The organism is Micromonospora sp. WMMD730, assembly GCF_049178955.1.
GTDB lineage: Bacteria > Actinomycetota > Actinomycetes > Mycobacteriales > Micromonosporaceae > Micromonospora > Micromonospora wenchangensis.
Genome location: NZ_JBMHML010000002.1, coordinates 7,552,605 through 7,610,275 on the forward strand (window position 1 = coordinate 7,552,605; position 57,671 = coordinate 7,610,275).

The 57,671-nt window shown below is 71.4% G+C and carries 43 protein-coding genes and 2 rRNA genes (2 of these 45 cut by a window edge); 27 read left to right on the top strand and 18 right to left on the bottom strand.

Features of this window, described 5'->3' with window-relative positions; all coding sequences use genetic code 11:
- The 4 genes from ACN265_RS32540 to ACN265_RS32555 form a co-directional block, all read right to left on the bottom strand.
- A protein-coding gene (locus ACN265_RS32540) for a peptidase domain-containing ABC transporter (RefSeq protein ID WP_421411230.1) crosses the window boundary here: on the bottom strand, window positions 1-847 show its 5' portion. Its footprint begins 1,307 nt before the window's first position; 847 of the gene's 2,154 nt are visible here — the first part of the coding sequence; it begins with the start codon at window positions 845-847; its stop codon lies beyond the left edge, outside the window.
- Entirely contained in the window at window positions 844-1,836 is a 993-nt protein-coding gene (locus ACN265_RS32545) for a TIGR04500 family putative peptide maturation system protein (protein ID WP_421411232.1), read from the bottom strand. Before ACN265_RS32545 ends, ACN265_RS32540 begins: the two co-directional genes overlap by 4 nt.
- Window positions 1,833-2,816: an MvdC/MvdD family ATP grasp protein gene (locus tag ACN265_RS32550; protein ID WP_421411234.1), complete on the bottom strand. Its 984-nt coding sequence runs from the start codon at window positions 2,814-2,816 to the stop codon at window positions 1,833-1,835. The genes ACN265_RS32545 and ACN265_RS32550 overlap by 4 nt, the downstream gene beginning before the upstream one ends.
- A 69-nt stretch (window positions 2,817-2,885) precedes the next feature.
- Window positions 2,886-3,059 carry a putative ATP-grasp target RiPP gene (locus tag ACN265_RS32555; RefSeq protein ID WP_204925348.1) on the bottom strand — a complete coding sequence of 58 codons (174 nt, stop codon included), beginning with the start codon at window positions 3,057-3,059 and terminating at the stop codon, window positions 2,886-2,888.
- A 132-nt stretch (window positions 3,060-3,191) separates the two neighbouring features.
- Between ACN265_RS32555 and ACN265_RS32560 the strand changes: the two genes are divergently transcribed.
- The 5 genes from ACN265_RS32560 to ACN265_RS32580 all read left to right on the top strand — a co-directional run bounded on the left by ACN265_RS32560 (window position 3,192) and on the right by ACN265_RS32580 (window position 9,552).
- Complete coding sequence (locus ACN265_RS32560) at window positions 3,192-4,586, top strand: helix-turn-helix transcriptional regulator (RefSeq protein WP_421411236.1); 1,395 nt, start codon at window positions 3,192-3,194, stop codon at window positions 4,584-4,586.
- Window positions 4,587-4,929: 343 nt separating this feature from the next.
- Window positions 4,930-6,411, top strand: a complete 1,482-nt coding sequence (locus ACN265_RS32565) for an endo-1,4-beta-xylanase (protein ID WP_421411238.1) — start codon at window positions 4,930-4,932, stop codon at window positions 6,409-6,411.
- Window positions 6,412-6,543: 132 nt separating this feature from the next.
- Window positions 6,544-8,085 (top strand): cellulose binding domain-containing protein, encoded by a 1,542-nt coding sequence (locus ACN265_RS32570; RefSeq protein ID WP_421411240.1) that lies wholly within the window; start codon window positions 6,544-6,546, stop codon window positions 8,083-8,085.
- 370 nt (window positions 8,086-8,455) lie between these two features.
- A complete protein-coding gene (locus ACN265_RS32575; RefSeq protein ID WP_204925344.1) occupies window positions 8,456-9,229 on the top strand; it encodes a hypothetical protein in 774 nt (257 codons plus the stop codon).
- Between the two features lie 176 nt (window positions 9,230-9,405).
- A complete protein-coding gene (locus tag ACN265_RS32580; RefSeq protein ID WP_204925343.1) occupies window positions 9,406-9,552 on the top strand; it encodes a hypothetical protein in 147 nt (48 codons plus the stop codon).
- Here ACN265_RS32580 and ACN265_RS32585 read toward each other — a convergent pair.
- A complete protein-coding gene (locus ACN265_RS32585; protein ID WP_421411243.1) occupies window positions 9,542-10,120 on the bottom strand; it encodes a helix-turn-helix domain-containing protein in 579 nt (192 codons plus the stop codon). The genes ACN265_RS32580 and ACN265_RS32585 overlap by 11 nt on opposite strands.
- 47 nt (window positions 10,121-10,167) lie before the next feature.
- On the opposite strand from ACN265_RS32585, the gene ACN265_RS32590 reads away from it, so the two are divergent.
- The gene (locus ACN265_RS32590; protein WP_421411244.1) at window positions 10,168-10,953 is read left to right on the top strand and encodes a class I SAM-dependent methyltransferase; all 786 of its coding nucleotides are present in this window, start codon (window positions 10,168-10,170) and stop codon (window positions 10,951-10,953) included.
- Between the two features lie 76 nt (window positions 10,954-11,029).
- Here ACN265_RS32590 and ACN265_RS32595 read toward each other — a convergent pair whose 3' ends face one another.
- Window positions 11,030-11,344 carry a hypothetical protein gene (locus ACN265_RS32595; RefSeq protein WP_420119337.1) on the bottom strand — a complete coding sequence of 105 codons (315 nt, stop codon included), beginning with the start codon at window positions 11,342-11,344 and terminating at the stop codon, window positions 11,030-11,032.
- Window positions 11,345-11,951: 607 nt separating this feature from the next.
- Between ACN265_RS32595 and ACN265_RS32600 the strand changes: the two genes are divergently transcribed.
- The 6 genes from ACN265_RS32600 (at window position 11,952) to trpS (ending at window position 19,080) form a co-directional block, all read left to right on the top strand.
- Window positions 11,952-13,820: a RiPP maturation radical SAM C-methyltransferase gene (locus ACN265_RS32600; protein ID WP_421411246.1), complete on the top strand. Its 1,869-nt coding sequence runs from the start codon at window positions 11,952-11,954 to the stop codon at window positions 13,818-13,820.
- A complete protein-coding gene (locus ACN265_RS32605; protein ID WP_421411248.1) occupies window positions 13,817-15,178 on the top strand; it encodes a DUF5825 family protein in 1,362 nt (453 codons plus the stop codon). Before ACN265_RS32600 ends, ACN265_RS32605 begins: the two co-directional genes overlap by 4 nt.
- Window positions 15,179-15,237: 59 nt before the next feature.
- On the top strand, window positions 15,238-15,585 hold the full coding sequence (locus ACN265_RS32610; RefSeq protein ID WP_357924432.1) for a MoaD/ThiS family protein: 348 nt from the start codon (window positions 15,238-15,240) through the stop codon (window positions 15,583-15,585).
- Window positions 15,582-16,796 carry a cytochrome P450 family protein gene (locus tag ACN265_RS32615; RefSeq protein ID WP_420119341.1) on the top strand — a complete coding sequence of 405 codons (1,215 nt, stop codon included), beginning with the start codon at window positions 15,582-15,584 and terminating at the stop codon, window positions 16,794-16,796. Before ACN265_RS32610 ends, ACN265_RS32615 begins: the two co-directional genes overlap by 4 nt.
- On the top strand, window positions 16,793-17,806 hold the full coding sequence (locus ACN265_RS32620; RefSeq protein WP_420119342.1) for a 2-dehydropantoate 2-reductase: 1,014 nt from the start codon (window positions 16,793-16,795) through the stop codon (window positions 17,804-17,806). Before ACN265_RS32615 ends, ACN265_RS32620 begins: the two co-directional genes overlap by 4 nt.
- A 257-nt stretch (window positions 17,807-18,063) precedes the next feature.
- Complete coding sequence (trpS, locus tag ACN265_RS32625; RefSeq protein ID WP_420119345.1) at window positions 18,064-19,080, top strand: tryptophan--tRNA ligase; 1,017 nt, start codon at window positions 18,064-18,066, stop codon at window positions 19,078-19,080.
- Between the two features lie 96 nt (window positions 19,081-19,176).
- Here trpS and ACN265_RS32630 read toward each other — a convergent pair whose 3' ends face one another.
- Window positions 19,177-20,028: an SAM-dependent methyltransferase gene (locus ACN265_RS32630; protein ID WP_420119343.1), complete on the bottom strand. Its 852-nt coding sequence runs from the start codon at window positions 20,026-20,028 to the stop codon at window positions 19,177-19,179.
- A gap of 538 nt (window positions 20,029-20,566) precedes the next feature.
- On the opposite strand from ACN265_RS32630, the gene ACN265_RS32635 reads away from it, so the two are divergent.
- From ACN265_RS32635 to ACN265_RS32660, 6 genes are all read left to right on the top strand, one after another.
- Window positions 20,567-21,631, top strand: coding sequence for an SMP-30/gluconolactonase/LRE family protein (locus tag ACN265_RS32635; RefSeq protein WP_204925334.1), 1,065 nt, complete (start codon window positions 20,567-20,569; stop codon window positions 21,629-21,631).
- 31 nt (window positions 21,632-21,662) lie between these two features.
- Window positions 21,663-23,378: a PQQ-dependent sugar dehydrogenase gene (locus ACN265_RS32640; RefSeq protein ID WP_421411252.1), complete on the top strand. Its 1,716-nt coding sequence runs from the start codon at window positions 21,663-21,665 to the stop codon at window positions 23,376-23,378.
- A 262-nt stretch (window positions 23,379-23,640) separates the two neighbouring features.
- The gene (locus tag ACN265_RS32645; RefSeq protein ID WP_421411254.1) at window positions 23,641-27,441 is read left to right on the top strand and encodes a multifunctional oxoglutarate decarboxylase/oxoglutarate dehydrogenase thiamine pyrophosphate-binding subunit/dihydrolipoyllysine-residue succinyltransferase subunit; all 3,801 of its coding nucleotides are present in this window, start codon (window positions 23,641-23,643) and stop codon (window positions 27,439-27,441) included.
- Window positions 27,442-27,828: 387 nt separating this feature from the next.
- Entirely contained in the window at window positions 27,829-28,941 is a 1,113-nt protein-coding gene (locus ACN265_RS32650; protein ID WP_421411256.1) for a ricin-type beta-trefoil lectin domain protein, read from the top strand.
- 103 nt (window positions 28,942-29,044) lie between these two features.
- Window positions 29,045-30,322, top strand: coding sequence for a cellulose binding domain-containing protein (locus tag ACN265_RS32655; protein ID WP_421411257.1), 1,278 nt, complete (start codon window positions 29,045-29,047; stop codon window positions 30,320-30,322).
- Window positions 30,323-30,470: 148 nt separating this feature from the next.
- Window positions 30,471-31,187 carry a response regulator transcription factor gene (locus ACN265_RS32660; protein WP_420117887.1) on the top strand — a complete coding sequence of 239 codons (717 nt, stop codon included), beginning with the start codon at window positions 30,471-30,473 and terminating at the stop codon, window positions 31,185-31,187.
- Here the strand turns inward: ACN265_RS32660 and ACN265_RS32665 are convergent.
- From ACN265_RS32665 to ACN265_RS32680, 4 genes are all read right to left on the bottom strand, one after another.
- Window positions 31,115-31,972 (bottom strand): polyphosphate polymerase domain-containing protein, encoded by an 858-nt coding sequence (locus tag ACN265_RS32665; RefSeq protein WP_421411259.1) that lies wholly within the window; start codon window positions 31,970-31,972, stop codon window positions 31,115-31,117. The genes ACN265_RS32660 and ACN265_RS32665 overlap by 73 nt on opposite strands.
- Entirely contained in the window at window positions 31,969-32,562 is a 594-nt protein-coding gene (locus ACN265_RS32670; protein WP_363649232.1) for a DUF4956 domain-containing protein, read from the bottom strand. Before ACN265_RS32670 ends, ACN265_RS32665 begins: the two co-directional genes overlap by 4 nt.
- Before the next feature lie 136 nt (window positions 32,563-32,698).
- Window positions 32,699-34,090: a carbohydrate-binding domain-containing protein gene (locus tag ACN265_RS32675; RefSeq protein WP_420117224.1), complete on the bottom strand. Its 1,392-nt coding sequence runs from the start codon at window positions 34,088-34,090 to the stop codon at window positions 32,699-32,701.
- Between the two features lie 279 nt (window positions 34,091-34,369).
- The gene (locus tag ACN265_RS32680; RefSeq protein ID WP_421411262.1) at window positions 34,370-35,350 is read right to left on the bottom strand and encodes an NAD(P)-dependent alcohol dehydrogenase; all 981 of its coding nucleotides are present in this window, start codon (window positions 35,348-35,350) and stop codon (window positions 34,370-34,372) included.
- A gap of 113 nt (window positions 35,351-35,463) precedes the next feature.
- On the opposite strand from ACN265_RS32680, the gene ACN265_RS32685 reads away from it, so the two are divergent.
- Window positions 35,464-36,171 (top strand): TetR/AcrR family transcriptional regulator, encoded by a 708-nt coding sequence (locus ACN265_RS32685; protein WP_421411264.1) that lies wholly within the window; start codon window positions 35,464-35,466, stop codon window positions 36,169-36,171.
- A gap of 361 nt (window positions 36,172-36,532) precedes the next feature.
- Window positions 36,533-39,175, top strand: a complete 2,643-nt coding sequence (rph, locus tag ACN265_RS32690; protein WP_421411266.1) for a rifamycin-inactivating phosphotransferase — start codon at window positions 36,533-36,535, stop codon at window positions 39,173-39,175.
- An 88-nt stretch (window positions 39,176-39,263) separates the two neighbouring features.
- Here the strand turns inward: rph and ACN265_RS32695 are convergent, their stop codons facing one another.
- The 4 genes from ACN265_RS32695 to ACN265_RS32710 all read right to left on the bottom strand — a co-directional run bounded on the left by ACN265_RS32695 (window position 39,264) and on the right by ACN265_RS32710 (window position 44,370).
- Window positions 39,264-39,494, bottom strand: coding sequence for a ferredoxin (locus ACN265_RS32695; protein WP_307826173.1), 231 nt, complete (start codon window positions 39,492-39,494; stop codon window positions 39,264-39,266).
- Window positions 39,491-40,714, bottom strand: a complete 1,224-nt coding sequence (locus ACN265_RS32700) for a cytochrome P450 (RefSeq protein WP_421411268.1) — start codon at window positions 40,712-40,714, stop codon at window positions 39,491-39,493. Before ACN265_RS32700 ends, ACN265_RS32695 begins: the two co-directional genes overlap by 4 nt.
- Before the next feature lie 180 nt (window positions 40,715-40,894).
- Window positions 40,895-41,755 carry a hypothetical protein gene (locus ACN265_RS32705; RefSeq protein ID WP_421411271.1) on the bottom strand — a complete coding sequence of 287 codons (861 nt, stop codon included), beginning with the start codon at window positions 41,753-41,755 and terminating at the stop codon, window positions 40,895-40,897.
- 107 nt (window positions 41,756-41,862) lie between these two features.
- The gene (locus ACN265_RS32710) at window positions 41,863-44,370 is read right to left on the bottom strand and encodes a S8 family serine peptidase (RefSeq protein ID WP_421411274.1); all 2,508 of its coding nucleotides are present in this window, start codon (window positions 44,368-44,370) and stop codon (window positions 41,863-41,865) included.
- Window positions 44,371-44,509: 139 nt separating this feature from the next.
- Here ACN265_RS32710 and ACN265_RS32715 point away from each other — a divergent pair, with 139 nt between their 5' ends.
- Window positions 44,510-46,297 (top strand): sigma-70 family RNA polymerase sigma factor, encoded by a 1,788-nt coding sequence (locus ACN265_RS32715; RefSeq protein ID WP_421411277.1) that lies wholly within the window; start codon window positions 44,510-44,512, stop codon window positions 46,295-46,297.
- Here the strand turns inward: ACN265_RS32715 and ACN265_RS32720 are convergent.
- Window positions 46,294-46,881, bottom strand: a complete 588-nt coding sequence (locus ACN265_RS32720) for a TetR/AcrR family transcriptional regulator (RefSeq protein WP_357935777.1) — start codon at window positions 46,879-46,881, stop codon at window positions 46,294-46,296. The genes ACN265_RS32715 and ACN265_RS32720 overlap by 4 nt on opposite strands.
- A gap of 107 nt (window positions 46,882-46,988) precedes the next feature.
- Here ACN265_RS32720 and ACN265_RS32725 point away from each other — a divergent pair, with 107 nt between their 5' ends.
- Genes ACN265_RS32725 through ACN265_RS32735 form a run of 3 tightly spaced genes read left to right on the top strand, consistent with a single transcriptional unit; the run spans window position 46,989 to window position 48,833 of the window.
- A complete protein-coding gene (locus tag ACN265_RS32725; protein ID WP_421405661.1) occupies window positions 46,989-47,918 on the top strand; it encodes an oxidoreductase in 930 nt (309 codons plus the stop codon).
- A gap of 49 nt (window positions 47,919-47,967) precedes the next feature.
- Window positions 47,968-48,333 carry a metalloregulator ArsR/SmtB family transcription factor gene (locus ACN265_RS32730; protein ID WP_421405662.1) on the top strand — a complete coding sequence of 122 codons (366 nt, stop codon included), beginning with the start codon at window positions 47,968-47,970 and terminating at the stop codon, window positions 48,331-48,333.
- Complete coding sequence (locus ACN265_RS32735; RefSeq protein ID WP_421405663.1) at window positions 48,330-48,833, top strand: SRPBCC family protein; 504 nt, start codon at window positions 48,330-48,332, stop codon at window positions 48,831-48,833. Before ACN265_RS32730 ends, ACN265_RS32735 begins: the two co-directional genes overlap by 4 nt.
- A 49-nt stretch (window positions 48,834-48,882) precedes the next feature.
- Here ACN265_RS32735 and argS read toward each other — a convergent pair whose 3' ends face one another.
- On the bottom strand, window positions 48,883-50,601 hold the full coding sequence (gene argS / locus ACN265_RS32740) for an arginine--tRNA ligase (protein WP_421405664.1): 1,719 nt from the start codon (window positions 50,599-50,601) through the stop codon (window positions 48,883-48,885).
- A gap of 561 nt (window positions 50,602-51,162) precedes the next feature.
- Window positions 51,163-51,702 carry a PRC-barrel domain-containing protein gene (locus ACN265_RS32745; protein WP_421405665.1) on the bottom strand — a complete coding sequence of 180 codons (540 nt, stop codon included), beginning with the start codon at window positions 51,700-51,702 and terminating at the stop codon, window positions 51,163-51,165.
- 173 nt (window positions 51,703-51,875) lie between these two features.
- Here ACN265_RS32745 and ACN265_RS32750 point away from each other — a divergent pair, with 173 nt between their 5' ends.
- From ACN265_RS32750 to ACN265_RS32760, 3 genes are all read left to right on the top strand, one after another.
- The gene (locus ACN265_RS32750; protein ID WP_421405666.1) at window positions 51,876-52,169 is read left to right on the top strand and encodes an SCO4848 family membrane protein; all 294 of its coding nucleotides are present in this window, start codon (window positions 51,876-51,878) and stop codon (window positions 52,167-52,169) included.
- A 597-nt stretch (window positions 52,170-52,766) separates the two neighbouring features.
- A 16S ribosomal RNA gene (locus ACN265_RS32755) occupies window positions 52,767-54,281 on the top strand.
- 389 nt (window positions 54,282-54,670) lie between these two features.
- Window positions 54,671-57,671 (top strand): 23S ribosomal RNA (locus ACN265_RS32760) (it continues 112 nt past the right edge of the window).
- Together the 16S and 23S rRNA genes form the textbook arrangement of a ribosomal RNA operon.

The window sequence follows — 57,671 nt, forward strand, 5'->3', positions numbered from 1 at the left end:
CCAGGGCGGTGGCGACCAGCGCCGACGCCAGCAGGTCCCGGACACCGGCCACCGCCCGGACCCGGTCGACCAGGTCACCGGCCGACCGGCGGTGGAAGTACCGGTAGACCACCTCGAACAGCCGGTGCACCGTCTCGGTGCCGAGCCGGCTGCCGATGCGTCGTTGCAGGCCGGTCACGGTCAGCCCCCGGACCAGGGACAACGCCCCGGTGAGCAGAGCCAGCGCGGCGACGGCCGCGAGCCAGGTCGCCGCCGGGGGCGCGGCGGCGTCGATGAGCGCGGCGGTCGCCCACGGCACGGCCAGGCCGGTCGCGGTGAGCAGCACCGAGGTCGCCGCCAGTAGCGCGAGCAGCCCGGTGTGCCGGCGCAGCACCGGCACCAGCAGGTCACGTACCGGTGACGGTGCCGGAGGCACCGGCGGAGCGGGACCGTCGGGTGCGGCCAGCAGCACCACCCCGGTGGTGCCGGCGCAGAACTGGGCGGGGGAGAGCCGTCGGCGGCCCACCGCCGGGTCGACCACGTCGACGCCACGGCGGCCGATCCGCTCCACCACCAGGTAGTGGTCGCCGTTCCAGTGGGCCAGCAGCGGCAACGGCAGCTCCCGCAACCGGGTGGCGTCCCGCAACAGCGCCGGCAGGGCGATCGCCCGGCAGCGCAGCCCGTGCTGCTGCGCCTCGTCGCGCAGGTCGCGCAGGCTCAGGCCGTCCCGGCCGACGTCGAGCCGGGCCCGCAGGTACGACGCGGGGACCGCCCGGCCGTGGGCGGCGAGCAGCATGGCGAGCGCGCTGGGCCCGCAGTCGGTGGCGGCGACCTGGAGCACCACCGGCACCCGTCGCCGGCCGGTCACCGGACCCGGGTCGTCCGGTCCCGGGGCAGCCAGAACCACTCGATGTCGGTGCCGGCCCGCTGCTGCGCCAGCCACTCGTCGAACATGGCCCGCTCGACCAGCGCCCGGGTGCCGTCGTCGAGGACGGCCGGCTCGCGGTCGACCACCACGGCCGTCACCGCCGTACCGGCGATGGTGGTCGGCACCGGCCCGGCGGCGTCGCGCAGCTCCGGCGGGGCCGCGACCGCCACCGTCCACAGGGTGCCGGCGGCCCGGCCGGCGCGGACGGCGGCGGCCACCGTCGCGAGCGCCGTCGCGCGGTCGGTGGGGGGCGTCCCCTCGGCGGCCCAGACGATCAGGAGCCGGTCGAACGTGGACCGGTGCGCGGCGAACCACTCCGGCAACCGGTCACCCACCACCCGGGTGCGGAGCCGGGCGACCGCCACGGTGTGGGCGATCAGGTCGGCGAAGTCCTCGGCGGTGAGCCCCCGCTCGGCGAGCCACCTGGCGGTCGACTCGGCGTCGAGCAGGCCCTTGGCCCGGCGGTACGCGTCGGCCGCCGCCTGGAGTTCGTCGTCGTCGACCGCGACCGGGTGCTGCTCCAGCTCCTCGGCGACCAGGCCGGTGTCGACCAGCCGGGCGAGCACGTCGTGGTCGTACCAGAGGAAGTCGAGGGCGGTGAGCGCCTCGCCCACCCGCAGCGTCCGGGTGCCCACCCGGGCGAGGTGGTGGTCGGAGTGCCGGACCGCCCCGCGCAGCGGCCACGGCAGGGCCGGCGTCGGACTGTACGCCACGGAGACCGTGCCGGCGGGTTCGCGCAGCAGCAGGTCGAAGGAGACGGACCCGTCGGCCACCTCCTCGTCCCGCACGACCGCCGGATCGGCCCCGGGCCAGCGTTCCCGCAGCGGGGTGAGGCGTCGGCGGGCCTCGGGCAGGCCGGCGCGGTCGGCGGTCAGCTCCCGTACGAGGGTGACGGCGGCGTCGAGCAGGGCCGGGTCCAGGGTGGTCACGTGGTGGCTCCGGGGGTGGGGGCGGGCGTGGTGAGCAGGTCGACCACGGCGGCGGTGATGGGCAGCCCGGTCTCCTCCTCCACCCACAGGTACTGGCCGGTGGGGTTGATCTCGATGTAGACGTACCGGTCGTCGGGGGTGACGATCAGGTCGAGGGCGCTGTAGCGCAGGCCGAGCGCGCGGGTCAGCGCCACGCACCGGGCGGCGACGTCGGCGGGCAGGTCGTAGCGGCTCAGTGGGGTGTTCCGGTCGTCCTGTCGACGCCAGTCGTGCCGGGCGTGGTTGGACCGCTGGGAGTCGATGGCGGCGGTGAACACCCGGTCGCCGACGACGGTGACCCGCAGCTCGACCCGCTTGGGCACCCGTTCCTGCGCGATGAGGGGGCAGTGGCGTACCCCGTCGACGTGGCCGACGTCGCGGTGGGTGACCGGCTCGGTGAAGCGCATCAGCTCGTCGCGCAGGCTGGTCAGCCCGACCTGTTTGGTGATCATCCGGCCGCCGGTGTGGTCGAACAGGTCGAGCACGGCCCCGGGGTCGTTGCCGACGGCGGTGGCCGGCACGTCGAAACCGAGACGCAGGGCGAGCTGGAGCTGGCGGACCTTCTGCTGGGCCCGCAGCACCACCGGCCGGGGTGCGGGCAGCGCCGGCACGTCGAGGGTCTCCCAGACGTCGCCGACGAACTGCCGGCTCTCCTCGACCACGAAACCGGCGTGGGGGTCGCCCAGGTGGGGCGGGGCGACCGGGACACCGGGGCGGCGGAACCAGACGGCGGTCACCGCGTCGAGGTCGACGGTCCCGCCCGGGTCGGCGTGCCGGACCAGGGTACGGGTCAGCCGGCCGTCCCGGATGGTCACCGACAGTGACGCGCGGGACGGCACGTCGGCCGGGTCGAAGCGGACCCAGCGGACGCCGCGCCGGCCCAGCTCCACCTCTACCGCGTCGGCATGCACGTCGTCGGGGGCGGTCAGGATGAGGATCATGGGTACTCCGGGCGGGGGCCCGCCGACGGCCCGGCCACCTCGGTGGGCCGGATCGTCGACGGTGACGGATCAGTCGAAGTCGGTGTCGGTGTCCGGCCGACCCCCGCCGGGGATGTCGTCGATGGTCTTCGACGAGCCCGCCCCGTTGCGCGGCAGCCCACCGAGCATCCGGGCGAGCTGGTCGTCGGCCAGCTCCATCCCGTCGGTGGGAATGGTGTCGATCTGTACGGTCCTACGCTTCATGGTGCTACCTCTATCCGTTCGCGAACGCCCACCGGCCGGCTGGACCGGCAGGTGCATGCAGTCTGGGCGGCCCGGGGTGACCTGGGCACCGGGGAAATCCCCAGGGTTGGCCCCGGGTTCTACGCTCAGCCGGTGTCCACCGAGATCACGGCCGAGCGCCTGCTGTCGGCGGCCGACCGTGCCGAACCGGACGAGGCCGCGCGCCTGCTGTTCCGGGCCTTCCTCACGCTGTCCCGGACCGCCGACAGCGACCAGTTGCTCCCGCTGCTGACCCGGGTGCGGGAGGCCCACGAGGCCAGCGGCTCGGCGCGGACCGCACTGATCTACCGCACCCTGGCGGGGACGGCGGCCACCCGGGCCGGCCTGGCCGAGGGCCCGGAGCACCTCGACGCCGCCGTACGCATCTTCGACGAGCACGCCTTCGGTGACGACCCGGTACTGGTGGAGTGCGCGTTGACCGCCGTGATGACGCTGATGCGTCCGCACGAGGCGCGCCGGTTCGCCCCGCTGCTCGCCGGCCTGGACCTGCCGCCGGCCGACCGGCCCCGGCTGCTCGCCCTGGTCGGGGTCGGTGACTGCTGGGCGGGAAACCTGGTCCGGGGTCAGGCCGAGTTGCGGGAGGCGGCCCGGCTGGCCGCGCAGTGCGGCACCCCCGACGTGCAGGCCGAGGCGACCTCCTGGCTGGCCAAGTGCGACGCGCTGCGCGGTGACCTGGACGACGCCGCCGTCCACCTGGACCAGGCCCGCGAGCTGGCGGCGCAGGTCGGTTCGGCCTGGGTGGCCCGCCACCTGCCCGAGTGCACGGCCGCGCTGGCGTTCGCCCGGGGTGACCGGGAGACCTGGGCCGGGCTGCTCGAACTCGTGGTGGCCAGGGACGTCGGGGCGACCGCCGGCCTCCAGTACGAGCACCGCTGGGAGCTGGCCACTTACCACGCCCTCGCCGGCCGGTCCCGGCTGGCGGGCGACCTGCTCGCCGGGGTCGACGACCCGCCGGCCTCCTGGCCGGGCGGACCGGTGCTGCCGGCGTGGCGGGCCTGGATCCTCGACCCGGGCACGGCCACCACGGTGGCCCTCACTGCTGCGGTGGACCTGCTGACCCGCCCGGTCGAGCGGTTGCTCGCCGCCCGGGTGGCCTGGCTGCTGGGTGTGCACCACGGGCGGGCCGGCCGGCGGGGCGAGGCGGCCCGGCTGCTGGAGCAGGCGTGCGCGGGGTACGCCCGGACCGGTGCCGCCGGGATGCTCACGCTGGTGATGCGGGATCTGCGGTCCCTCGGCACGCCCGCGACGGGCGCCGGTGGTCCGCTGGTCGCCGATCCGCCGTTCCCGGTGCCGGCCGGGGAGTCGACGCTGACCGAGGCCGAGGCCCGGGTCGCCACCGCGATCGCCAACGGGCTCAGCAACCGGGAGGCGGCGCAGCGGCTCTTCGTCTCGGTGAAGACGATCGAGTTCCACCTGGGCAACATCTTCCGCAAGCTCGGCGTCCGTAACCGTACGGAGTTGGCGGCCCGGCGGACGCGTACCCGCTGAGCGTGCCGCCGTTCCGTGGTCGGGCCGTCGCGCAGGGTAAACCCCGCCGGACCGGGTCGGACACCTGTCGCAGATCGAATCCATTCGATATAGCATCACGGCAGGGCAGCGTCACCCCGCACGGGCGTAGGACGCGGAGTGTTCGCCATCCACCGGGCGGACCGGGCAGCCGACCGGTGGTCACCGACGAGGGCGCGGCCGGGTCGACACCGGCTCGACGTCCCCTGTGACGTGCTGGTCCCGCCGCAGGCGCGGTGTCCCGGTCGTCGATCCCACGAGCGGTCGACCGGTCGCGTGCCCGTCCGGCGGTGACCGGACGGAACACCGAGGAGGAAACGCACAGATGAACGACGTACCCGCTCGACCGCAACGCCGTACCAGGAGGGCCAGCCGGCTGCTGCTGGGCGGTGCCTGCGCCCTGGCGATCACCGTGTCGTCGATGGCCGTGGCGACCCTGGCCCACGCCGACCTCAGCGGACCGCCCGGGACCACGCTGAAGGCCGCCGCCGAACGCAGCGGCCGGTATTTCGGGGCCGCGATGGGGGCGGACCGGCTCAACGACTCCGGCTTCCTGAACATCGCCAGCCGCGAGTTCGACATGATGACGGCCGTCAACGAGATGAAGCCCGACGCGACCGAGCCCAACCCCGGCCAGTTCGACTTCAGCAGGGGTGACGCGATCTACAACTGGGCCACCCAGCGTGGCATGCGGTTCCGGGGCCACACCCTGGCCTGGCACGCCCAGCAGCCGCGGTTCTGGGGCAGCCTGAGCGGCAGCGCGCTGCGGCAGGCGATGATCAGCCACATCAACGGCGTGATGGCCCACTACAAGGGCAAGCTCTACGCCTGGGACGTGGTGAACGAGGCGTACGCCGAGAACGGCACCCGCCGCTCGTCGAACCTCCAGTCCACCGGCAACGACTGGATCGAGGTGGCCTTCCGCACCGCGCGGGCCGCCGACCCCTCGGTCCAGCTCTGCTACAACGACTACAACATCGAGAACTGGACGTACGCCAAGACGCAGGGCGTCTACAACATGATCAAGGACTTCAAGGCGCGCGGCGTCCCGATCGACTGCGTCGGTCTGCAGACCCACTTCACCGGGGGCAGTTCGCTGCCGGGCAACTTCCAGCAGACGCTGTCCAGCTTCGCCGCCCTCGGGGTGGACGTGGCGCTGACCGAGGCCGACGTCACCAACGCCTCGACCAGCCAGTACCAGGGCCTGACCCAGGCGTGCATGAACGTCCCGCGCTGCGTCGGCATCACCACCTGGGGCATCCGGGACAGCGACTCCTGGCGGGGCAACGAGAACCCGCTGCTGTTCGACCGCAACAGCAACCCGAAGCCGGCGTACACCTCCGTCCTCAACGCGCTCAACGCGGCCTCCACCACGGTCCCGGGGACCTCGACCCCGCCGCCCACCACCCCGCCGACGACGCCACCGACCACCCCGCCCACCACGCCGCCGACCACCCCACCGACCAGCGCTCCGCCGACCACGCCGCCGCCGACCGGGCAGCCGGGCGGCTGCACCGCGACGTACCGCACGGTCAGCAGCTGGACCGGCGGCTTCCAGGGTGAGGTCGTCGTGGCCAACACCGGCTCCACCGCCATCACCGGCTGGACGGTGCAGCTGACGCTGGCCGGCGGGCAGACCATCGCCAACGTCTGGAACGGCAGCAACACCGGCACCAGCGGCACGGTCAGCATCCGCAACGCCGCCTACAACGGCTCCATCAGCCCGAACGCCTCGACCACCATCGGTTTCCTGGTCAACGGCAACAGCAGCACCGCACCCGGCAACCTCTCCTGCACCAGCTCCTGACGGCAGGGGCGTCCCGACGCCGGCCGGGCCCGGAGCATCCGCTCCGGGCCACGGTCGGCGTCGCGCCGTCGGTCGATTCTTGCCGATGCTTCTGCCTGTTCCCGGGGCGGCGGAGTCACTTGACTCATGGTCATGACGCAAACCTGGAACGCGACCCGCCGCTCGGTGGTCGCCGGCGTACTGCTCGGCGCCACGGTGGTGGTCGGTCCGCTGACGGCACCCTCGAATGCCGCCCCCAGCCAGCCGTTCGGCACGTCGGCGACCGCGCCGACGGCCGAGAACGACCGCTCCATCCTCGACCTGATCCCGGCGCAGACCCGGGACCGGATGCTCGCCCAGGCCCCGCTGGTCGACGCGGCCAACGTCGTGCGCACCGCCGTCGAGGCCGGCGCGCCGCGTGGCTACGCCGGCATCGGCCTGGTGGACGACCACGTCACCCTCTGGTGGAAGGGCACCCTGCCCGGTGACGTCGCGGCGGCGGTGGCGACCGCACGCCGTACCGCCCCGGTGGAGGTCGTCGGGGCCACCTACTCCCGCACCGAGCTGAAGAAGGCGGCGGCGAAGCTCACCCCCGTCGTCGACGCCGACCCGAAGGACGCCACGCACGCCGTCCGGCTGCGGACCGACGGCTCCGGGATCGAGGTCGCCGTCGACCCGAAGATCAGCGCCAGGCAGCCGAAGCTGCCGGCGACCGGGGTCAGCACGCGCACCGTCGTCCGCGAGCGGATGGTCGAGCGGTCCCGGTACAACGACTCCGCGCCGTACGACGGCGGCATCGGCATCGGGCTGACCACCTACGCCTGCACCGCCGGCTTCGGCGTCCGCAACCACACCACCAACGTGGGCTACCTGCTCACCGCGGAACACTGCGGCCCCATCGGTCAGCCCTGGCACGTCGGTTGGAACACGAACACCAACAGCGGCACGCTGATCGGCTACTCGGTCGCCAGCAACGACGACCACGACACCATGCTGGTCTCCACCTCCTCGCCGGGCAGCCACATCTACGTCGGCGGACAGAACGACGAGGTACGCGCCCAGGTGACCGGCTGGACCGAGGTCTTCCCCGGGCAGCTGCTCTGCCAGTCGGGGTACACCTCGGCCGGTGAGATCGGCGGGCCGGTCTGCAACCTGCGGGTCGACTTCCACTACGACGACATCGAGGACCTGGTCGAGGCCACCCAGCTCGACGGCGACGAGTCGGCCCGGGGCGGCGACAGCGGCGGGCCGGTCTACTCGGTCAACGCCAACGGCACCGTCCTCGCGGCGGGCACCACCACCCGGTCGGCCGGTCCCGGCTTCGGCTTCCAGGACTTCGCCACCGCCCGGGACGACTACGGCGACATCCGGCCGGCCACCACCCTGGCGAGCACCTGCCGGGTGTCGTACGTGGTGACCAACTCCTGGAACACCGGCTTCAACGTCAGCGTCACCGTCTACAACGACGGCCCGGCCGTCAACGGCTGGTCGCTCGGCTGGACCTTCCCCGGCAGCCAGCTGGTCCAGGGCCACTGGAACGGTGTCTTCCAGCAGACCGGCGCGGCGGTCACGGTGGGCAACGAGAGCCACAACGCCAGCATCCCGACCAACGGGGCGGTCAGCTTCGGCTTCACCGCCAGCGGGTCCCCCACCGTCCCGGCGCCGTTCACGCTCAACGGCACCACCTGCAACTGACGGGCCCGGCTGCGGTGCAACGCCGCAGCGGATGAGCACCCGAGGGCCCCGCCGGTCTGACCGGCGGGGCCCTCACCCGTGTCGCCGGTCAGCCCGGCCGGTCGCCTCGCCGGGGTGAGCTGTGCTGATGGTTGTCGATATTGCTAGGGCGGGACGGCCGTGCTGGAATGGCTCACAGCACCGCAGCACGGGGGCAACCGCGCTGGGGAACCGGTGTACGCGGGAGCAGCGCGGTGCCGGCCGCACGTCGCCTCGACCGGCGCGTGCCGTCCGCCGGGCCACCGCCACGACGACGGGCAGTCGACCCGCCGGCCGGCAGTTCCACCGGCCCGCCCATCCGGCAGCGATCACCCCCTCATGGAGGACGACCATGCGCAGTTCCCTCGCGGTACTCACCGCGGCCCTGATCCTCGGCGTCACCGCCGGCAGCGTCCCGGCCGGTGTCTCGGACGCCGCCCCGCGCACGTGCCACCGCGACCTGTTGTTCTGCGAGGACTTCGAGCGCCTGCCTCCCGGGGGCCCCAGCACGCTGAAGTGGGGCGTCGACACCCGCCACGGCACGCTCACGGTGGAGCGCGCCAAGCACGGCAACCAGGTGTTGCACGTCCGGACCGTCGACAACGGCCGGGCCTTCCTGCGCGTCGACGACTTCGCCGCGCCGGGCAACCGCTTCTACGGGCGGATGCGGCTGCGCGTGGACGCCTTCCCCACCGCCCCGGACTGGGCGCACTTCACGCTGGTGGAGGCGACCGGCAGCGGCAGCTCGGAGGTCGTCCGCCCGATCGGCGGCCAGTACGCGCCCACCGTCCCCGGCACCTTCTGGGGGGTGGGCGCGGACGGTGGCCCGACCGGCGACTGGACCAACTGGCGGGAGTCGGCCCCGGTCGTCGAGGACACCTGGCAGTGCTTCGAGTGGAAGCTCGACCCGACGGACAACCGGGTCGCGGTGTGGATCGACGGGGTGGCGAACCCGGAGCTGACCGCCTCCACCACCGACCACGGCGGCAACGACGTCCCGTTCGTCCTGCCGGCGGTGGACACCGTGAAGATCGGCTGGCAGCTCTACCAGGGCGGCACGACGCCTGGCGAGTTCAACCTCTGGATCGACGACATCGCGCTGTCCACCAAGCGGCTCGGCTGCTGACACCCGGCTGCGGCGACCGCCGACGGGCGGGCCGGCCGGGGGCCGAGCGGTCCCCGGCCGGCACCGTCCGATCCGGAGGGTCCGGGCTTCGACTCCGGGCCGGACACGGGTTTCCCGACCGGGTCGGTGGGGGTAGAGACGGCACCGTCCGTCAGTCCACCGTCGAGGAGAGTGTCATGTCGGTACAGGCGTTCCTCTATGTCGTCGCGGTCATCCTGATCGTGCTCGCCGCGCTGCCCATCCCCAGCCGGGGCGTCTCGCTCGCCCTGCTCGGGGCGGCGTGCGCCCTGCTGGCCTACGCCTGGCCGGTGATCACCGGCTGACCGGCGGCGGGTCGTGGTGCGGGCCCAGGTGACTGCGCTCGCCCTCGTGGTCGAGGATGCAGAGGATCTCGGCCGGGCCGTCGTGTGCGCCGAACGCGTGCGGGACCAGGGTGGAGAACTCGGCGGCCTCGTTGGTGCCGACGAGGATCGTCCGCTCGCCGAGGCGCAGGACGATCGTGCCGGACAGCACGGTGAACCAGTCCCGCCCCGGGTGCACCCGCAGGTCGGTCGGGACGTCCCGGGTGATCCGCAGCTTGGCGACCGTCTGGTTGCTGTCCCGGGACAGCAACCAGGTGGTGACGCCCCGGTTCTCGTCGCAGTGCGGGCGGATCACGACGTCGTCGTCGGCGTCGGACTCGACCAGCCGGTCGAGCGTGATGCCCAGCACCCGGGCGATGGTGGCGACCTGGTCCAGGGCGATCCGGCGGTGCCCGGTCTCGATCCGGCTGAGCGTGGAGGGGCTGATCAGGCAGCGTCGGGCCAGTTCCTCCAGCGACCAGCCGCGCGCCAGCCGCAGGCTGCGTACGCGCTGGCGGACCAGGTCCTCCAGATCCCTGTCTTGCTTCATGCGCAAGATGCTATGCCGTAGGGGCATGGCCCGGCTACCGTCGCCGCATGGCACACGACCACCTGATCGAGCTGCTCGACCTGGACGCCGAGGTCCTGCACGACTACTTCCGCGACGTGATCGGCTGGGTCGGCCGGGAGGCCGTCGGGCAGCCCCACGTGGTCGACCTGGGGGCCGGCAGCGGCACGGCCTCCCTCGCCCTCGCCCGGGAGCTGCCCGGTGTCACCGTCACCGCGGTCGACCTCTCCCCGGAGATGCTGGCCCACCTGCGTTCCCGGGCCGACGCCGCCGGGCTGGGCGACCGGATCCGGACCGTGCAGGCCGACCTCGACCGCCCCTGGCCCGACCTCGGGCCGGCCGGGGTGATCTGGGCCGCCGCGTCCCTGCACCACCTGGCCGATCCGGCGACCGCGCTCGCCTCGGCGTTCGGCGCGCTGCAGCCGGACGGGCTGCTGGTGGTCGCCGAGGTGGACGCGTTCCCCCGCTTCCTCACCGGCACGCCGGGCGAGCAGGTGGAGCGGCGGGTGCACGACGAGGCGGCGAAGCGCCGGCACGAGGCGGGCCTGCACATGCACGAGAACTGGGGGGAGCGGATGACGCAGGCCGGCTTCCGGTCGGTGACCGAGCGGCGCTTCGACATCGACCTGCGCCCCCCGCTGCCCGCCGCCGCCGTCCCTTACGCGCAGGTCTCGCTGGGCCGGATGCGGCACGGGCTGGCAGACCGGCTCTCCCCGGCCGACCTCGCCGCCCTCGACGCGGCCGTGGCGGAACTGCCGGGCCGCGACGACCTCGGCGTCCGTACCGAGCGGACGGTCTGGCTGGCCCGCCGCTGAGCACCGGCCCGCGCCGGTCTGACGGTGGACCGGCGCGGGACCGCAGCCGGATCGGTTCCCGCGGCGGCCGGGCGGGTCAGGCGCAGCCGCGGTACTGCAACGCGGCGTCCTTCATGTACGCCCAGAGCGGCAGGCCGTTCCAGTAGTCGTAGGTCAGCGTCCAGCCGTTGCCGGTGTTGCCGGTCGGGCCGGTGACGACCTGCCCGTAACGGCGGGTGCCGTACAGCGTCGACTCGTTGGGCGCGGTGTACATGCCCGCGTAGTCCCAGACGACGGTGAAGCTGCTCGTCGTGCAGGCCGCCTGCGCCGCTCCGGCCGGTGCCAGGGCCGTCAGGGTCGTCGCCGCCACGGCGGCCGCGAGCGTACGCAGCAGATGTCGCCGAATGGCCATCGTGTCCTCCGCTGGATCGTCGGGGATGTATCTGTCTCTCGGAGGCTAGACCATCAGCCGTCGGCCGGGGGGCGATCACCGCCGCCCTCCCGCGCGGGCGGTCCGCCGCGCCGGTCCCGCCATTTCCGATCAATTATTCCGATGGCGGTTGACCATTCAACATCTGCCCTGGCAGAAATTGCCGCAGCGTGCTGCGTGCCCGCATTCGCCGTTATCGAGAATGTCGGAGGCGAGAATCCCACGAGTCCTTGCTGGATGACAACTTCACTTGACCGTCATCAATTCCAGCGTTAACGTGTGTTAAGGCTGGAGGTCGTACGGCGGGCCTGACATGATGGCAGTCCGGCAGTGCGACAGGCCCGGTGGCGAGCGTCGGCCGCCCCGCCCGGGACGGCGCAGAGAGCCGGGCGACAGCCACCGAAAATTGCTCTGAACGCCTCCCCGTGCCCCCTCGCGGCGCGGGCCGGCATGCTGCGGTAGAGCGCCGGCACATTGTCGGCGAACCACCGCGGAAAAGATCGGGCAGCGGTCCCCGAATTGCGGTGACGCGCGTCCCGCGAAAGCACCGCACATTATCGACCGCGACGGAAGAAGCTGGTGGAAAACCGTGAAGCTCCTGATGGTCGCCATGCCCTGGCAGGGTCTCGACACCCCGTCCAGCGCGCTGGGAATCCTGGGGCAGTGTGTCCGCAGGCACGCCGCCAACTGGGAGATCGACGAACTGTACGCCAACCTCCGGTGGGCCGAGCACCTGCTCGTCGAGAGCGGCGGCACCCTCACGCCGACCGACTACGGCAACGTGGCGGACCAGGTGTTCCACGGCGTCGGCGACTGGGTCTTCACCCCGGCGCTGTACGACGTCGACAGCTACCGGGTCCCCGAGTTCGCCGAGTTCCTCAGGCAGCGCGGCGTGGACCCGGACGCCCCCGTCGCGATGCAGCGGTACGCCCGCGGGTTCGTCCGACGGCTCGCCGAACAGATCGCCGCCGACCCTCCTGACCTGGTCGGCTTCACCAGCACCTTCATGCAGAACGTGCCCTCCCTGGCATTGGCGCGGGAGCTGAAGCGACTCGTGCCGGGCATCCGTACGGCGATGGGCGGCAGCAACTGCGACGGGCTCCAGGGCCCGGCGTTGCACCGCAACTTCCCCCAACTCGACTTCGTGCTCAGCGGCGAGGGCGAACGTTCGCTGCCCATGCTGCTCGACCGGGTCGCCTCGGGCGCCGATCTCGCGGACGTGCCGGGGCTGAGCTGGCGGCACGAGGGGCGGACGGTGGTGAATCCGCCGGCACGCGGCGCGCTGCCGTTCGCGATGGTGCCCGCGCCCAACTACGACAGCTACTTCCGGGCCCTGGCGGAGACGTCGTTCGCACCCCAGGTCCGGCCGATGGTGGTCCTGGAGACCTCGCGGGGCTGCTGGTGGGGCGAGGTCCACCAGTGCACCTTCTGCGGGCTGAACGGGTCGAACATCGACTTCCGCAGCAAGGCCCCCGACCGCATCGCCGGTGAGGTGGTGGAACTGGCGCAGCGGTACCGGGTCCTGGACCTGATCATGGTCGACAACATCCTCGACATGAAGTACCTGAACACGGCCATTCCGGCGATGGCCGCCCTCGACTGCGACCTGCGGGTGCACTACGAGATCAAGTCCAACATGACCCGGGACCAGTTGCGCGCCCTGAAACAGGCGAACGTCACCTACGTACAGCCCGGCATCGAGAGCCTCAGCAGCCACGTGCTGCGCCTGATGGACAAGGGCGTCAGCGCCGCGCACAACGTCCGGATGCTGCGCGACGGTCACGACCTCGGCCTCAACGTCACCTGGAACATCCTCTACGGCTTCCCCGGTGAGACCGAGGACGACTACCGGCGGCTGCTGGGCAAGTTCGCCACCCTGGAACACCTCCAACCGCCGACCGGGGCCTGGCGGATAGCGCTGGAACGCTTCAGCCCCTACTTCGAGGACCCGACCCAGGGGTTCATGTACCGCCGGCCGGCCGAGATATACGACTTCATCTACCAGGTCCCGCGCGACGAGCTGTACGACCTGGTCTATCTCTTCGACACCCGCGACCAGGGCATCGTCGGCCCGATCGAGGACGAGCTGAAGCAGGGCGTCGAACGCTGGGCGCAGGCGTACCGGGGCGGTGACCTGTCCTACCGGGTCGACGACCGGGGGCGGGTGACCATCGAGGACCGCCGGGCCAGCTGGCCCGAGGAGACGATCGAGCTGGACGACGTCCACAGCAACGTCTACCTCGGCATGTTCCAGGTCGCCGGCCGGGCGGGCATCGCCCGACGGCTCGCCGACAGCGGGCACCCCGTCACCGCTGACGGGCTCGACCGGATGCTCCGCTGGTTCGTCGACCGTGGCCTGGCCTTCGAGGACGAGGAACGGTACGTCGCCGTCGCACTCGACGTCGACCCGTACCGGCGGAAGCTGATCGACGGCAGGGAGGTGGTGGCGTCCCGATGAGCACGTCACTGACGATCGACGACCTGCGGGCCCCCGGCACACCCGTTCCGACGGGCGGCCGGCCGGCCACGCTCACCCTCGACCCGGCGGAGCTGCCCACCAGCGGGGAGTTCGTGGAGCTGCTGACCCGGGTCCCCGTCGGCGGGGTACGGCTGGCCGAACCCGTCGACCTGTCCACACTGCCCGACCGGACCGCCGCGCGGATCGTCGCGTTGCTGCGCGAGTGCTCCTCGATCGGCGTACCGGTCACCTGGTCGCTGGTCCTGGACGCGCAGCGGCGGCACCTCGTGCGGCACCTCGACCACCTGCCCGCCCCCATGCGGGCGACGGTGCGCGGCAGCGGGACCACGGCGGTCGACGGGTGGCGCTCCACCCGGACGTTCGGCCTGCTCCACTTCCGTCGGGGCCCGGGGTTCCTGGCCGTCGTCGACCAGCGTCACCGGCCCGTGCGCCGGCTGGTCCTGGACGACCCCACCCGGATCGACGTCTTCCTCCGGGCGTTGCCGGGCTGCCCGTGGGCCGAGCTGACCGCCGGGCCGGCCGAGGCCGACGCCGCCCGCCGGCTGGTGGACGACGGGCTGCTGCTGCGCCTCGGCGACCACTGCGTGACCCTGCCGGTGCACATGCGTTCGTGGCCGCTGGGCGCGGCCCTGCTGGGTGGCACCCTGGCCTCGGCCGGGAAGAAGCGCGACGACGCGACCGACGCGGACCCCGCCCCGGGCGGGCCGGGCGACCTGCCCCGGGCGGTCCGGTTCGCTCCCGCCGCCGCGCGCCGTTTCGTCGCCGACGCCGTACGGGAGTACCGGCGGTGTCTGGACAGCCGGGACGCCGACGGGGTGCCCCACCACCCGCCCCGCGCGTCGGCGCTGCTGTTCGGGCAGGTGGACGACGCCGCGATCACCGTCACCGACATCGAGTTCGTGCCGAACGTCCGGGGGCGGGACGAGAGCGTCATCGCCGAGTTCGAGGAGCGGATCGCCCCCCGCTTCGGCGAGGTCTACCGGGACACCGAACGCGGGTTCTGGTGCGCCGACGAGGGGGTGCTGCAGGCCATCAAACAGCACTCCGTGCACGGTCGGGAACTGCTCGGCTCGGTGCACTCCCACCCGAACTGGCACGAGATCGGTCCACCGCACGAACGTCGGCAACGGCTCAGCGAGCAGCCCACCGGCATGGACGAGTACCTGTTCCGCCAGTCCGGCTGGCCGGTGAACGTGATCTGGTACGTCCGGGCCAGCGGTGACCGGCTGATCCACCGGGTGGCGGGCTGGCGGCCCGGACCGCAGGGGTGCGAGCCGCTGGACGTACGCCTGCCGGCGGAGCTGCGTACCGAGATCGAGATCGAGTTCCCACCCTGACCACCGCGCCGCGACCGCGCCGGTGACGTCAGGAAACCTGTCCAGGAGGTAACCCAGTCATGTCCGAATCTGCCCACGGCACCGGCACACCGTCGCCGGCGCCCGTCGTGACCGTCAAGGTCCCGGCGGCCTTCCACGCGTTGACCGGCGGTCGGCGGCTGTTCTCCGTCGAGGGCGACAGCATCCGCGAGGTGCTCGTCCGGCTCGACCGCGCCGCCCCGGGGCTGCTCGACAAGATCGTGGACGGGGACCAGCGGGTCAAGCGCTACGTCAACGTCTACCTCAACGACGACGACATCAGGGGCCTGGACGGCCTGGAGACGAAGGTCGGCCGGGACGACCTGGTCTGGATCATCCCGGCGGTGGCCGGTGGCAGCGGCGAGCCGGGAGGTCGGGGGTCGCGATGACGGAGGTGCTGCCCACGACGTACTTCACCGATCCGGGGGACTCGCCCCACGCGGCGACGACGGAGCTGCGCTCCCGGTGCCCGGTGCACCGGATGGACGTCCCGCCCGGCGCCGAGGCGTACGCCGTCCTCGCGAACCGGGTCGTCGAGGAGGCGTTCGGCGATCCACGCCTGTCCAAGCAGATCGAGAACCTGCCCGCCCGGTACCGGGACAAGGCGGCGACCAACAGCCTGCTGGTCGTCGGCAACCTGGGCTTCGCCGACCCGCCGAAGCACACCCGGCTCAAGAAGCCGATCAGCCGCGCGTTCCTGCCCGCCGTGGTCGCCCGGCTCCGGCCACGCATCCAGGCCGTCGTGGACGACCTCATCGACGCGTTCCCCGACGGCGGCGAGATCGACCTGGTGACCGCGTTCGCACTGCCGTTGCCGCTCATCGTCATCTGCGAGTACCTGGGCATCCCGGTGCAGGACCGGCCGCTGTTCCAGCGGTGGAGCTACGTGCTCAGCCAGGACCCGTTGCAGCACGCGGAGAGCGAGCTGAAGGCGGCGAGCGACGAGTTCTCCGACTACTTCACCGCCCTGGTGGCGCAGCGGCGGGCGAACCTCGGCACCGACCTGCTGAGCGAACTCGTCCGGGCCCGGGACGAGGACGCGCTCACCGACCGGGAGCTGCTGTCGACGATCCTGCTGCTGATCATCGCCGGGCACAAGACGGTCGCGAACATGGTCGGCAACGGCACCCTGCTGCTGCTGCGGCACCCCGACCAGCTCGCGATGCTGCGCGCCGACCCCGACCTGATCCCCGGGGCGATCGAGGAGATCCTGCGCTACGAGGGGTCGGCGGGCTGGGCCTCGCTGCGGGTCGCCACCCGGGACATGTGCCTCGGCGGGGTGGACATCGCCCGGGGCAGCTTCGTGCACCTGTCGCTCTCCGCCGCCGGCCACGATCCCGAGGTGTACGACGACCCGGAACGGTTCGACGTCACCCGGTCGCCGAACCGGCACCTGTCCTTCGGCCACGGCACACACTTCTGCATCGGGGCCCCGCTGGCCCGGCTCCAGGGCGAGATCGCCTTCGCCACCCTGCTGCGCCGCCTGCCGGAACTCGCCCTCGCGGTGCCCTCCGAGAAGGTCGTCTGGGTGGCGGACAGCTCGCTGAGCCGGGGCCTGGAGGCGCTCCCCCTGCGGGTCGGCAGGCGGCTGCCCCGATGACGGCCCGGTCGCGGGTGGACGCCGGTGCGGGTCGTACCGACGCCGGGCCGGCGGGCGGGGACGGTCCGCCGGTGGGCGCGAGCATCGCCGTGGTCGGGGCCGGCGGCGTGGGCGGGTACCTCGGTGGCCGCCTCGCCGCCGCCGGGCACGACGTCCGGTTCCTCGCCCGGGGTACGACCCTCGCCGCGCTGCGTCGCACGGGGCTGCGGGTCACCGGCGACGCGGGGGACTGGGTGGCTCCGGCGCTGCGCGCGTCGGACGACCCGCACGACCTCGGTCCCGTCGACTACGTGCTGCTCTGCGTCAAGACCCCGCACCTGCCCCCGGCCCTGGACGCGCTGGACCCACTGGTCGGCCCGGACACCGCGGTGGTCACCGTGCAGAACGGGGTCGAGGCGCCGGAGCAGGTGGCGGCCCGGCTCGGCCGTGCCCGGGTGCTGCCCGGCCTGGCCCGGGTGGTCGCCACCCCCGTCGCGCCGGGCGAGGTGCGCTACCACGGTCCGCCTGGCGCGTTGGGCTTCGCGGAGTGGGACGGCGGCGCGTCCGACCGGGTGTTCCGCCTGCGCGGGCTGCTGCGCGGGGCGGGGGTGGACGTGCTGGAACCGGCCGACATCTGGGCCGCACTGTGGGCGAAGTTCCTGCTGGTGGTGCCGGTCGGCAGCCTCGGCGCGGCCACCGGCGGGGCGACGGTCGGCGAACTCCGTTCCCGCCCCGGCACCCGCCGGATGCTGGTCACGGGCATGCGCGAGATATACGAGACCGGAATTGCGCTCGGAATCGCGCTGCCGCCGGACGCGCCGGATACGGCGGTGGCGCTGATGGACCGGCAACCGGCGGACAGCACCACCTCGCTGCAAAGGGACATCCTCGCCGGGAGACTGTCGGAGTTCGATGCCTGGACGGGTGCCGTCGTCCGACTGGCCGGGCGGGCCGGACGGCCGGCGCCGCTGCACGGGATGCTGCACGAACTGCTCGCCACGCGCATATCCCGGACCGTCGGGCAGAAGTGAGGGCGGGCCGTCCGTCGGGTCCGGGCCAACGGCCGAGGTCAGTTCGGTGGCGTCCGCCCGGGGGAGCGTGACGCCGTTTCGGATCGGGGTCCCTTTGCCGTTCCCCGATGCGCTCGCCGTGCAATCATGGCGTCGAGACCGACCCTTCAGGAGATCCTGTGAATACCGCCGTACCCCAGACCGAAGACGCCGGTGCCGCTGCCTGCGCCGGGCCGGCCGATGCGCTCGGGACGTCCGCCGCGCAGGCCCGCAGCGCCGTGCTGGAGGAGCTGATCCGCACGGACCCGGGGCGGTTCCGGGTGCTCACCGGTGACCGCCCCACGGGCCGCCTGCACCTCGGTCACTTCTTCGGCACGCTGCACAACCGGGTCCGGCTCCAGGAACTCGGGGTGGAGTTGTTCGTGGTCATCGCGGACTACCAGGTCCTCACCGACCGCGACGTGGCGGACAATCTGCTCCAGCACGTCGAGGAACTGGTGCTGGACTACCTGGCCATCGGCGTGGACCCGGCCCGCAGCACGATCTTCACGCACGGGGCGGTGCCGGCACTCAACCAGTTGATGCTGCCGTTTCTCAGTCTCGTCTCGGTGTCGGAACTCAACCGCAATCCCACCGTCAAGGACGAGATCGCGCACTCGCGGCAGTCCGCCGTCAGCGGGTTGATGTTCACCTATCCCGTCCACCAGGCCGCCGACATCCTGTTCTGCAAGGCGAATCTGGTTCCGGTCGGCCAGGACCAACTTCCGCACCTCGAACTCACCCGGACGATCGCCCGTCGTTTCAACGACCGGTACGGCGCCGGTTCGGTGGTGTTCCCCCAGCCCGACGCGTTGTTGTCGAGCGCCCCGCTGCTGCTCGGCACGGACGGCACCAAGATGAGCAAGAGCCGGAACAACGCCATCACGCTCGCCGCCACCGTCGACGAGACCGCCCGGCTGGTCAAGGGGGCGAAGACGGACTCGGAGCGGCACATCAGCTACGACCCGGCCACCCGCCCGGAGGTGTCGTCGCTGCTGCTGCTGGCGGCCCTGTGCCAGGGGCGCAGCCCGGAGCAGGTGGCCGCCGACATCGGGTCGGCGGGGGCGGCGGCGCTCAAGAAGGTCGTCACCGAGTCGGTCAACGAGTACCTGGCCCCGATCCGCGCCCGTCGGGCCGAGTACGGGCAGGACCGGGCCCACCTGCGGGCCGTCCTGAGCGAGGGCAACGAGCGGGCGCGGGCGGTGGCCGACGCCACCCTGACCGAGGTACGGGCGGCGATGAACACCTGCTACTGACGCCGGCCGTGGCCGGTGGCGTGCCCGAGGGGGTGCCGCCGGCCGGGCCGGCCCCCGGGTGGGGGCCGGTCACGTCGTCGACGGCAGCGCCCGTGCTCAGGCCTTGCGGGCCACCCCACCGACGATCGTGTGGTAGGTGGCGGTCTGCCTGGTGTCCTCCTCGCCGTCCGGGTGCCACTCGGCCAGCGGGACCAGCCCGGGCGGGACCAGCTCCAGGTCGCCGAAGAAGCCGAGGATCTCGTCCCGGGTACGCCACCGGCCGGTGCCCAGCGTCTCGTTGAAGACCTTCTCCACCGCCCGCGCCTTCGCCGAGACCTCCGGCTGGGCCGCACCCGGGTCGTAGAAGTGCGAGATGGCCAGGTAGCTGCCGGAGGGGAGGGCGTCGATCAGCCGGCGGGCCACCCCGGCGGGGTCGTCGTCGTCGTGCAGGTGGTGCAGGATCGCCAGGAGCAGCAGCCCGACCGGCTGGTCGAAGTCGATCAGCTTGCGGTCGCGCATCTCCGCCAGCAGCTCGTCCGGCTGCCGCACGTCGGCCCCGACCACGGTGGTGGTCCGGGCGTCGGCGAGCAGGGCGCGTCCGTGGGCGAGGGCCATCGGGTCGTTGTCCACGTAGACCACCCGGGCGTCCGGGTCGACCTGGTGGGCGATCTCGTGCACGTTGCCCCGGGTGGGCAGGCCGGAGCCGAGGTCGAGGAACTGGCGGATGCCGGCTTCGGCGGCCAGGTAGCGGACCGACCGGCGCAGGAAGGCCCGGCAGGCCCGCCCGGCCTCCGGACCGTCCGGGGTCACCTGCATCGCCATCTGGGCGGCTTCCCGGTCGACCGCGAAGTTGTCCTTGCCGCCGAGGTAGTAGTCGTACACCCGGGCGATGCTGGGTCGGGTCGTGTCGACGCCCGGCGGCGCCGCCTTGTCGCTCGTCAACGCTTCGATCCCTCCGAACAGGGCCATGGTCGGTGAATACTGGCGGGGAGACCACGACACCCATGGCTGCCGAACCGGTGCCGGCCCACGACGTGGGTCGGATCTGCCCTGAGGGTAGATGAGCGCGCTCCCAACGTCGATTCCGCCTCTGTCGGTAACGCGGCAGGTGGGCACGAATCGGAACCGTCGTCGCGCCCCGTGGCCCGTTCGGGGTCCACAGTCGACCCGTCCACGATGGTCGCTGACGGATCGTCGTACCGGCGGCGGCGACAGGTCTTCCCGGAACGGCCGGACGGCCCCCGGGGGACTCCATCGACCGGTCCCGATCAGCATGTGGACTCCGTCGACGGTCGGTGTCCGGGGGCGGCGGGACAATCGAGCCACATTGACCAGCATCTTAGTGAGAAATCCGGATCCCGGCCGGGATCGGCGGATCGTCACCCATGCGGTGCGGTGGTTCCTAATTTATGCTCCCCATGATGCATCGATACCGGTAGATCGGTTCCGGTGCCACCACCCCGCGACCGCCGACGACGGCGGGTCCGTTCGCCGATCGGAGTTCCCGATGGTCCTGCAACCGGCCGCCACCGCGCTGGCCAGCCTTCTGCTCGCCCTGCCCGCCGCCGTCCCGGCGGGCCCCGGCACCGCGCCCGCGCCGTCCCTGCGGGCCGCCCTGTCGACCGGGCAGTCCGCCACCCTGGCCGGCCCACCCGGCGCACCGCCCGGTGTCTGCCCGGCCGGCACCGGCTACGGCCCGCCGCTGCCGTCGACCTCGGTCACGGCCACGAAGATCCGGGGCGGGTTCGCGTTCCTGGAGGGGCCCGTCTGGATCGCCGACCGGGGCTACCTGCTCTTCTCCGACATGGCCGCGCCGACCGGGTCGGAGAACGTCCAGCCGTCGACGATCCGGCGGTTCACCCCGCCGGCCACCTTCGACACGTTCCTCGGCAACGCCGGCAGCAACGGGCTCGCGCTCACCCCCGACGGGCAGCAGCTCGTCGCCGCCACGCACGACCAGCGCAGCGTCTCGACGTACCGGCTCGACAACCTGGCCCGGGGGGTCGTCGCCGGCAACTACCAGGGCCGGGCGTTCAACTCGCCCAACGACGTGGCGGTCCGCTCGGACGGTGTCGTCTACTTCACCGACCCCAACTTCCAGCGGGGCAACCGCCCCGACCAGATGAGCGGGCGGACCAGCGTCTTCCGCGTCTCCGGCGGCCAGGTGTCGCTGGTCGACGACGCGCTGCGCCAGCCCAACGGCATCGCGCTCTCCCCGGACGGCAGCACCCTCTACGTCGGCGCCTACGGCGAGAACAAGATCTACAAGTACGCCGTCCAGCCCGACGGCAGCACCGGCCCCCGCAGCGTGTTCGTCAACTACGTCGGCGGCCCGGACGGCGGCACGATCGACTGCGCCGGCAACGTCTACTGGACCTCCGGCGGCGACGGGCTGGTGCACGTCTACTCGCCCACGGGCAGCCAGCTCGGCACGATCCGCTCCGGCGTGAGCGGCACCACCAACGTGGCGTTCGGCGGGTCCGACCGGCGCACCCTCTTCGTCACCTCGGGCCGGACGAACGACTCCGGCCTGTACAGCGTGCGGCTCAACGTGCCCGGCTACCCGTACTGACCCACCCGGCTTCCAGGAAGGGACCTATCGCGTGCGATCCAGTCTTCGCCATCCCCGTCGCGTCGTCGGCCTCGCGCTGCTGACCAGCGCCTGCACCGTCCTGGCCGGCGCACCCGTCACCGCCGGCCCACCGGCCACGCCGGGCGGGACGACCCTCGTCCGGGCCGCCGCCGACACCCGGCCGCCCACCGCGCCGGGCTACCTGCGCAGCACCCGGCTGACCTGTCAGTCGGTCACGCTCGCCTGGTCGGCGTCCCGGGACGACGTCGGGGTCGCGTACTACGACATCTACCACGACGGCCAACTGGTCACCTCGGTCGCCGGCAACACGCTCACCGCCACCCTCACCGTGGCGCAGGGCGTCACCTGGGGGTGGTACGTCAACGCCCGGGACGCCGCCGGCAACGTGTCGCAGGCCAGTGCCACGCTCTCCGTGACGCCGCCGTTCTGCCAGTCGGACACCCAGCGGCCCACCACCCCGACCAACCTCGCCGCCACCGCCAACGGCACCGACGTGACCCTGACCTGGACGGCGTCCACCGACAACGTGGCGGTCACCCGGTACGACATCCTGCGCGGCGGGGTGACGGTCGGCTCGGTCACCGGCACGGCCGGCAACCCGCCGGCGACCTCGTTCACCGACACCGGGCTGGCCGCCGACACCGAGTACCGCTACACGGTCGTCGCCCGGGACGCGCAGGGCAACACCTCCACGGCGAGCAGCGCGGTGACCGTGCGTACCGGGTCGGCCTGCACCAGTGCGGTCTGCGGCACCACGGTGGTCACCACCGAGCGGGACCTGCCGTGGGGGCTGGTGCAACTGCCCGACGGCACGGTGCTCTACGGCCGGCGTGACCTGTTCGACGTCGTCGCGATGAACCCGGACGGCAGCAACAAGCGCAGCATCGGCACGGTGCCCAACGTGGCCGGCACCAACGGCGAGGGCGGGGTGCTCGGGCTGGCCGTGTCGTCGAGTTTCACCACCGACAGGTGGCTGTACATCTACCACACCACCACGACCGACAATCGGATCGTCCGCATCCGCTACGACGGGACGTTGCAGACCGGCACGGTACAGGTGCTGCTGACCGGTATCCCGCGCAACAAGTACCACAACGGCGGGCGGCTGCGGTTCGGCCCGGACGGGATGCTCTACGCCGCCACCGGCGACGGGCAGAGCCCGGACCGTGCCCAGGACGTCAACGACCTGGGCGGCAAGGTGCTGCGGATCCGCCCCGACGGCACCGTGCCGTCGGACAACCCGTTCGGCAACGCGGTCTGGAGCTACGGGCACCGCAACCCGCAGGGGCTGGCGTTCGACTCCCGGGGCCGGCTCTTCGAGCAGGAGTTCGGCAACAACGTCATGGACGAGACCAACATCATCGTCCGGGGCGGCAACTACGGGTGGCCGGCCTGCGAGGGGACCACGGGCAGCTGCGCCAACCCCAACTTCATCGCCCCGATCCGCACCTACCCGGTGGCCGAGGCGTCGTGCAGCGGCCTGGCCATCGTCCGGGACGTGCTCTACCTCGGCTGCCTGCGGGGCAACCGGATGTACCGGGCGGTGATCAGCGGGAACACCCTCACCGACGTGCAGCAGTACTTCGTCGGCACGTACAGCCGGCTGCGGACCGTCGAGCCGACCCTCGACGGGAACCTGTGGCTGACCACGAGCACCGGCGGTGACAAGGACAGCATCCCCAACAACAGCAACGAGCGGATCCTCAAGGTGACCCTGGGCAGGTAGCCGGGCCCGCTACGCGTACCGGCCGCCGCGACGGCATACCGTCCGGCCGCGACCGGCCCACCGCCTGCGGTGCGGTCGCCGACCACCCCGGTCGGCGACCGCACCGCCCCGGGACCGGACCCCCGGCGGAGTCGGATCTGACGGTAGGCCGTGTCCACAATGCAGGCACGTGTCGGCGTAGCCTGAATCGGACGTGGTTTCCGTCCGCCGTGACGAGATCGTCGCGTGCCGTCAATCTGTGGTGAAAGAGGCGAACCCGGCTGTGTCGACCCAGCAGACCTCGCAGGACAATCCGCTCGCGGATTTCGGTCCCAACGAGTGGATCGTCGACGAGATGTACCAGCGTTATCTGGCCGATCCGGCGAGCGTCGACCATGCCTGGCACGACTTCTTCGCCGACTACCGACCGGGTGCGGGCGCGACCGTCCCGCCGCCGGGCGCGACCGTCCCGCCATCGGGCGCGACCGTCCCGCCTCGGGAGGCGACCGCTCCGGATCCGGTGCCGGCCGCGGACAGCCCTGCCGGGGCGGCGACCGAGGCGAGCGCACCGTCTCCACGGACCGCCCGGGCCGGGAAGGCCCCCGCGTCCGGTGAGCGGGCCGGGTCGCCTGGTGAGCGGGCCGGGTCGTCCGGTGACCGGGCCGGCGGAATCCGGGCGGCCGGTGGGGCGACGTCCGGCGGTGGCGTGGCGGGTGACCCGGCCACCGCCGCGAGCACGGTCCCGCTGCGCGGGGTCGCGGCCCGCATCGTGCAGAACATGAACAGCTCGCTGCACGTGCCGACCGCCACCAGTGTCCGCGCCGTGCCGGCCAAGCTGCTGGTGGACAACCGCATCGTGATCAACAATCATCTCGCCCGGGGCCGGGGCGGCAAGGTCAGCTTCACCCACCTGATCGGCTGGGCGCTGGTGCGTGCGGTCGTCGCGCATCCCGAGATGAACAACTCCTACGCCGAGGTGGACGGCAAGCCGGCGCTGGTGCAGCCGGAGCACGTCAACCTCGGCATCGCCATCGACCTGGCCCGGCCGGACGGCACCCGCACCCTGGTCGTACCGTCGATCAAGAAGTGCGAAAGCATGGACTTCCGGCAGTTCTGGCAGGCCTACGAGGATCTGATCCGGCGGGCCCGGCGCGGCGAGCTGACCATGGAGGACCACTCGGGCACGACGATCTCGCTGACCAACCCGGGCGGCATCGGCACCGTGCACTCGGTGCCCCGGCTGATGCCCGGCCAGAGCGCGATCATCGGCGTCGGCGCGATGGAGTACCCGGCGCCGTACTCGGGGATGTCCGACGAGACCCTGGCCGACCACGGCATCAGCAAGGTCACCACGTTGACCAGCACCTACGACCACCGGGTGATCCAGGGCGCGCAGTCCGGCGAGTTCCTCAAGACGGTGCACGAACTGCTGCTCGGCGGGCACGGCCTGTACGACGACATCTTCACCTCGCTGCGCATCCCGTACGAGCCGGTGCGCTGGATGCGGGACGTCGCCCGGACCTCCGAGGGGCAGATCGACAAGGCCGCCCGGGTGATCGAGCTGATCCACGCCTACCGGGTGCGCGGGCACCTGATGGCCGACACCGACCCGCTCGAGTTCACGATCCGCCGGCACCCCGACCTGGACGTCCTGCAACACGGCCTGACCCTGTGGGACCTCGACCGGACCTTCCCGGTCGGTGGCTTCGCCGGCCGGCAGAAGATGCGGCTGCGCGACGTGCTCGGCGTCCTGCGGGACACCTACTGCCGCCGGGTCGGCATCGAGTACATGCACATCCAGGAGCCGGAGGAGCGTCGCTGGATCCAGGAGCGCATCGAGATCAGGTACACCAAGCCGGACCCGGACGAACAGCAGCACCTGCTCAACCGGCTCAACGCCGCCGAGGCGTTCGAGACCTTCCTGCAGACCAAGTACGTCGGCCAGCGCCGCTTCTCGCTGGAGGGCGGCGAGTCGCTGATCCCCCTGCTCGACGAGGTGCTCCAGGCCTGCGCCGAGGGCGGCTTCCACGAGCTGGTCATCGGCATGGCCCACCGGGGCCGGCTCAACGTGCTCGCCAACATCGTCGGCAAGCCGTACGAGAAGATCTTCAACGAGTTCGAGGGCCAGATGGACCCGGACTCGGCGCACGGCTCCGGCGACGTGAAATACCACCTCGGGCAGACCGGCAAATACACCACACCCGACGGCCAGCACTGCACCACCGTCAGCGTGGTGGCCAACCCGTCGCACCTGGAGGCCGTCGATCCGGTGCTGGAGGGGATCGTCCGGGCCAAGCAGGACCGGCTCGACCTGGGCCTGGAGGGCTACACCGTGCTGCCGGTGCTGGTCCACGGTGACGCCGCGTTCGCCGGGCAGGGGGTCGTGGCCGAGACGCTCAACCTGTCCCAGCTGCGTGGTTACCGCACCGGCGGCACCGTGCACGTGGTGGTCAACAACCAGGTCGGCTTCACCACCGCCCCCGAGTACAGCCGTTCGTCGCTCTACTGCACCGACGTGGCCCGGATGATCCAGGCGCCGATCTTCCACGTCAACGGCGACGACCCGGAGGCGGTGATCCGGGTCGCCCGGCTGGCCTTCGAGTACCGCCAGGCGTTCAACAAGGACGTCGTCATCGACCTGGTCTGCTACCGCCGCCGTGGGCACAACGAGGGCGACGACCCGTCGATGACCAACCCCCGGATGTACGAGATCATCGATGCCAAGCGCAGCGTCCGGAAGATCTACACCGAGGAGCTGATCGGCCGGGGCGACATCACCGTCGAGACCGCGCAGCAGCAGCTCCGCGAGTACCAGGCCGAGCTGGAGCGGGTCTTCAAGGCCAGCCGGGACGCGGCCGTCGCGCCGGCGCGGGCCCGCCCGTCCTGGTCGGCGGAGCCCGAACCGCAGGTCGACACCGCCGTCGACGCGGCGGCCGTCCGTGCGGTCGGCGAGGCCCACCTGCACCTGCCGGAGGGGTTCACCGCGCACAAGCGGGTCCAGCAGGTGTTGCAGCGGCGGGCGCGGATGGCGGTCGAGGGCGGTATCGACTGGGGCTTCGGTGAGCTGGTCGCCTTCGGCTCGCTGCTGGGCCAGGGCGTCACCGTCCGGTTGGCCGGCCAGGATTCGCGACGCGGCACGTTCACCTCGCGGCACGCCGCGGTCGTCGACGCGGCCACCGGTGAGTCGTACCTGCCGCTGTCCCGTCTGGCCACCGGCGACGCACGGTTCTTCGTGCACGACTCGCTGCTGAGCGAGTACGCCGCCATGGGCTTCGAGTACGGCTACTCGGTGGAGAACCCCGAGGCGCTGGTGCTCTGGGAGGCGCAGTTCGGTGACTTCGCCAACGGCGCGCAGTCCATCATCGACGAGTTCCTCTCCTCCGGCGAGCTGAAGTGGGGTCAGCGGTCGTCGCTGGTGCTGCTGCTGCCGCACGGGCAGGAGGGACAGGGGCCGGACCACTCGTCCGGGCGGCCGGAGCGCTTCCTGCAACTGTGCGCGCAGGACAACATGCGGGTCGCCATCCCCAGCACCCCGGCCAACTACTTCCATCTGCTGCGCCGGCAGGCCCTGTCGACCAAGCGCAAGCCGCTGGTGGTCTTCTCGCCGAAGTCGTTGCTGCGGCACCGGCTCTGCGTCTCGGACGTTGCGGACTTCACCACCGGCGGCTTCCGACCGGTGCTGGACGACGGCGGGCCGGGTGTCGAGTCGCCGTCCGCCGAGACGGTCAGGCGGGTGCTGCTCTGCTCCGGCAAGGTCTACTACGACCTGGTGCAGGCCCGCGCCGACCGCGGCATCGGCGACACCGCCATCGTCCGGTTGGAGCAGCTCTACCCGCTGCCGGTCGAGGAACTCAGGGCGGTGCTCGACCGGTACCCCCAGGCGGAGGACGTCGCCTGGGTGCAGGAGGAGCCGGCCAACCAGGGTGCCTGGTCGTTCGTGGCGCTCAACCTGGTGGAGCACCTGGACGGGGTGCGGCTGCGCCGCATCTCCCGCCCGGCTGCCGCCGCCCCGGCGGTCGGCTCCGCCAAGCAGCACGAGGTCGAGCAGGCCGCGATCATCGATGCGGCGCTGCCGCAGCCCTGAGCACGGGTGACGAAGGGACGGGGCGGCCCGCCGGTGTGGCGAGCCGCCCCGTCCGCCGGGTGGTCCGGCCGGCGGCCTCGGCCGTGGCGTCCATCTCCCGGATGGTGCGGGTGCCCGGTCGCCCTCCGTTCCGAGCCGGCGGTGGGCCGAACTGGACCAGGTCAGCGACAAGTATTTACAATGGTCGTTGTTAACGCTCACACCCGTCCCGGTGCCGAGGCCGCCCCGTCCTGTCGAGGTGGCGATCGGCGTGTGCCCGGCCGGGCCCGGCAGCCGGTGGCTGTCCGGTCCGGCCGATCCGCGTCACCGGCGTGCCGCCCCTCACCACGGCGGCCGTCCGACCGGCCCACGCCCTCGGCCAGCTCCACCGATCCAGGGGAGAAGTCCATGCGAACGAGGGCACGATGGCTCGCGGCGCTCGCCGTACTCGGCGTCATGACCGCCGGGGTGGTGACACCGACCGGCCCCGCCCACGCCGAATCCAACGGCGGGGTACGGGTGATGCCGCTCGGCGACTCCATCACCGAGGGCACCCAGGTGCCCGGCGGCTACCGGATCGGGCTCTGGCAGCGCCTGGCCGCCGGTCGCTACACGACCGACTTCACCGGATCGCAGTTCAACGGGCCGGGCAGCCTCGGTGACCACGACCACGAGGGGCACCCCGGCTGGCGCATCGACCAGATCGACGCGAACATCGTCGGCTGGCTGAACAACCAACGACCGCAGACCGTGCTGCTGCACATCGGCACCAACGACATCCTCCAGAACTACAACGTGGGCAGCGCGCCGAACCGGCTCTCCACCCTGATCGACAAGATCACGAACACCGCGCCCACCGCCGAGGTGTTCGTCGCGCAGATCATCACACTGTCCAACAGCAACCAGGCGGCGGCCGCGCGCACCTTCAACGCGGCGATCCCGGGCATCGTGCAGAGCAAGGTGAACGCCGGCAAACGGGTCCACCTGGTCGACATGCAGAGCGCCCTGACCACCGCCGACCTGATCGACGGCATCCACCCCACCTCCGGCGGCTACGACAAGATGGCCGCCCGCTGGTACAGCGCCCTGCAGTCGGTGCCCGGCAGCATCGGCAACCCGGGCAACAGCGGCGGACAGACCACCACCATCGTGGGCACCCCGTCGGGCCGGTGCGTCGACGTGCCCGGATCCGCCACCACCAACGGGCTCCAGCTACAGCTCTGGGACTGCCACGGCGGCACCAACCAGCAGTGGACGTACACCTCCGCCCGGGCGTTGACCGTGCTCGGCACCAAGTGTCTGGACGCCGCCGGCTACGGCACCACCCCGGGCACCCTGGTCACCACGTACGACTGCCACGGCGGCACCAACCAGCAGTGGAACGTCAACGCCAACGGCACCATCACCGGCGTGCAGTCCGGCCTCTGCCTCGACGCCAACGGCGGGGCCACCGCCAACGGCACGAAGCTCGTCCTGTGGACCTGCAACGGCCAGGCCAACCAGCAGTGGAGCCGGCGGTAGCCCGCAGCCCCGTCCAACGAAGGAGATGCCTGAAGTGACGCTACCGACAGATCGACCCCCGACCCCACCCCCGGCCGGCCGCCGGACCTCCGTGGCCCGGTCCGTGAGCTGGCTCTCGGCCGGCCTCGCGGTGCTCCTCGGCCTCGTGGTGACCGCGACCGCGCCGCACGCCGCGGTGGCGGCGGCGGACAACCCCTACCAGCGTGGCCCGGACCCGACCCCGGCCAGTGTGGCCGCCACCCGGGGGCCGTTCGCCACCACGCAGGCGACCGTGCCGGCGGGCAACGGCTTCAACGGCGGGTTCGTCTACTACCCGACCGACACCAGCCTGGGCACCTGGGGCGCGGTGGCGATCGTGCCCGGGTACTCCGCCCTGTTCGCCAACGAGGAGGCCTGGATGGGCCCCTGGCTGGCGTCCTTCGGGTTCGTGGTGCTCGGGATCGAGACCAACAGCCGGACCGACGGCGCCGACGCCCGGGCCACCCAGCTGCTCGCGGGGCTGGACTACCTCACCCGGACCAGCCCGGTGCGCAGCCGGGTGGACCCCAACCGGCTCAGCGTGATGGGCCACTCCGCAGGTGGAGCCGGCACCCTGCTGGCCGCGCTGCGGCGGCCGTCGCTGCGGACCGCGGTCGGCCTCGCCCCCGGTACGCCCGGCAACAACCTGAACATGTCCACCACCCAGGTCCCCACCCTGCTCCTGTCGGGTCAGAACGACGGCACCGTCACCCCGTCATACGTGCAGGGCATCTACAACACGCTGCCCGCCGGGGTGGAGCACGCCTGGGCGGAGCTGGCCGGCAACGACCACCTGTCGTTCACCCGGTCGAACCCGACCGAGATGCGGCTGCTGATCCCCTGGCTCAAGATCTTCCTGGACTACGACACCCGCTACACGCAGTTCCTCTGCCCGCTGGCGAACAGCACCGGCGTCTCCCGGTACAGCTCCACCTGCCCGCTGGTGCCGCCGGGCGGGCCGACGATCCCGGCCACCCCGCCGCCGACGACGACCCCGCCCCCCACCACGACTCCGCCGCCGACGACTCCGCCGCCCACCACCCCGCCACCGACGACCCCGCCGCCCGGCACCGCCTGCACCGCGACGTACCGGACGATCGGCTCGTGGTCGGGTGGCTTCCAGGGCGAGGTCACGGTGACCGCCGGTAGCGCCGCCGTCGACGGCTGGACCGCCCGTTGGCAGTTGGCCAGCGGACAGGGCATCAGCCAGGTCTGGAACGGCACGCTGAGCACCAGCGGTACGACCGTGACCGTGCGCAACGCCGACTACAACGGCACCCTCGCCCCCGGCACCTCGACGACCTTCGGCTTCCTCGGCACCGGCACGCCGACCAGCCCGTCGCCGACCTGCACCAGCCCCTGAGCGCCGCCGCCGCCCACCCGACGCGAGGTCGGGTGGGCGGCCCCGGGCGACCGTCCGGTCGTCGGTGGCAGGTCGTTCACCGCTGATCCACAGCCGACTGCGAGGCCCTTCCCACCATGTCCCGTACGCACAGTGCGTGATCACCCTGATGGCCAGGGTGCTCGTCGTGGACGATGATCCGAACCTGCGGATGCTGCTCTCGGCGGCGTTGGGCAGACACGAGTTCGAGGTCCGGGTGGCCGCCGACGGCCGGGAGGCGCTGGTCGTGGCGGCGGACTTCGACCCGCACCTGGTGGTGCTCGACGTGATGCTTCCGGACGTGGACGGTCTCCAGGTCGCCCGCAGCCTGTGGGCGGGGCCGGGTTCCGGGGTGCCGGTGCTGTTCCTCACCGCCCGCGACGAGCTGGCCGACCGCATCGCCGGGCTGGCCGCCGGGGCCGACGACTACGTCACCAAGCCGTTCAGCCTGGAGGAGCTGGTGCTCCGGGTGCGGGCGGTCCTACGGCGGTGCCGGGTCGACCAGCAGGCGCGGGACGACGGTCTGCTGTGCTTCGCCGACCTGGAACTCGACGAGGTGGCCCACGAGGTGCGCCGGGGCGGGCACCCGGTGCCGTTGTCGCCCACCGAGTTCAACCTGCTGCGGTTCCTGCTCGCCAACGCGGGCCGGGTGGTCAGCAAGGCGCAGATCCTCGACGGGGTGTGGCACTACCGCTTCGGCGGCGACGGCCGGATCGTCGAGTCGTACGTCCACTGCCTGCGCCGGAAGATCGACCGTTGGGACCCGCCCCTGATTCACACCGTCCGGGGCGTCGGATACGCGTTGCGGCTCCCGTCGGGGCCCACGGCGACCTCTTCTGCGGGGTGAGGCGTCCCCTGTCCGGCGGGTGCGGGATGGAAGTGCCGGCGCAGGGTGCGTCGCCAGCGCCCGGCGGGTAGTTCGGGGTCGAGCGCGGCCAGTCCGGTCGCGTACTTGGAGATGGCCACCGGGCGGTGCCCCTGCCGCCAGAGCAGCCGGTCGACGTGGGAGGCGGTGGAGCCGGTCTTGGTCTCGATGATGGCCAGCTCGGGCAGCGCCAGCCGACGGCCGCGGTGGTCCTCCCAGCGCAGCGCGACGTCGATGGTCGCCCGGCTGGCGGTCGCCGGCAGGTAGAGCGTGCTGCGCAGGTAGCTGGTGGTGAGGGTCGGCGAGAAGGTCAGGGCGGGACCGGTGCTCAGCGCCGCGAGCACCCCGTCGACGAACGACCGGCCGGGGGCGAGGGTGCCGCTGTCGTCGGGGCGGTAGGGCAGCCGCTCCTTGACCGTGCCACCCCGGGTGCCCTCCGTCTTCACCTCCAGCCAGCACAGGCCGGAGTCCAGGTAGGTCCGCGTCCTGATCTTGAAGCGGCGGCGGCGTCGACGGGCGGTGAGCCGGAAGCTGACCAGGTCGGCGGTGTCGAAGTAGATCGACTCGTAGCGGAAGGCGCGCCTGCCGTCGATCTCCAGCACCTGGTCGGTGCGGTCGAGCCCGGCGAGCAGGCGGGGCAGCTCGGCGAGCGGCAGGAGGTACTTGCGGTCGAACCGGGTCTGTAGCGCGGCGCGCTCGGTCAGTTCCGCGAGCCCGATCGGCGTGAGCTGGGCCAGCGCACCGGTGGACGGGTCGACGGCGGTCACCGTACGGCGCCCGCGTCGACCGGCCGCCGCCCGCCGGTGGCGGTGACCCTGGGCCGTGAGTAACGGACGTCCACGATCGTGGTGTCGTTGACCAGGTCGACGCGCTCGACGTTGACGTTGTGCACCCGGGCACCGAGCAACTGCTCCAGGTGCGCGGTGAGGGCGACCGAGTCGGTGACCGCGCTGTCCAGCACGATGACGTGCCGCCGGTACCGGCGCAGCAGCCGGGGATGGTCCCCGACGAACATCACGCCGAGGATCAGCACCGTCAACGCGCCGACCGTCCAGACCGAGGTGCCGGACAGCGGGCCGAGGATGCCGAGCGCGAGCGCCGAGAAGTAGTACGCCACCTCGTGCTGGTCGAGTTCCGTGGACCGGAGCCGAATGATCGACAGCACTCCGAACAGCCCCAGCCCGAGCCCGGCGCCGACGGTGCTGCTGCTCAGTGAGCTGGCCACCGCGAAGACGCCGACGTTGACGCCGAGGTAGGCCACCACCAGGTCCCGCCGTCGGTGGCGCGGGAAGTACAGCGCGAAGACGAGCAGGACCACGGCGACCAGGTCCATTCCGGCCAGGACCAAGCGGGACATGTTTGCTCCTTGGGGTGTCCGCCGGCCGTTTCCCACGTACGGCGTCGGGCGGTGGGGCATCGGATCTGGCAGTGGTGCACCGGCGGGCCGGTGGCGCGGTTCGGGCCCGGTCGGGCCCGAACCGCAGGGCCCGGGCTCAGAACCGCCCGTACCGGCCGGCGGTGACGCCGGTCAGCACCCGGGTGGCCCCGGTGATGCTGCCGCCGGTGTAGAGACCGCCGACGTTGGTGCCGGTCACGCTGCCGCCGGTGTAGATGTCGTACCGCTGGCCGTTGGTGATCCGGTTGGACGAGAAGACGACCTCCCGCACGGTGGCCGAGGTCCGGTACGAGCCCAGCACCGTGCTGCCGGACACGACGTGCACGATGGTGTTGGCGGCCAGGTTGGCGTTGAACCGGGGGGCCACCCAGCCCTGGCCGGTGTTCGGCACCGCCTGGAAGACGGCCAGCGAGGTCAGCGCGGCGCCCACCACGGTGCCGCCGGTGAAGGCGATGGGACCGTCGGCGTCGATCGCGCCCTCGCCGCCGCCCCGGGTGCTGGAGCCCCGGGCCACCACGGTGCCACCGGCGAAGGTGAGCGACCCGTTGGAGTCGAAGCCGTCCGTGCCGCCGGTGGCCACCACCGTGCCGCCGGTGACCTTGATGAACGCGATCGCGGACGGCTCCATGTGACCGAGGCCCTCCTCGGCGGCGTTGACCGCGTCGTCGCTGGCCACGACGGTGATGGTGCCGCCGCTGATGGTGGTCCGGAGACCTTCCAGCGCCTCGTACGACCGGGTGACGTTGATCGTGCCGCCGGAGATGTTCAGGACGTTCTCACCCTTGATGGCGTCGTCGGCGACCGAGGCCGTGATGGTGCCGTTGGTGATGGTGAGCACGCCCTTGCCGGCCTCGGTGTCGTTGGACTTGAGCCCGTCGCCGCCGGACGAGGTCACGGCGATCGTGCCGCCGTTGACGGTGAGCGAGTCCTTGCCCCGGATCGCGTCGTCCACCGCGTTGACGGTGATGGTGCCGGACTGGATGACCAGGTCGTCCTTGCTGACGATGCCGTCGGCGTGGTTGGCGCGCACGGTCAGCGCGCCGGTGCCGCCGATGGTCAGGTCGGCGGCGCTGAACAGGGCGGCGTCCGGCTCGCCGGTGTTGGTGTATGTCGCCGCGTCGGTGAGGTTGTTGCTGGTGCCGGCGGCCAGCGTGAGGGTGACCGCGCTGGCGTTCGTCACGTACAGCGGCGAGGAGGTGGCGTTGGTGATCGAGGCCCCGGCGAGGACGAGTTCCACGGTGCCGGTGACGGCGGTGTCGACCGCGATGTGGCCGTTGTTCAGCGTGCCCCTGATCTCGTAGGAGCCGGGCGCGGTGATGGTGACGGCGCTGCCGGCGACGGTGACGTTGCTGCCGGTGACGCTCGCGCTGGAGCCGTTGAGGGTGATCGTGGCGGTCGCGGCGGCGACGGCGGCGACGGCGAGCGGGCCGGCCAGCAGGGTGGCGGTGAGGCCGGCCAGGACGGCGGTACGGCGGGCGGTGGCTGTCATGGGGGTCCTGTTCCTCGGTGCGGGCGGAGGGGTTGCGCTGGGCCCGGGCGCGGTGCGACGCCTCGACGGCCGCCCGTCGGCAAGGTGAACGGCGGATGAACGAGGCTTGGCATCGACGATGGTAAATGAGATTCACCGCTCACCGACAGTGCTGGAGCAGGAAATCGAAGCGCTTTCACCATTGCCAGCTGATTGACAGGTGACCCTGACGAAACTCTGAGCCGGACGCACTTGACCGGGGAATCGGGGACCCGACCGCATCGGTTGCGACGTCGACGCTCAGATGGTGACGACCGTCTTCGCCCGGGCGTGCCCGCCTTCGAGACGGGCGATGGCGCGGGGCACCTCGGACAACGGGCAGGTCCGGTCGATGACCGGGGTGAGCCGGCCGGCCTCGGCGTACGCGCGGAGCGCGTCGAGGTGCTCCCGGCCGGGGGTCGCCGTCAGGACGACGATGCGCTGCCGGACGAAGGGGGCCAGCAGCCGCCCCCGGGCGAGGAGCCGGACCGGTCCGAGCAGGCTGCCGCCCCGGTACACCCCGCCGCCGGAGAGCACCAGCGTCCCGGTCGGGGTCAGGGCCCGCCGCAGCGCGCTGAGCGAACGGTTGCCGACCAGGTCGAACACCACGTCGTGCCGGCCGCCCCGGGTGAAGTCCGCGCGGGTGTGGTCGACGACGTCATCGCAGCCGAGGGAGCGGACCAGTTCGACGTTGCGGGTGCTGCACACCCCGGTCACCGTCGCCCCGAGCGCCCGGGCGAGCTGGACGGCCAGGGTGCCGACGCCGCCGGAGGCGCCGTTGACCAGCACCCGCTGGCCGGGCCCGACCCGGGCCGCGTCGCGCAGCCCCTGCAACGCGGTGACCCCGGCCAGCGGCAGGGCCGCCGCCTGCGGCGCGGTCAGGTTCGCCGGCCTCGACGCGACCAGGGTGGCGGGCGCGCACACGTACTCGGCGAACGCGCCGTTGGCGTCCCCGAGGTCGCCGAAGACGGCGTCGCCCGGACGCCGGTCCCGCACGTCGACGCCGACGGCCTCGACCCGGCCGGCGAAGTCACGCCCCCGGATCCGGGCCCGGGGCCGCGTCGGACCCAGGGCCAGCCGCGCCATCCGGGGATCGCCCCGCATCACGTGCCAGTCGTACGCGTTGAGCGCGGCGGCCTCGACCCGGACGAGCACCTCGTCGGCGGCGGGCACCGGCACGTCGACGTCGGCGAGGGTCAACGTCTCCGGCGGGCCGTACCGGTCCTGCACGATCGCCTTCACGGTTCCTCCTCAGGAGTGTACGGCGTACACCGCCGTGTCCCCACGGTAGGTGTACGCCGTACACCTGTCAATGCGGTTATGGTTTCCCTCGCCGACCGAGGACGGGAACCGAGATGGCCGAGCAGGCTGAGACGCTGCGCCGGACGCCGCTGAGCAGGGACCGCATCCTGCGCGCCGCCGTCACGCTCGCCGACGGGGCCGGCATCGAGTCGCTCAGCATGCGCAACCTTGCCCAGGAACTGGGCGTCGTGCCGATGGCCCTCTACAAGCACGTGGCCAACAAGGACGAACTGCTCGACGGCATGATCGACGTGGTGGTCGGCGAGATCGAGCCGCTCACACCGGGCGTCGGCTGGCAACCCGCGATCCGTCGCCGGGTCCTCTCGGCCCGGCAGGTGCTGCGCCGGCACCCCTGGGCGTCGCTGGCCATCGAGTCGCGGAGCACCGCGACGCCGGCCGTCCTCGGCTACCTCGACTCGATGATCGGTGCGTTGCGGGCCGGCGGACTCTCCGCCGACCTCACCCACCACGTCATGCACGCCCTGGGCAGCCGCATCCTGGGCTTCAGCCAGGAGCTGTTCGACGCGTCCCGGCAGGCCGGCCGGACCGGACCGACCGCCCCGACACCCCCCGCGCCCCTGCCGCCGGAGGTCGCGGCCCGGTTCCCGCACGTCGCGGAGATCGCCACCGCCGCCGCGCACGACACCGGCTCCGTCGTCGGGGCGGGCTGCGACGACCAGTTCGAGTTCGAGTTCGCGCTGGACCTGCTGCTGGACGGCATCGAACGGCTGCGCGCGCAGGGCTGGACGTCGACGCACTGATCCGCTGAGGTCGGCGCGCGCCGGTCACCGGCGTGTCGAGCCGCAGCGCGCCCCGGTCCCGATATCGACAGGCGACCAGGTGAAAACGTTTTCGCCGGGCGGGTTCACCATTCTCTCGCGCCCACCATTTCCTGCTCTCCCAACATATAGCGCACGGGGGGACTTGCCGCAAGACCCGGGTCACCCCGCAGAATCGTCAGCCGTGGTCGCCACCAGCGGAAATGCATCACGACGGTGCGCCGGCGACCTCATCACCAGCGGAAGGCGAAATGATGTCCACGTACCCGACGACATATTCGGGGCCGCTGAACCACCCGGCCGCCGTCCCGCGGCCGGGCCCGACCGTCCCGGGGGCCTCCCGGTGAGCGGGCGGTACGTACGGGGGCTGCGTGAGGTCGACCCGACGCAGCGGGAACTGGTCGGCGGCAAGGGCGCCCACCTCGGTGGGCTGACCCGGCTCGACGGGGTCCGGGTGCCGGCGGGCTTCTGCGTGACGACGGACGCCTTCCGGCGGGTCACCGCGCTGGCGCCGGGACTCGACGGGCAACTCGATCGACTGGCCCGGCTGGCACCCACCGACCGGGCGGCGATCGGCGTCCTCAGCGCGCAGCTCCGCCGGACCATCGAGGGCGTCACCGTGCCCGACGACGTCGCGACGGAGGTCACCCGTGCCCTCGAAACGCTCGGCGAGCACGGCGGGTACGCCGTGCGGTCCAGCGCGACCGCGGAGGACCTGCCGACCGCCTCCTTCGCGGGACAGCAGGACAGCTACCTCAACGTGGTCGGCCCGGCCGCGGTCCTGCGGCAGATCAGCCGGTGCTGGGGCTCCCTGTTCACCGCACGGGCCGTCACCTACCGCCAGCGCAACGGCATCGACCACCGCCGGGTCGCGATGGCGGTGGTCGTCCAGCGGATGGTCCCCGCCGGGGCGGCGGGCGTCCTGTTCACCGCCGATCCCGTCACCGGCAACCGGCGGGTCTCCTTCGTGGAGGCCGGGCTCGGCCTCGGCGAGGCCCTGATCTCCGGGCTGGTCGACGCGGACGTGTTCCGGGTCCGCGACGACCGCGTCGTCGCCCGGACGATCGCTGCCAAACGCCACGCCCTGCGCACCACGACGACCGGCGGGACGCGGGTGGTGGCGATCGACCCGCAGCGGCAGGACCAGCCGGCGCTGACCGACCCGCAGGTCGTCCAGCTGGCGCGGCTGGGTCGGCGGATCGAGGCGCACTTCGGCCAGCCGCAGGACGTGGAGTGGTGCCTGGTCGACGACGACTTCCAGATCGTCCAGACCCGACCGGTCACCACGCTGTTCCCCGTCCCGGTGGCCGACGACACCGACAACCACGTCTACGTCTCCGTGGGCCACCAGCAGATGATGACCGACCCGATGAAGCCCCTCGGGTACTCGATGTACCAGCTGATCGCCGCCCGGCCCATGTACGAGGCCGCCGGCCGGTTGTTCGCCGACGTGACGCCCGAGCTGGCGTCGCCGACCCGCCGCGCCGGCCTGCTGGCGGCCCTGGGCAGATCCGACCCGCTGATCGGGGACGCGTTGCGGACCGTCGTGGAGCGCGGTGACTTCGTCCGGGAGGTGCCGGACGAGAAGCCCGCCGGGCCGCCACCCGGGCCGGCGGCGCCGCCCGTCGAGACCGACCCCGAGCTGGTCACCGAGCTGATCACCCGGATCGACGACGCCAACGCCGCCCTGCGCCGCGAGATCCGGACGAAGTCCGGGCCGGCGCTGCTCGATGTCATCCGGACCGACTTCCCCCGGCTGACCCGGATGATGATCGACCCGAGGAGCATCCCGGTCATCATGGCCGGGATGGAGGCGGTCTGGTGGCTCAACGAGCACCTGCACGAGTGGCTCGGTGAGCGCAACGCCGCCGACCTGCTCACCCAGTCCGTCCCGCACAACGTCACCTCGGAGATGGGGCTGGCTCTGCTGGACGTCGCGGATGCGATCCGGCCGTACCCGGAGGTCGTGGCCTTCCTGAGCCGGGTGGCGGACGACGGCGGGCCCGACCGGGAGCACGACGGCCCCGGTGGGCCGGACGACCTGCTGGCCGGGCTGGACCAGCTCGCCGGTGGCCGGGAGGCCCGGGTGGCCATCGTGTCCTGGCTCGACCGGTACGGCATGCGGGGGGTCGGCGAGATCGACATCACCCGGCCCCGCTGGCGGGAACGTCCCGCCATGCTGGTGCCGCTGATCCTGGGCAACATCAGAAACTTCGCACCGGGGGCCGGCGGGCGGCACTTCGAGCAGGGCCTGCGGACGGCGCGGGACAAGGAGCGGGAGGTGCTGGAGCGGCTGCGGGCCCTGCCCGACGGCGGCGCGGACAAGGCCGACCGGACCAAACGGATGATCGACCGGGCCCGGACGTTCGTCGGCTACCGGGAGTACCCGAAGTACGGCATGGTCACCCGCACCTTCGCGTACAAGCAGGCGCTGCTGGCCGAGGCCGACCGCCTGGTGGCCGACGGTGTGCTGCGGGACCGGGAGGACATCTGGTACCTGACGTTCCCCGAACTCGACGAGGTCGTCCGCACCCGCCGGGTCGACGACGGGCTCATCCGCCGACGGATGGCGGACCACCGGTCGTACCGGGCGCTCACCCCGCCCCGGGTGCTCACCTCGGAGGGCGAGATCGTCGCCGGGACGTACCGGCGGGACGACGTGCCGGTCGGGGCGCTGGTCGGCCTGGCGGTCTCCGCCGGGACCGTCGAGGGTCGGGCGCGCGTCGTACGGGACGTGGCACGGGCCGATCTCGAACCGGGGGACATCCTCGTCACGCCGTACACCGATCCCAGCTGGACGCCGCTGTTCGTCACGGTCGCCGGGCTGGTGACCGAGGTCGGTGGCCTGATGACCCACGGCGCGGTGATCGCCCGGGAGTACGGCCTGCCGGCCGTCGTCGGGGTGGTGGACGCCACCCGGCTGATCCCGGACGGGCAGCGGATCCGCTTGCACAGCACCGACGGGTACGTCGAACTCCTCCCCTGAGCGGCCGCCGGTCGGGTGCCCGGGTCACGGGGCCGGGCACCCGACCAGCGCGGCGTGAATGGGGGTGGCGGACGCCCACCCCGTACCGTCAGCCGATCCGGATCGCCCCCGCCGGGCAGAGGTCGACGGCCCGCTGGACGCGGTCGCGCAACGCGGCCCGCGGTGCGGGGTCGCGCAGCAGCACCAGGCCGTCGGTGTCGTCCTGGTCGAAGACCTCCGGGGCGGTCAGGACGCAGTTGCCCGCCCCGCAGCACCGCTCCCGGTCGACGGCCACCCGCGGCGTCGTCTCCGCCGGTAGCTGTCGTGGGGCGGGCGTCACCAGGTCACCGGGAGGGTGTCGAGGCCGAACACGATGGAGTCGTTGCGGGTGGTCAGCTCCTGCGGGTCCGCCGTGACCCGCAGGCCGGGGAAGCGGCGGGCCAGCTCCACCAGCGTGATGCGCAGTTCGGCGCGGGCGAGGGGCTGCCCGATGCACTGGTGCACCCCGAACCCGAAGGCGACGTGCTGGTGGGCCTCCCGGTACGGGTCGAACTCGTCGGGGTCGTCGAAGACCTCGGTGTCCCGGTTGGCCAGGGCGATCAGGGCGATCACCCCGTCGCCGGCCCGGATCGTTTGGCCGCCGATCTCGACGTCCTCGGTGGCGACCCGGAACAAGCCGGTCCGGACGATGCTGAGGTAGCGCAGCAACTCGTCCACCATCCCCGGCGCGAGTTCGGGCCGGTCGCGCAGGAGCGCCCACCGGCCGGGGTCGCGGGTCAGCAGCAGGACGCTCAGGCCGAGCATGTTGGCGGTGGTCTCGTGCCCGGCGACGAGCAGCAGCAGGGCCATCCCGACCAGCTCGTCGACCTCGAGTTCACCCGGCCCGACCCGGTCCCGGACCAACCGGCCCAGCAGGTCCTCCCCGCCGTCGGGACGGGCCCGCTTGGCGTCGACAAGCGAACGGAGGAATGCCCGTAGCTCCTGGGCGGCGTGCTGGAGCTGCTCCGCCGGCACCCGGCGGTCGAGCAGCAGCCGGCTGCGCGACTGGAAGAACTCGTGGTCGGCGTAGGGGACGCCGAGCAGGTGGCAGATCACCTTGGACGGCAGGGGCAGGGCGACGGTCGACACGAGGTCGGCCGGCGGGCCGGCGGCGGCCAGGTCGGCCAGGGCCTCGTCGGCGGTCCGGTGGATCAGCGGTTCGATCCGCCGGACGTTCTTGATCATGAACTCGGCGGTCAGCATCCGCCGCAGGCGGGTGTGCGCCGCGCCGTCCATCTGGAGGAACGCGCCCCGGGAGTTCCGCACCGTCTCGGGGGGCAGCGGGCGCAGCAGCGGGAAGCCGGGGCGGTTCAGGTCAGAACTGAACGCCGGGTGGCGCAGCAGTTGGCGTACCTCGGTGTGCCGGCTGACCAGCCAGGCGGTGGCGCCGGTGGGCAGCAGCACCCGGGTCACCGGGCCGGGGTACCGCTGTCGTTCGGTGTCGTCGAGGAGGGTGAACGGGCTGTTCGGGGAGGTGGTCGGCGGCCAGGGAGGCAGTTCGGTCTGCGTGGACTGGGTCATGTGGAACATCTCCTGCCATGACGCTGAGTAGTCACATCGATTCGTGACGTTACTCACCGACCAGGGTCGACACAACCCTCGGCCATCCGACGGCCGGCGACGCCACCGGCCCCGCGATCCCGCGCCGACGGGCGGCACGGGTCGCGGAGCCGGTGACAGGGCCTGGCGACGGTCGACGGCTCAGGTCGCGCAGACGGCGTACGCGCGCACCTTCCAGTTGCCGCTGAAACCGTTCTCGTCCTCGGCGGCGCGGACGGTCGCCGTGGTCGACGAGGTGGGCCGCATCTCGGTCAGCCGCACCTGGCCCTCGCCACCGACGATCTCACCGCCGACCCCGTGCAGGCTCTTGCCGGCCGGGCAGGTGGCGGTGACCGCACGGCTGGCCGTGGAGTTGTCGGCACTGTCCACGATCACCCGCTGCTCGCCGGGGAGCGGGTCGACACAGATCACCGAGGCGTCCACCGACCAGTTGCCCGCGAAGGCGTTGCCGGCCTCGACCCCCGCCACCGTCACGCTGGTCTGACCGATCCGCAGGTCCTCCAGGAGCACGTCACTCGCCCCCGAGCCGACGGCCGCGCCACCGCCGCCGATCGCCCGCTTGCCCACCGGGCAGAACAACTCCAGGAACTTCGGGTTGACCGAATTGACCGCCGAGTGGCCGGTCACCACCTCCAGCCCCGACGGCGCCGGGGCGCAGATCGCACTCGCGGTGAGCGACCAGTTCCCGGCGACACCGTTGGGGTCCTCCCGGCCGGTCACCGAGTAGAGCCCGGCGTTGGCCAGCGGCTGCACGATGTCCATGCCCACCTGGCCGAGCCCCGACCCGCTGATCGCGCCGCCACCGCCGATGACCGAGGTGCCAGTCGGGCAGACCGCGTTCTGCGACTTGGCGACGCTGTTGCTCGGCCCGACCGTCGTGCGGAACTGCAGGCCGGGCACCGCCGCCACCGGCCCGCTGAGCGCGACCTGCCCGAGCACGACCGCGCTCAGCAGGGCACCCCCCAGGGCTACCGTCCGCCGCGTCCACGTTTGTCCACGCATGGTGTTCTCTCCTTGAGTACGTACGGTCCGGGAACCGGCCGGTCCCCGGTCAGGGTCGGATCGGGGCGGGAGCCGGGCGGTGCCCGGCCCCCGCCGGTACGGGTCGGTCAGCCGACGAGGTGCTGGATGCGGACCGGCACGGAATCCGTGCCGACCAACCCCGTCGCGTCGAAGACCTCCAGCCACACCGACCAGGTGGTGGTGGCGGTCCCGCTGGTCAACTGGGCCAGCGCCGCGGTGAACGAGGCACAGTTCTTCGGCGTGCCCTTGTCGTCGACGGGCTCGCCGGTGGGCACCCCGCCGCCCTGGCACAGCACCTGCTTGACGCCACCGTCGCCGTACGCGGTCCACCGGAAGCGGGTCCCCGCGACCGTGCCGTCCTCGGCGTCGGTGCCGGTCCCGGCGAACGCGACCGACTTCGGCCCGGCCTCCACCGTGGTCAGGTCCAGCGCCGTGGCCGGCTTGGTGATCGTGGCGGTCGGCCGGGACTGCCCGGCCGGGGCCGAGGTGACCGAGAAGGCGCGCTGCACGCTGGACCCGGCCGTCGCGAACGTCACCGTGTACGCCCCCGGCGTGACCGCGTTCGCCGGCAGCACCGCCTGGTGGCCGGTCTTCTCCAGGACCACCGTGTTGCCCCGGCGCACCGTCCAGGTCACCTGGGCGTCGGGGACCGGCCCGAACTCGTCCGGGTCGTTCGAGGTGCCGAGCAGCCCGACCGACTGCCCCGCGACGAGGGTCAGCCCCGCCGGCGGCGAGATGATGGCCACCTTCGTCGGGCTGTCCACCACCGTGACGGTCACCGACGCCGAGCCGGTACGCCCCAGACTGTCGGTGGCGCTGGCGGTGACGACGTGGGTGCCGGCCGACAGCGACGGCACGAACGTCTGCGACCCGGTCGCCAGCTCACCGTCGATGCTGCTGGTCCAGGTGAGCGGGATCTCCTTGCCCAGGAAGTCGGTCGCGGTGCCCCACAGGTCGACCGACTGGCCCACCGCGAACTTCTGCTTGGTCTTCGGGGTGCTGATGTTCACCGCCGGCTTGCCGACGGTCACGCCCAGCGCATCGGCGACGGCGGCCAGCGCGTCGACCCGGCGCTGACTGCCGGTCACCTTGCCGCCCAGCCCGCCGACGTGCGCGGTGTCGTTGAGGATCTGCCGGACCTGCTCGGAGGTGAGCGTCGGGTCGGCGGCCATCACCAGGGCGGCCACCCCGCCCACGAACGGCGAGGCGACACTGGTGCCGCAGGTGGTCTTCGTGGTGTTGACGGCCGGCGTACCCGGGTCGGTCAACCCCGGCACACACATCGGACCGTAGATCTCCACCGACGTGGTGAGGTCCTTGGTGCCCCAGTTCGACCCGCCGGCCACGGTCGCGTTCGTGTTCATCCCACCCACGCACATCACGTGGGTGCTCTCGCAGGGCACCCAGAGGGTGTCGCCGTCGACGTTGGTGCCGTTGTTCCCGGCGGCGGCGACGATCAGCGCGCCGGTGTCCCGGACGTGCTTCATCCGCCGGTCGGTCCAGGTGCGGGCATGGCTGACGCCGAGGTTCACGTCCCGGGTGAAGCTGAGGTTGACCACGTCCGGGTGGGTCGACTCGGCGGCCTTCTCCAGCCGCCGCAGGACCGTCCAGTAGTCGATGCCGTTGCGGACGGCGACCAGTTCCTGCACCACCGGCCCGGCCGGTCCGGCGGTGCCGTAGTCGTTGTCGACCCGGCCCATCGCGGCGAGCACCACGTCGGTGGCGTGCCACGGGCAGGGCGTGCCGCCGGTGCAGTCGTTGGTGTTGGTCTCGCCCCACTCCACCTTGTGCAGAGAGACCTTGCTCGGGAAGTCGGAGTTGAACTGGAACCCGCCGTCCTGCACCAGGTACTTCACCTGCTTGGTCAGCCTGCCCTTGCTCTCCAGAAGCTGCCAGGCCGGCGCGACCCCGACGTCCAGCGCGCCACCGGCCCGCATGAACGACCAGTCGAAGACGTTCTTGCCGATGTCCGGGGCCTCGAAGACCTGGCCGTCGGCGATACCGGACGGCTCCACCAGCCAGTCGAGGACCACTTCGGTGCCCGTCCGCCACTCGGCGGCGGCCAGCGCGAGCAGGCGCAGGGCCCGCTCGTCGCCGACCCGGAACCCGCCGGACTGGCGCGGTTCGGCGGCGAGCAGGTCGGCGACCAGCCCGGCCGGGTCGGCCTTGGCGACGTCCACCCGGACCAGGTGGTCCTGCCCCTCGGCGTCGGGTGCGAACGAGTCGAGCACCTGGCCGCCCCAGCGGGCCAGGAAGGCGTCCAACTCGGCCTGGCCGGCGGTCCGCACCATCACCTCGTCGAGGACCAGGCCGGCGGGCTTGCCGTCCGGCCCGGCCACCACGCCGATCTCCCGGTCGGTGCCGGTCCGACCGACCGGGTCGAGCCGCAGCCGGGGCGCGACCAGGCCCGGGTCGACCCGGAAGGCCAGCGGCTCGGCACTGGTGGCGTCGGTCGGCCCGGTCGGGCCACCCGGTGTGGGTGCGGCGCCGGCGTCCGTGGTCGCGACGAGTCCGGCGGCGAGCGTCGCCGCCACTACGGTGGTCAGGTACCGGCGGACGCGGGTCCGGCGGGTCGCGGAGCGTGTCGTTGTCATGGGTGTCTCCCGGTGTCGGCGGTGCGATGACACCGGTAGGAGCGCGCCGGGGTCGGCATGCCAACAGAAACTTCCCGGGGAATTTTTTCTTCGCTGTACTGGAACCGGTCGACGAGCGGTGGGGGCACGGATGAACGTGATGGCGCAGGACGACCGGGCCCTCGTCGAGGCGCTCCGGCGAGGTGACCGGATCGGCCTCGAAGGCATCTACCGGCGCTACGCCGACCGGCTCTACACGTACGCCCGGACGATGCTGCACGAGCCGGAAGCCGCCGCGGACGCCGTCCACGACGCGTTCCTCACCGCCGGCCAGCGCATCGACCAGCTCCGCGACCCGGACCGGCTGCGCTCCTGGCTGTACGCGATCGTGCGCAGCGAATGCCTGCGGCAGTTGCGGGAGCGATCCCGGTCCGCGCCGCTCTCGGAGGCGGCCGAGCCGGTGGCCGACACCGGTGACCCGGCTGCCGGGGTCAACGTCGACCAGGTACGCGCCCTGGTGCACCTGGCGGTCGACGCGCTCAACCCCGGCGACCGTGAGGTGGTGCACCTGGCGATCCGCCACGACCTCTCCTCCGCCGACATCGGTACGGCCCTGGGGGTGCCCACGAACCACGCGCACGCCCGGCTGTCCCGGGCCCGGTCGCAGCTCGAACGGGCGCTCGGCACGCTGCTCGTCGCCCGCAGCGGGGCACGGGACTGCCCGGCCCTGGCCGAGCTGCTCGGCGACTGGCAGGGCCGGCTCACCCCGGTCCTGCGCAAGCGGCTCGCCCGGCACATCGACGACTGCGCACGGTGCGGGCTGCTCCGGCGCGAACAGTGCAACCCGGCGGCGCTGCTGACCGCGTACACCGCGCCGGGGTTCCTGGTGGTGGCCGAGACGGTGTGGTCGCGTCTCGCCGAGGCGGGCTCCACCGCCGTGCAGGCCACCGCCGAACTGCCGGCCGGCAGCGGTCCCGCCGCCGACCCGTCCGGGCCCACCGTCGGGAGCGACGCCACCGACGTCACCGCAGCCCACGGCCCCGCCGGGCCGACCCCTCCGGCCGGTCCCGATCCGTCGTCGCCGGCCGATCTGGCGTCACCGGCTGATCCGTCGTCGGCCGCCGGTCCGTCGTCGCCCGATGGTCCGACGCCCCCGGCCGATCCGATGTCGACGGAAGGGTCCTCCGGTGTCGCCGGTCGGTCGGATGCCGCCGGGCGAGGCGGGTCGGATCCGATCGGCGTCGCGGCGGCCCCGGTCGGCGCGGCGGCGACATCCACCGCGACCCGGACGGCGGGCGTCGCGGCCCCGGACCGCGACCGGCGGCGTCGGCGGCGGATGGCCGTGACCGCCGGGCTGTTGCTGCTCCTGGTGGTGGCCGGCACCTGGGCGGTGTCGGCGGCCGGGCGGGACGCCGGGCAGGTGTCGGTGACGTCCGGCGTCCCCACCGGTGCGGCGGCGGTCACGCCGTCCGTCGTCGCCACCGCAGGCCCGTCGGCCCGGACGACCCCGGGGCCCGACGCGAGCGGTGCCGGTGACCCGTCCGCGCCCGGCGGTGCACCGACCGGCACCGCGACAGGTGCCGTCCCGGGTCCGACGCCGGCACCCTCCCGGCCGCCGGCCGCTCCCCGCCCGACGACGGGTGCGCAGCTCGCCGCGCCCTTCACGGTGTCGGCCGACGCGCACGTCCGCTGTGGCGCGGACGCCTACGCCCTGGTCGTCCGGGCCACCGGCAGCGGTGCGCTCAGCAGCGCGCAGGTGCGGTACACCCCCGCCGGGGGCGTTCCGACGAGCCGGGCGATGACGGTGGACGGCTCGTCCGCCCGGGTGACCGTGGGTCAGCTCCGGGCGTCCGCCGTGACCTGGACGGTACGGGTGACCGCCGTCGACGGCCGGACCGCGCAGAGCCCGTCGTCCACGGTGGCCGACCCGTGCGTGCGGCCGGGCTAGGCGGGCGGGGGTGAACCCTGGTCGGGTGCGCGGACACCGGCGAGCAGCACGGCCAGGTACAGCTCGACCCGGTCGTCGGGCGCGCCGGCGATCCGGGCGGCGAACGCGGTGCCGCAGACCAGGTGCTGCAGGTCGTCCAGGGTGAGTCCGGGGCGTAGCTGACCGGCCCGCGTCGCCCGCTCCAGCACGGTCGCGGCGAGTGCGGCCAACTCCGCCCGGCGGGTCGTGGTCGGTGCGGTGGCGTCCTCGTCCGGGCTGGTCGCGAGCACTTCGGCGAGGGTCGGCTCGGTGAGCTGGCCGAGCAGGATGCTGCGCAGCAGCCGTTGCAGTCCCGCCCACGGATCGTCGTCGTGGCTCGCCGCCTGTGCCTGGTCGAGCAGGGCGGCGAAGGCGTCGGCGGCGAGCGCCTCCAGCAGTGCGCGCCGGGTCGGGAAGTGCCGGTAGACGGTGCCGACCCCGACCCCGGCCCGCCGGGCGATGTCGTTGAGCTGCAACGACAGGTCGCCCTCCGCCACCAGCGCGCGGGCGGTGGCCAGCACCCGGTCGCGGTTGCGCGCGGCGTCCGCGCGCAGTGTCGTCGTCACCGCGCCAGCCTAACTCAGCGGATTACCCATCCGATCGGATTGACAATCCGTTTAATCCGGGCTTGAATCGGATAGGTAATCCACTCTTCTGTCGGAAGGCACTCGCCATGCATCGCGCACCCGGTTGGACCGCCGCCGATCTCACCGACCAGTCCGGCCGGACCTTCGTGGTCACCGGCGCCAGCAGCGGCCTCGGCACGGCGATCACCCGCCACCTGGCCGCCCGGGGTGGCCGGGTGGTGATGGCCGTGCGGGACACCGCCAAGGGCGCCCGGGTCCGGGCCGAACTCCGCCGCGCCCACCCCCGGGCCGATCTCGTCGTCCGCCGGTTGGACCTGCTCGACCTGGATTCCGTCCACGCCTTCGTCGACGATCTCCACCGCGACGTCGACACGGTGGACGCCCTGGTCAACAACGCCGGCATCGGCACCGTCCCCCGACGGTTGAGCCCGCAGGGGGTGGAGAGCCAGTTCGCCACCAACCACCTCGGGCACTTCGCCCTCACCGTCCGGCTGCTGCCCACCCTGACCCTCGGCCGGAACCCGGTCGTGGTCACCGTCTCCTCCGGTCTCTACCGGCTCGGCCGGCTCGACCTGACCGACCTGGCCGCCGAACGCCGCTACTCCGCCGCCGGCGCCTACGCCACGTCCAAGCTGGCCAACGTGCTGTTCGGGCTGGAACTCGACCGCCGGCTGCGGGCCGCCGGCTCCCCGGTACGCAGCCTGCTCACCCACCCCGGGATGACCAGGACCGACCTCTCCCGGGACCTGCCGCCACTCGCCCGCCGGATCGAGACCGTGCTCGCGGGCCCGCTGCGCCGCCCGCTCGACGAGGCCGCCGCCCCGATGCTCTTCGCCGCCACCGTCCCGACCGCGCCCACCGACCGGCACATCGGTCCCGGCCGACGCTTCCGCCGCGCCGAGCCCACCTTCGCGCCGTTGCGCGGCCGCGCCACCGACCAGCAGCTCGCCGCCGACCTGTGGGCCCGCTCCGAAGAGATCACCGGGGTGCGCCTGACGCCCACCCCGCTGCGCTGAGCGGTGGGGACTGACCGGTAAAGCGTAACCCATAGGTTACGCTTTACCGGTGGACGAGGTGGCGGCGGCGATATCCGATCCGGTGCGTCGCCACATCCTCGAGCTGCTACGCGACGGCGACCTTCCCGCCGGGGAGATCGCCGACCGGTTCCCGATCAGCAGGCCGGCGGTCAGCCGCCACCTGCGGGTGCTGCGGGACAGCGGCCTGGTCCGCAGCGAGCTGGTGGGCCGGCAACGGCGCTACCGGCTCGACGCCGACCGGTTCACCGAGCTCGCCGACTGGCTCGCCCGGTTCCGCCGCCCACGCGGCTGGGCGCAGCACCTCGACGCGCTGGAGACCGAGGTCCACCGCACCCGCCGGGAGCGCCGCACGCGCGACAACCGGGCGGACCGAGCCAGAGGAGAAACCGCGTGACCGGCACCCCCACCGGACGGCTGTTCCGTACCGCCACCGGCACCGACCTGGTGCTGGTACGCACCTTCCGCGCCCCCGTCGCGGACGTCTGGGTGAGCGTCACCGAACCCGAGCGCACCGCCCGCTGGTTCGGCCCGTGGGAGGGCGACGCCGGCCCCGGCCGGACGATCCGGTTGCAGATGGTCTTCGAGGACGACGCCCCGTGGACCGAGCTGCGGATCGAGACCTGCGAGCCGCCCCGGCACCTGGCCGTGTCGGCGGCCGACGGGTCGGGCGGCTGGCGGATCGAGCTGCTGCTCACCGAGACGGCCGGCCGCACCGAGCTGCGGTTCACCCACCACCTCGACAGCGAGGAGCACGTCGGCGAGATCGGCCCCGGCTGGGAGTACTACCTCGACCTGCTGGTGGCCGCCGGGACGGACGCCCCGAAGGCCGGGTTCGACGACTACTACCCGGCGATGAAGCCGTACTACGAGGGGCTGCGCGGGCCGGCCGCCTGAGCCCGCCGGGGCCGCGTCCGGTCGACCCGGCGCGGCCCCGGCGTCGCGCTCACATCCGGTCGAGCGTCCGGATGCCGAGCAGGTCCAGTCCCTGCCGCAGGGTCCGTCCCGTCAGGTCGGTCAGCAGCAGCCGGCTCGCTCGCAGCTCCCCCTCCGCCCGCAGCACCGGACACCGCTCGTAGAACGTGCTGAACCGGGTGGCCAGCCGGTGCAGGTAGCCGGCCAGGTGGTGGAAGCGCGCCGTCCGGGCCACCTCGTGGACGACACCGGCGAACCCGAGCAGCTCGAGCGCCAACGCCCGCTCCGCCGGGGTACCGAGCAGCACCACGGTCGCCGCCCCCGGCACCGCACCGGCCCGCCGCAGCACCGACCGGGTCCGGGTGTACGCGTACTGGAGGTAGGGGGCGGTGTTGCCGTCGAGGGCGAGCATCCGCTCCCAGTCGAGCACGTAGTCACGGGTCCGGTCGGTGGCCAGGTCGGCGTACTTGATCGCGCCGATGCCGACGGCCCGGCCGATCTCGGCCGCCGCCGCCTCGTCCAGGTCCGGGTTGCGGGTCCGGGCCAGCGCGGTCGCCCGGGTGACCGCCTCCGTCAGCAGGTCGACCAGCTTCACCGACCCGCCGGCCCGGCTGCGCAGCATCCGCCCGTCCGGGCCGAGGACGGAGCCGAAGCCGAGGTGCTCGGCCCGGACTGGTGGACGCAGCCAACCCGCCTGCCCGGCCACCGCGAACACCATGGCGAAGTGCTGCTGCTGCGGCAGGCCCACCACGTAGAGCAGCCGGGTCGCGCCCAGCTCGTCGACGCGCTGCCGTAGCGCCGCCAGGTCCGTCGCCGGGTACCCGAACCCACCGTCGCCCTTGCGCACGATCAACGGCAGCCCGACGCCGTCGCGTCCGACGAACCCGGGCGGGAAGACGCAGGTCGCCCCGGCGCTGTCGGTCAGCAACCCGAGCCGGTCGAGGTCGGTCACCACCGCGCCGAGCCGGTCGTTGTACGCGCTCTCGCCCCGGAAGTCCTCCTCGCTCAGGGTGACGTCGAGCAGCTCGTACACGGTCAGGAAGTACCGCTGGGACTGCCCGACCAGCAGCCGCCACAGCCGGCGGGTCTCCGGGTCGCCGCCCTGCAAGGCGACCACCCGCTGCCGGGCGCGTTCCCGGAACGCCGGGTCGGCGTCGAACTTCGACCGGGCCGCCCGGTAGAACCCGTCCAGGTCGCCGATGGACAGCTCCTGCGCCGCCTCCGCCTCACCGAGGTCCACCAGGTGCGCGATCAGCATCCCGAACGGGGTGCCCCAGTCGCCCAGGTGGTTGACCCGGACGACACGGTGTCCGAGCCAGCCCAGCACCCGGACGGCCGCGTCGCCGATGACCGTCGAGCGCAGGTGCCCGACGTGCATCTCCTTCGCCACGTTCGGCCCCGAGTAGTCGACCACCACGGTCTCCGGCTCGCCGGTCACCGGCACCCCGAGCCGCTCGTCGCCGGCGAGCGCGGCGACCATCCCGGCCAGCGCCCCGTCGGCGAGGGTCAGGTTGACGAATCCGGGGCCGGAGACCTCCGCCACCGCGCAGACGTCGTCGAGGACCGCGTGGTCCAGCACCGCCCGGGCGATCTCGCGCGGGGGCCGGCCGAGCCGCCGGGCCAGCGCCAGTGCCGCGTCGGACTGGAAGTCCGCCCGCGGCGAGCGCCGCACGGTGGGCGCGACCGGTTCGCCGGCCACGGCGGCGAACGCGGGCGTCAGCCGGTCGGTGAGCAACCTTTCAAGATCCATTGGTACGCCGATCTGCTCGGATCCGTCAGTCAGGCGGATCCCCGGACGGGGGAGCCTGCGGACGGACCGAGGACAGCGGTGGTGACCGGCGGCTCGATCCGCCGGTCGCAGGGGAATGGGTCAGCGCGGGCGGGCGACGGATCGCCGGCGTCGCTCCGCACCGACCACGACGTCGTACGACGTCCGGGTGTGCTGAGCGGTCGCGCTGGTCATGCCGGCAGCGTACCGGACCGTCGGCGTGGCTGGTCCGGCCCTGCCGGCCGCGTCCGGTCCCGGCGTGGCCGGTTCGGCTCTGCTGGCCACGTTCCGTCCCGTGCCGGCCTGGTCGGTCGCCCTGCCGATGCGTCCCGTCCCGGCGTGGTCGGTCGGCCCTGCTGGTCCTGGCCTGGTCCCGGCCTGGCCTGGTCCCGGCCTGGGCCGGTCCGCCCGCGAGTGCCCGTCGGGCGGACCCGGCCGGCGAGGTGATCGGTCTCGTTTTGCAGGGCATGCCGGCACCGGAACGACCACGGTGCCCGTCGGCGGGTCTCGACCCCCACCGAGATGCCGCCGGGGCCCCGCCGGTCAGCCCCGGCGGTAGCTCTTCGTGTAGTAGTCGCCGACCTGGTCGCGGTAGTCCGGCCGGGCACCGTCCTCGGGATCGAAGACCGGGGAGTCCTTGACCTGTTCCCGGCTCCGGTCGACGTGCACCACCCGGTCCCCGTGGTCCACCCGGGCGACCGTGCCGACCGGCAGCAGGACCTTCCGCCCGAAGATCCACGGCCCGGTGTCCACCACCAGCCAGCGGGCACCCGCGTCCTCGCTCGCCTCGTCGATCGCGCCGATCCGCCCGTCGGTCGCCTCCACCCGGTATCCGGTCAGGTCGAGCGGTGTGCCCGGGCCGGGCGCGTCCGGTCCGTCGTGTGACTCCCGGTCGGGCCGCTCACCCGGCTCGGTCTGGTCGTATCCACCGGCCAGCGCCGCCGGGTCACGCCACGCCCACGGGTTGAACGGCTGCATCCGGGCCACCTCCACCTCGTCGTCGACCCCTGCCAGGTGCCCCGACCCCCACCAGCGGAAACCCGGCCACCAGATCCGGCCGGCCCGGCCCGCCCCGACCGCCACGTAACCGCCACTCGGCCCGTCGCTCGACCGTGTTGATCAAGAAGTTTGCGTCACGGATGTCCCCGAGGGTGACGCAAACCTCTTGATCAACACGGTGTGGTCCGGGAACCGCCGTCGGGGGCGGGAGTGGGGGTGGGCCGGTAGGCGGCAGGGCGCTGGGATACTCGTCGACCATGGTGTTGTCGCGGGGTTGGTCGTTGTTCCTGGTTGGTGTCGGGGTGTGGACCTGGGTGATCTGGCCGAGGTTCGGGCTCGCCATCTGGAACGACACGCGGGCCTGGTCGGGAGATGCGGTCGGCATGGGCGCGCCGACCGGCTTCCTCTGGATCCACGCGCTGCTCATCGCCGCCTCGTTGGCCATCGGCTCCACGGCCGGCGTGCTCGGCGTCCGGGGGTGGCGGGCGGCCCGTCGCCTGTCCCGCCGAGTTCAGCCGGGCGGCACGGAAGCCGATGACCAGCGGATTTGACGATCAAACCTGAGGCCGCGTAACTTTCTCTCTGCCAGCGCGGAACGGGCAAACGGGGTGAAAAGCCCCGGGTTCGAATCCGATGTGTGGCACCGGGTCGTCGGGGGCACTGTCTCCAGGACGACGCGGTCCGGGTGGGGCTAGCCGAACGCCGCAGGGCGGATTTGGCCGGGCGGAACCGACCGGGTAAGGTTGTCGACCGGCAGAGCACCGGGCGAGCATGCGGGAGACCGCAGCGGCCGGTTCTGCCAAATCCGATGATCAATCGCAGCGCTGGCCGCTGCGTGCGCTCAGCGGAGCAAGGCCGTACGAAGCGTGACACACCGGGACACACCGGTTGACACGGGGAAGACGGTGAGGTAACGTAGTAAAAGTGCCAGGCGCGAGAGCGCGGGGCGCGACGAACGAGATACCCCGGTCGGGTTGCCGTTGGTGCGGTGGTTTGGCTGGTGTGTGGTTGTTCTTTGAGAACTCAACAGGGTGCTTGTAAAGCCAGTGCCAATTGTTTTATACCCCGGGCTGGCCGAATCTTCGGGTTTGGTTGGCTGGGATTCCTTTGGCAACACTTTTGTTGTCAGGATGCTGTTCAACAGGTTTTTGTTGGAGAGTTTGATCCTGGCTCAGGACGAACGCTGGCGGCGTGCTTAACACATGCAAGTCGAGCGGAAAGGCCCTTCGGGGTACTCGAGCGGCGAACGGGTGAGTAACACGTGAGTAACCTGCCCTAGGCTTTGGGATAACCCTCGGAAACGGGGGCTAATACCGGATATGACCTTGCCCTGCATGGGGTTTGGTGGAAAGTTTTTCGGCCTGGGATGGGCTCGCGGCCTATCAGCTTGTTGGTGGGGTGATGGCCTACCAAGGCGACGACGGGTAGCCGGCCTGAGAGGGCGACCGGCCACACTGGGACTGAGACACGGCCCAGACTCCTACGGGAGGCAGCAGTGGGGAATATTGCACAATGGGCGGAAGCCTGATGCAGCGACGCCGCGTGAGGGATGACGGCCTTCGGGTTGTAAACCTCTTTCAGCAGGGACGAAGCGCAAGTGACGGTACCTGCAGAAGAAGCACCGGCCAACTACGTGCCAGCAGCCGCGGTAAGACGTAGGGTGCGAGCGTTGTCCGGATTTATTGGGCGTAAAGAGCTCGTAGGCGGCTTGTCGCGTCGACCGTGAAAACTTGGGGCTCAACCCCAAGCCTGCGGTCGATACGGGCAGGCTAGAGTTCGGTAGGGGAGACTGGAATTCCTGGTGTAGCGGTGAAATGCGCAGATATCAGGAGGAACACCGGTGGCGAAGGCGGGTCTCTGGGCCGATACTGACGCTGAGGAGCGAAAGCGTGGGGAGCGAACAGGATTAGATACCCTGGTAGTCCACGCTGTAAACGTTGGGCGCTAGGTGTGGGGGGCCTCTCCGGTTCCCTGTGCCGCAGCTAACGCATTAAGCGCCCCGCCTGGGGAGTACGGCCGCAAGGCTAAAACTCAAAGGAATTGACGGGGGCCCGCACAAGCGGCGGAGCATGCGGATTAATTCGATGCAACGCGAAGAACCTTACCTGGGTTTGACATGGCCGCAAAACTTCCAGAGATGGGAGGTCCTTCGGGGGCGGTCACAGGTGGTGCATGGCTGTCGTCAGCTCGTGTCGTGAGATGTTGGGTTAAGTCCCGCAACGAGCGCAACCCTCGTTCGATGTTGCCAGCGCGTTATGGCGGGGACTCATCGAAGACTGCCGGGGTCAACTCGGAGGAAGGTGGGGATGACGTCAAGTCATCATGCCCCTTATGTCCAGGGCTTCACGCATGCTACAATGGCCGGTACAATGGGTTGCGATGCCGTGAGGTGGAGCGAATCCCAAAAAGCCGGTCTCAGTTCGGATCGGGGTCTGCAACTCGACCCCGTGAAGTCGGAGTCGCTAGTAATCGCAGATCAGCAACGCTGCGGTGAATACGTTCCCGGGCCTTGTACACACCGCCCGTCACGTCACGAAAGTCGGCAACACCCGAAGCCGGTGGCCCAACCCTTGTGGAGGGAGCCGTCGAAGGTGGGGCTGGCGATTGGGACGAAGTCGTAACAAGGTAGCCGTACCGGAAGGTGCGGCTGGATCACCTCCTTTCTAAGGAGCACCATCCGGTGAAAGCCGGTATGGAGCCCACACTGCCCGAATGTGGTGGTGGGGTGCTCAGATGGCGGAGACACTGGCAAGTTTTTCCCTGGCAACGGCCGGGATACCTAGTACAGCTGCTTCGGTGGTGGGAACGGGGTCCTGGTGCGGCTGGTGGAGGGATGTGAGCACCCTGTTGGGTCCTGAAGGAACAACCTGAGGTTGTTTTTTCGGAGGACTGTTCTGGAGCGTGAGCTTCGGTGGTCTGCCAGGCATGGCCTGGTCTCGCATACCGGATTCTGTTCTGCCTTGTGGGGTGGGGTGGGGTTGCTGGTGTGGGGCTTTCGGGTTGTGGGTTGGTTGTTTGTTGAGAATTGCACAGTGGACGCGAGCATCTTTGTGGTCAAGTTGTCAAGGGCGAACGGTGGATGCCTTGGCACCAGGAGCCGATGAAGGACGTGGGAGGCCGCGATAGGCCTGGGGGAGCTGTCAACCAAGCTGTGATCCCAGGGTGTCCGAATGGGGAAACCTGGCACCAGTCATGTGGTGTCACCCGCACCTGAACACATAGGGTGTGTGGGGGGAACGCGGGGAAGTGAAACATCTCAGTACCCGTAGGAAGAGAAAACAATGTAGTGATTCCGTGAGTAGTGGCGAGCGAAAGCGGATTGAGGCTAAACCGGTTGCGTGTGATACCTGTCAGGGGTTGCGTGGTCGGGGTTGTGGGACCCTGCTGAGTGTACTGACATGCATTCGAGGAGTTATAAAATCAGTGGCTAGCCGAATGGTGTGGAAAAGCCAACCGTAGTCGGTGAGAGTCCGGTAGGTGAAAGTTGCTGATCTTCTGTGGGTGTTCCCGAGTAGCGGCGGACTCCTGAAATCTGCCGTGAATCTGCCAGGACCACCTGGTAAGCCTAAATACTTCCTGGTGACCGATAGCGGACGAGTACCGTGAGGGAATGGTGAAAAGTACCCCGGGAGGGGAGTGAAATAGTACCTGAAACCGTTCGCCTACAATCCGTCGGAGCCTTGCGGGGTGACGGCGTGCCTTTTGAAGAATGAGCCTGCGAGTTAGTGGCATGTGGCGAGGTTAACCCGTGTGGGGGAGCCGTAGCGAAAGCGAGTCTGAATAGGGCGTCGTAGTCGCATGTTCTAGACCCGAAGCGGAGTGATCTAGCCATGGGCAGGCTGAAGCGCGGGTAAGACCGCGTGGAGGGCCGAACCCACCAACGTTGAAAAGTTGGGGGATGACCTGTGGTTAGGGGTGAAAGGCCAATCAAACTCCGTGATAGCTGGTTCTCCCCGAAATGCATTTAGGTGCAGCGTCGTGTGTTTCTTGCCGGAGGTAGAGCACTGGATGGTCTAGGGGGCCTACAAGCTTACCGAAATCAGCCAAACTCCGAATGCCGGTAAGTGAGAGCGCGGCAGTGAGACTGCGGGGGATAAGCTTCGTAGTCGAGAGGGAAACAGCCCAGATCACCAGCTAAGGCCCCTAAGCGTGTGCTAAGTGGAAAAGGATGTGGGGTCGCATAGACAACCAGGAGGTTGGCTTAGAAGCAGCCACCCTTTAAAGAGTGCGTAATAGCTCACTGGTCAAGTGGTTCCGCGCCGACAATGTAGCGGGGCTCAAGCACACCGCCGAAGCTGTGGCATTCACATTTTAATCTCGCTTGGACTTGATTCCTTGTGCAGGTGTGTGGATGGGTAGGGGAGCGTCGTGCCGGGGGTGAAGCAGCGGGGTGACCCAGTTGTGGACGCGGCACGAGTGAGAATGCAGGCATGAGTAGCGAAAGAAGGGTGAGAAACCCTTCCGCCGGATGACCAAGGGTTCCAGGGCCAGGCTAATCCGCCCTGGGTGAGTCGGGACCTAAGGCGAGGCCGAGAGGCGTAGTCGATGGACAACGGGTTGATATTCCCGTACCCGCGAAAGAGCGTCCCTGATGAACCTCGTTGTGCTAACCACCCGAGCTGGCTGATGTCTTCGGACGGATGTTGGGGAGCGTGGGAACCTGGCGGGTAGTAGTCAAGCGATGGGGTGACGCAGGAAGGTAGCTGAGCCCGGCCGGTGGTTGTGCCGGGGTAAGCGTGTAGGCCGACATGTAGGCAAATCCGCATGTCATGGGGCTGAGACGTGATGCCGAGCCGATTCAGGTGAAGTCAGTGATCCTATGCTGCCGAGAAAAGCCTCTAGCGAGTTCTGAGCGGCCCGTACCCCAAACCGACACAGGTGGTCAGGTAGAGAATACCGAGGCGATCGGGCGAACTGTGGTTAAGGAACTCGGCAAATTGCCCCCGTAACTTAGGGAGAAGGGGGGCCGGAGACGTGAAGCCCCGTGCGGGTGGAGCGTTGTATGGCCGCAGAGAGCAGGGGGAAGCGACTGTTTACTAAAAACACAGGTCCATGCGAAGAAGTAATTCGATGTATATGGACTGACGCCTGCCCGGTGCTGGAACGTTAAGGGGACCTGTTAGCTCCTTTTGGGGGCGAAGCGGAGAACTTAAGCGCCAGTAAACGGCGGTGGTAACTATAACCATCCTAAGGTAGCGAAATTCCTTGTCGGGTAAGTTCCGACCTGCACGAATGGCGTAACGACTTCCCCACTGTCTCAACCACAGGCCCGGCGAAATTGCAGTACGAGTAAAGATGCTCGTTACGCGCGGCAGGACGGAAAGACCCCGGGACCTTTACTATAGCTTGACATTGGTATCTGAATGGACTTGTGTAGGATAGGTGGGAGCCGGTGAAACCTGTACGCCAGTATGGGTGGAGGCAATCTTGAAATACCACTCTGGTTGATTTGGGTATCTAACTTCGGACCGTTATCCGGTTCAGGGACAGTGTCTGGTGGGTAGTTTAACTGGGGCGGTTGCCTCCTAAAGGGTAACGGAGGCGCCCAAAGGTTCCCTCAGCCTGGTTGGCAATCAGGTGTTGAGTGCAAGTGCACAAGGGAGCTTGACTGTGAGACTGACAGGTCGAGCAGGGACGAAAGTCGGGACTAGTGATCCGGCACTTGCGTGTGGAAGCGGTGTCGCTCAACGGATAAAAGGTACCCCGGGGATAACAGGCTGATCTTCCCCAAGAGTCCATATCGACGGGATGGTTTGGCACCTCGATGTCGGCTCGTCGCATCCTGGGGCTGTAGCAGGTCCCAAGGGTTGGGCTGTTCGCCCATTAAAGCGGTACGCGAGCTGGGTTTAGAACGTCGTGAGACAGTTCGGTCCCTATCCGCCGTGCGCGTAGGATACTTGAGAAGGGCTGTCCCTAGTACGAGAGGACCGGGACGGACGAACCTCTGGTGTGCCAGTTGTCCCGCCAGGGGCACGGCTGGTTAGCTACGTTCGGAAGGGATAACCGCTGAAAGCATCTAAGCGGGAAGCCTGCTTCAAGATGAGGTATCCCAC

Coding starts and splice junctions, on each gene's coding strand:
- ACN265_RS32555 (WP_204925348.1), bottom strand. CDS start 3,059: ATGAAGCGTAGGACCGTACAGATCGACACCATTCCCACCGACGGGATG.
- ACN265_RS32585 (WP_421411243.1), bottom strand. CDS start 10,120: ATGAAGCAAGACAGGGATCTGGAGGACCTGGTCCGCCAGCGCGTACGC.
- ACN265_RS32550 (WP_421411234.1), bottom strand. CDS start 2,816: ATGATCCTCATCCTGACCGCCCCCGACGACGTGCATGCCGACGCGGTA.
- ACN265_RS32650 (WP_421411256.1), top strand. CDS start 27,829: ATGCGAACGAGGGCACGATGGCTCGCGGCGCTCGCCGTACTCGGCGTC.
- ACN265_RS32700 (WP_421411268.1), bottom strand. CDS start 40,714: ATGACCCAGTCCACGCAGACCGAACTGCCTCCCTGGCCGCCGACCACC.
- ACN265_RS32590 (WP_421411244.1), top strand. CDS start 10,168: ATGGCACACGACCACCTGATCGAGCTGCTCGACCTGGACGCCGAGGTC.
- ACN265_RS32605 (WP_421411248.1), top strand. CDS start 13,817: ATGAGCACGTCACTGACGATCGACGACCTGCGGGCCCCCGGCACACCC.
- ACN265_RS32620 (WP_420119342.1), top strand. CDS start 16,793: ATGACGGCCCGGTCGCGGGTGGACGCCGGTGCGGGTCGTACCGACGCC.
- ACN265_RS32660 (WP_420117887.1), top strand. CDS start 30,471: ATGGCCAGGGTGCTCGTCGTGGACGATGATCCGAACCTGCGGATGCTG.
- ACN265_RS32615 (WP_420119341.1), top strand. CDS start 15,582: ATGACGGAGGTGCTGCCCACGACGTACTTCACCGATCCGGGGGACTCG.
- ACN265_RS32685 (WP_421411264.1), top strand. CDS start 35,464: ATGGCCGAGCAGGCTGAGACGCTGCGCCGGACGCCGCTGAGCAGGGAC.
- ACN265_RS32595 (WP_420119337.1), bottom strand. CDS start 11,344: ATGGCCATTCGGCGACATCTGCTGCGTACGCTCGCGGCCGCCGTGGCG.
- ACN265_RS32750 (WP_421405666.1), top strand. CDS start 51,876: ATGGTGTTGTCGCGGGGTTGGTCGTTGTTCCTGGTTGGTGTCGGGGTG.
- ACN265_RS32610 (WP_357924432.1), top strand. CDS start 15,238: ATGTCCGAATCTGCCCACGGCACCGGCACACCGTCGCCGGCGCCCGTC.
- ACN265_RS32675 (WP_420117224.1), bottom strand. CDS start 34,090: ATGACAGCCACCGCCCGCCGTACCGCCGTCCTGGCCGGCCTCACCGCC.
- ACN265_RS32715 (WP_421411277.1), top strand. CDS start 44,510: ATGGCGCAGGACGACCGGGCCCTCGTCGAGGCGCTCCGGCGAGGTGAC.
- argS (WP_421405664.1), bottom strand. CDS start 50,601: ATGGATCTTGAAAGGTTGCTCACCGACCGGCTGACGCCCGCGTTCGCC.
- ACN265_RS32575 (WP_204925344.1), top strand. CDS start 8,456: ATGCGCAGTTCCCTCGCGGTACTCACCGCGGCCCTGATCCTCGGCGTC.
- ACN265_RS32580 (WP_204925343.1), top strand. CDS start 9,406: ATGTCGGTACAGGCGTTCCTCTATGTCGTCGCGGTCATCCTGATCGTG.
- ACN265_RS32670 (WP_363649232.1), bottom strand. CDS start 32,562: ATGTCCCGCTTGGTCCTGGCCGGAATGGACCTGGTCGCCGTGGTCCTG.
- ACN265_RS32565 (WP_421411238.1), top strand. CDS start 4,930: ATGAACGACGTACCCGCTCGACCGCAACGCCGTACCAGGAGGGCCAGC.
- ACN265_RS32635 (WP_204925334.1), top strand. CDS start 20,567: ATGGTCCTGCAACCGGCCGCCACCGCGCTGGCCAGCCTTCTGCTCGCC.
- ACN265_RS32630 (WP_420119343.1), bottom strand. CDS start 20,028: ATGGCCCTGTTCGGAGGGATCGAAGCGTTGACGAGCGACAAGGCGGCG.
- ACN265_RS32570 (WP_421411240.1), top strand. CDS start 6,544: ATGACGCAAACCTGGAACGCGACCCGCCGCTCGGTGGTCGCCGGCGTA.
- ACN265_RS32725 (WP_421405661.1), top strand. CDS start 46,989: ATGCATCGCGCACCCGGTTGGACCGCCGCCGATCTCACCGACCAGTCC.
- ACN265_RS32710 (WP_421411274.1), bottom strand. CDS start 44,370: ATGACAACGACACGCTCCGCGACCCGCCGGACCCGCGTCCGCCGGTAC.
- ACN265_RS32705 (WP_421411271.1), bottom strand. CDS start 41,755: ATGCGTGGACAAACGTGGACGCGGCGGACGGTAGCCCTGGGGGGTGCC.